The organism is Afipia sp. GW821-FHT14H12 (assembly GCF_058803465.1).
On record NZ_JBXAOZ010000001.1, the window covers coordinates 1,562,569 to 1,607,367 of the forward strand.

General features: G+C 57.6%; 37 protein-coding genes, 1 tRNA gene and 1 pseudogene (1 of these 39 only partly in view). 30 read left to right on the top strand and 9 right to left on the bottom strand.

Annotated features, from left to right (window positions below):
• The 3 genes from AC1RNA_RS07705 to AC1RNA_RS07715 form a co-directional block, all read left to right on the top strand.
• Positions 1 to 377, top strand: partial view of a GGDEF domain-containing protein gene (locus AC1RNA_RS07705; protein ID WP_492950687.1) — the 3' portion only. It extends 817 nt beyond the left edge of the window; only the last 377 of its 1,194 coding nucleotides appear in the window; the start codon falls outside the window, past its left edge; its stop codon occupies positions 375 to 377.
• Between the two features lie 105 nt (positions 378 to 482).
• Positions 483 to 737 (top strand): DUF2171 domain-containing protein, encoded by a 255-nt coding sequence (locus tag AC1RNA_RS07710; protein ID WP_492950688.1) that lies wholly within the window; start codon positions 483 to 485, stop codon positions 735 to 737.
• 140 nt (positions 738 to 877) lie between these two features.
• A complete protein-coding gene (locus AC1RNA_RS07715) occupies positions 878 to 1,426 on the top strand; it encodes a DUF4112 domain-containing protein (protein WP_492950689.1) in 549 nt (182 codons plus the stop codon).
• Between the two features lie 28 nt (positions 1,427 to 1,454).
• Here AC1RNA_RS07715 and AC1RNA_RS07720 read toward each other — a convergent pair whose 3' ends face one another.
• The 4 genes from AC1RNA_RS07720 to AC1RNA_RS07735 all read right to left on the bottom strand — a co-directional run bounded on the left by AC1RNA_RS07720 (position 1,455) and on the right by AC1RNA_RS07735 (position 4,351).
• Entirely contained in the window at positions 1,455 to 1,748 is a 294-nt protein-coding gene (locus AC1RNA_RS07720; protein ID WP_492950690.1) for a hypothetical protein, read from the bottom strand.
• A 240-nt stretch (positions 1,749 to 1,988) separates the two neighbouring features.
• A complete protein-coding gene (gene msrB / locus AC1RNA_RS07725; protein WP_492950691.1) occupies positions 1,989 to 2,399 on the bottom strand; it encodes a peptide-methionine (R)-S-oxide reductase MsrB in 411 nt (136 codons plus the stop codon).
• 11 nt (positions 2,400 to 2,410) lie between these two features.
• Positions 2,411 to 3,136, bottom strand: coding sequence for a peptide-methionine (S)-S-oxide reductase MsrA (gene msrA / locus AC1RNA_RS07730; protein ID WP_009337197.1), 726 nt, complete (start codon positions 3,134 to 3,136; stop codon positions 2,411 to 2,413).
• Between the two features lie 105 nt (positions 3,137 to 3,241).
• Positions 3,242 to 4,351 carry an ATP-dependent DNA helicase gene (locus AC1RNA_RS07735; protein WP_492950692.1) on the bottom strand — a complete coding sequence of 370 codons (1,110 nt, stop codon included), beginning with the start codon at positions 4,349 to 4,351 and terminating at the stop codon, positions 3,242 to 3,244.
• 154 nt (positions 4,352 to 4,505) lie between these two features.
• Here AC1RNA_RS07735 and AC1RNA_RS07740 point away from each other — a divergent pair, with 154 nt between their 5' ends.
• Complete coding sequence (locus tag AC1RNA_RS07740; protein ID WP_492950693.1) at positions 4,506 to 4,895, top strand: DUF4345 domain-containing protein; 390 nt, start codon at positions 4,506 to 4,508, stop codon at positions 4,893 to 4,895.
• Positions 4,896 to 4,926: 31 nt separating this feature from the next.
• Complete coding sequence (locus tag AC1RNA_RS07745; protein WP_156186812.1) at positions 4,927 to 5,091, top strand: hypothetical protein; 165 nt, start codon at positions 4,927 to 4,929, stop codon at positions 5,089 to 5,091.
• Positions 5,092 to 5,097: 6 nt separating this feature from the next.
• Here AC1RNA_RS07745 and AC1RNA_RS07750 read toward each other — a convergent pair whose 3' ends face one another.
• Positions 5,098 to 5,547, bottom strand: coding sequence for an Rrf2 family transcriptional regulator (locus AC1RNA_RS07750; protein ID WP_009337193.1), 450 nt, complete (start codon positions 5,545 to 5,547; stop codon positions 5,098 to 5,100).
• Positions 5,548 to 5,746: 199 nt separating this feature from the next.
• Between AC1RNA_RS07750 and AC1RNA_RS07755 the strand changes: the two genes are divergently transcribed.
• The 9 genes from AC1RNA_RS07755 (at position 5,747) to AC1RNA_RS07795 (ending at position 17,691) form a co-directional block, all read left to right on the top strand.
• Entirely contained in the window at positions 5,747 to 5,902 is a 156-nt protein-coding gene (locus AC1RNA_RS07755; RefSeq protein ID WP_009337192.1) for a hypothetical protein, read from the top strand.
• Positions 5,903 to 5,924: 22 nt separating this feature from the next.
• A complete protein-coding gene (locus AC1RNA_RS07760; RefSeq protein WP_009337191.1) occupies positions 5,925 to 6,230 on the top strand; it encodes a TehB family protein in 306 nt (101 codons plus the stop codon).
• A gap of 259 nt (positions 6,231 to 6,489) precedes the next feature.
• Positions 6,490 to 8,235: a chloride channel protein gene (locus tag AC1RNA_RS07765; RefSeq protein ID WP_492950694.1), complete on the top strand. Its 1,746-nt coding sequence runs from the start codon at positions 6,490 to 6,492 to the stop codon at positions 8,233 to 8,235.
• Between the two features lie 206 nt (positions 8,236 to 8,441).
• On the top strand, positions 8,442 to 11,477 hold the full coding sequence (locus AC1RNA_RS07770; protein ID WP_492950695.1) for a molybdopterin oxidoreductase family protein: 3,036 nt from the start codon (positions 8,442 to 8,444) through the stop codon (positions 11,475 to 11,477).
• The gene (locus AC1RNA_RS07775) at positions 11,474 to 12,232 is read left to right on the top strand and encodes a 4Fe-4S dicluster domain-containing protein (RefSeq protein ID WP_009337188.1); all 759 of its coding nucleotides are present in this window, start codon (positions 11,474 to 11,476) and stop codon (positions 12,230 to 12,232) included. The genes AC1RNA_RS07770 and AC1RNA_RS07775 overlap by 4 nt, the downstream gene beginning before the upstream one ends.
• A gap of 9 nt (positions 12,233 to 12,241) precedes the next feature.
• Positions 12,242 to 13,189 carry a dimethyl sulfoxide reductase anchor subunit family protein gene (locus AC1RNA_RS07780; RefSeq protein ID WP_492950696.1) on the top strand — a complete coding sequence of 316 codons (948 nt, stop codon included), beginning with the start codon at positions 12,242 to 12,244 and terminating at the stop codon, positions 13,187 to 13,189.
• A gap of 525 nt (positions 13,190 to 13,714) precedes the next feature.
• Positions 13,715 to 14,707, top strand: a complete 993-nt coding sequence (locus tag AC1RNA_RS07785) for an ABC transporter substrate-binding protein (RefSeq protein WP_492950697.1) — start codon at positions 13,715 to 13,717, stop codon at positions 14,705 to 14,707.
• Positions 14,708 to 14,781: 74 nt separating this feature from the next.
• Positions 14,782 to 15,990, top strand: coding sequence for an L-2-hydroxyglutarate oxidase (lhgO, locus tag AC1RNA_RS07790; RefSeq protein ID WP_492950698.1), 1,209 nt, complete (start codon positions 14,782 to 14,784; stop codon positions 15,988 to 15,990).
• A gap of 99 nt (positions 15,991 to 16,089) precedes the next feature.
• Positions 16,090 to 17,691 carry a thiamine pyrophosphate-binding protein gene (locus tag AC1RNA_RS07795; RefSeq protein ID WP_492950699.1) on the top strand — a complete coding sequence of 534 codons (1,602 nt, stop codon included), beginning with the start codon at positions 16,090 to 16,092 and terminating at the stop codon, positions 17,689 to 17,691.
• An 87-nt stretch (positions 17,692 to 17,778) separates the two neighbouring features.
• Here the strand turns inward: AC1RNA_RS07795 and AC1RNA_RS07800 are convergent, their stop codons facing one another.
• Entirely contained in the window at positions 17,779 to 18,885 is a 1,107-nt protein-coding gene (locus AC1RNA_RS07800) for a transglutaminase-like domain-containing protein (RefSeq protein ID WP_492950700.1), read from the bottom strand.
• Positions 18,886 to 18,911: 26 nt separating this feature from the next.
• Entirely contained in the window at positions 18,912 to 19,481 is a 570-nt protein-coding gene (locus tag AC1RNA_RS07805; protein WP_492950701.1) for a TlpA disulfide reductase family protein, read from the bottom strand.
• Positions 19,482 to 19,951: 470 nt separating this feature from the next.
• On the opposite strand from AC1RNA_RS07805, the gene fdnG reads away from it, so the two are divergent.
• From fdnG to AC1RNA_RS07855, 10 genes and pseudogenes are all read left to right on the top strand, one after another.
• Complete coding sequence (gene fdnG / locus AC1RNA_RS07810) at positions 19,952 to 23,026, top strand: formate dehydrogenase-N subunit alpha (protein WP_083801608.1); 3,075 nt, start codon at positions 19,952 to 19,954, stop codon at positions 23,024 to 23,026.
• A 15-nt stretch (positions 23,027 to 23,041) separates the two neighbouring features.
• Positions 23,042 to 23,980 carry a formate dehydrogenase subunit beta gene (gene fdxH / locus AC1RNA_RS07815; protein WP_009337178.1) on the top strand — a complete coding sequence of 313 codons (939 nt, stop codon included), beginning with the start codon at positions 23,042 to 23,044 and terminating at the stop codon, positions 23,978 to 23,980.
• Positions 23,977 to 24,648, top strand: a complete 672-nt coding sequence (locus tag AC1RNA_RS07820) for a formate dehydrogenase subunit gamma (RefSeq protein WP_009337177.1) — start codon at positions 23,977 to 23,979, stop codon at positions 24,646 to 24,648. The genes fdxH and AC1RNA_RS07820 overlap by 4 nt, the downstream gene beginning before the upstream one ends.
• Before the next feature lie 139 nt (positions 24,649 to 24,787).
• Entirely contained in the window at positions 24,788 to 25,702 is a 915-nt protein-coding gene (fdhE, locus tag AC1RNA_RS07825; protein ID WP_009337176.1) for a formate dehydrogenase accessory protein FdhE, read from the top strand.
• Positions 25,703 to 25,712: 10 nt separating this feature from the next.
• On the top strand, positions 25,713 to 27,128 hold the full coding sequence (gene selA, locus AC1RNA_RS07830) for an L-seryl-tRNA(Sec) selenium transferase (protein WP_492950702.1): 1,416 nt from the start codon (positions 25,713 to 25,715) through the stop codon (positions 27,126 to 27,128).
• Complete coding sequence (locus AC1RNA_RS07835; RefSeq protein WP_492950703.1) at positions 27,128 to 27,949, top strand: tetratricopeptide repeat protein; 822 nt, start codon at positions 27,128 to 27,130, stop codon at positions 27,947 to 27,949. The genes selA and AC1RNA_RS07835 overlap by 1 nt, the downstream gene beginning before the upstream one ends.
• A pseudogene (gene selB, locus AC1RNA_RS07840) lies at positions 27,949 to 29,823 on the top strand (selenocysteine-specific translation elongation factor); the annotation flags it as partial. The gene AC1RNA_RS07835 and the pseudogene selB, both read left to right, overlap by 1 nt.
• A gap of 96 nt (positions 29,824 to 29,919) precedes the next feature.
• Positions 29,920 to 30,015: transfer RNA gene (locus AC1RNA_RS07845), tRNA-Sec, on the top strand.
• A 29-nt stretch (positions 30,016 to 30,044) separates the two neighbouring features.
• Positions 30,045 to 30,539: a hypothetical protein gene (locus AC1RNA_RS07850; RefSeq protein ID WP_048755678.1), complete on the top strand. Its 495-nt coding sequence runs from the start codon at positions 30,045 to 30,047 to the stop codon at positions 30,537 to 30,539.
• Entirely contained in the window at positions 30,523 to 30,933 is a 411-nt protein-coding gene (locus AC1RNA_RS07855; protein ID WP_009337171.1) for a hypothetical protein, read from the top strand. Before AC1RNA_RS07850 ends, AC1RNA_RS07855 begins: the two co-directional genes overlap by 17 nt.
• 92 nt (positions 30,934 to 31,025) lie before the next feature.
• On the opposite strand, the gene selD is transcribed toward AC1RNA_RS07855, so the two are convergent.
• Positions 31,026 to 32,075: a selenide, water dikinase SelD gene (selD, locus tag AC1RNA_RS07860; protein ID WP_009337170.1), complete on the bottom strand. Its 1,050-nt coding sequence runs from the start codon at positions 32,073 to 32,075 to the stop codon at positions 31,026 to 31,028.
• A 361-nt stretch (positions 32,076 to 32,436) separates the two neighbouring features.
• Complete coding sequence (locus tag AC1RNA_RS07865; protein ID WP_492950704.1) at positions 32,437 to 32,841, bottom strand: outer membrane protein; 405 nt, start codon at positions 32,839 to 32,841, stop codon at positions 32,437 to 32,439.
• Between the two features lie 282 nt (positions 32,842 to 33,123).
• Between AC1RNA_RS07865 and AC1RNA_RS07870 the strand changes: the two genes are divergently transcribed.
• The 6 genes from AC1RNA_RS07870 to AC1RNA_RS07895 all read left to right on the top strand — a co-directional run.
• Entirely contained in the window at positions 33,124 to 35,292 is a 2,169-nt protein-coding gene (locus AC1RNA_RS07870; protein WP_492950705.1) for a type I secretion system permease/ATPase, read from the top strand.
• The gene (locus AC1RNA_RS07875; RefSeq protein WP_492950706.1) at positions 35,279 to 36,730 is read left to right on the top strand and encodes an HlyD family type I secretion periplasmic adaptor subunit; all 1,452 of its coding nucleotides are present in this window, start codon (positions 35,279 to 35,281) and stop codon (positions 36,728 to 36,730) included. The genes AC1RNA_RS07870 and AC1RNA_RS07875 overlap by 14 nt, the downstream gene beginning before the upstream one ends.
• 33 nt (positions 36,731 to 36,763) lie before the next feature.
• Positions 36,764 to 37,312 carry a toxin-activating lysine-acyltransferase gene (locus AC1RNA_RS07880; RefSeq protein WP_492950707.1) on the top strand — a complete coding sequence of 183 codons (549 nt, stop codon included), beginning with the start codon at positions 36,764 to 36,766 and terminating at the stop codon, positions 37,310 to 37,312.
• A gap of 142 nt (positions 37,313 to 37,454) precedes the next feature.
• Positions 37,455 to 38,132, top strand: a complete 678-nt coding sequence (locus AC1RNA_RS07885; RefSeq protein WP_492950708.1) for a hypothetical protein — start codon at positions 37,455 to 37,457, stop codon at positions 38,130 to 38,132.
• Position 38,133: 1 nt separating this feature from the next.
• On the top strand, positions 38,134 to 38,430 hold the full coding sequence (locus tag AC1RNA_RS07890; protein WP_492950709.1) for a hypothetical protein: 297 nt from the start codon (positions 38,134 to 38,136) through the stop codon (positions 38,428 to 38,430).
• An 18-nt stretch (positions 38,431 to 38,448) separates the two neighbouring features.
• Positions 38,449 to 44,799 (top strand): hypothetical protein (locus AC1RNA_RS07895; protein WP_492950710.1); only part of this gene is annotated, 6,351 nt, incomplete at its 3' end.

Sequence of the window (44,799 nt, forward strand, 5' to 3'; positions counted from 1 at the left end):
GAGACGAATGTCTGCGGCAGTTTACCCGCACCGTCCAGCAAAGGCTCCGCACCGGCGATCTGCTGGCGCGCATGGGCGGCGACGAATTCTGCGTCGTGCTGCCCGCGACCACTTTGCACGAAGCAGGGCTTATCGCGCGCGACATGCTCGGTCTGTGCGTGGCGGCGCAGGTTCATTGGAGTGCGGCAGCGATCAAGCTGTCGACGTCGATCGGTGTTGCCCAATGGCGCCCGGAAATCGGGCATGACTTCGATCGGTTGATCGTTACGGCGGACGAGGCGCTTTATGCCTCCAAGCGCGACGGAAAGAGCCGCTACTCCGTTTATGCGGCAACGCCGTTGTCTGAAGCTGAACCGCCGCTGCGCAAGAGCGCGTAAGCTTTCGCGTCATGAAAATCATTTCATGCATGCGGCTGAAGGGCCGCGTGAACATAACGGCCGCTTGTGCGTTAGTTCCGGGATAAAACCCGTGAGGATTTGACGATGAGCGACCCGCGTATCAAGGAACACATGGAAGTGATCGGCGCCGACGGCGTGCATGTCGGCACAGTCGACCGCGTCGAGGGTGGCCGCATCAAGCTGACCAAAGCCGACAGCGGAATGGGCGGCCACAAGGGCCACCACCACTTCATCGACCTCGGCCTGGTGGCGGATGTCGAAGGCAAGAAGGTCCGGTTATCGGCCAATGCCGCCGTTGCCGTGACGTTCGAGGAAGAAGGCGGCCGTAAGGCAGTCTGAAGCCATTCACTTTCGCGACATCGATCGCATCCCGCGTCGCTTCGGCGCGGGTCGATTATTGTTGTGGGCGGCTCCCCGCCATAATTTGCGCCTGCCGGTATGGAAGGTGTGCTGGCCAGAGAAAATACGGGATCAAGGTTGTGACAGCGAAGTCGGACACTTTTTTCACCCATCCCCAAAGCGCCCCGCGCCGCCGTCAGCCACCGCCGGTCATCGATCAGGATGGCAATGAGGTCGGTGGCGGGCGTTTCGGAGGCGCCGGGCAAGGCTCATACGGTACGGCCTTCAGCGGCACGGCTTTTAATGGCACGGTGTTTGGCAATATCGGGTTCGGTCCGCTGACCCGCCAGCAACGCTTCGCGCGTCTTGAGGCGTTGGCGCGGCTGATGGATGTCGCGTTCGTGGTGCCGGGCACCAACGTACGCTACGGCATCGACGGGTTGATCGGCCTCATTCCCATTGTCGGCGACCTGCTGACGACTGCGATGTCATTGTGGCTGGTGCGCGAGGCGCGTGCGCTTGGTGCGCCGGCTCACATTGTCGCGCGGATGCTCGGTAACGTGGCGCTCGATGGCGTCGTCGGCATCGTGCCATTCGTCGGCGATGCGTTCGACGTCATGTTCCGTGCCAACATGCGCAACATCCGTATCCTGCGGCGCTGGATGGACAAGCAGCCGCGGATGGATTGATTGTGAAGGGCTGAAGAGGCGGAAAGCCTTAGGCCGCGTCGGTGGCTTCCGCTTCGGCCTTCTCTTCTTCTTCCTGATCGCGGCGGCGCGGCAGCGGGAAGGCGCTGCTCTCATAGAGCGAGCGGATTCCGTTCTGGTCGAAGCGGGCTTCATCCACCTGCAGATAGGCTCCGTTCAGCGAATCCGCCGGGAGCTGTTCGATTGCGAATTGCACGGCCTCGGCCGCAGTGCCGAAACGGCGATAGGCGAAGCCTGCACGCTTCTTCTTCCGGATTGCTGCGGGAAAAAGTTCGGCCTCGGTATTGTAGTTGAATGCCGCCATCGTTTTCGGCCTCTCATTCTTCAAGTTGGGTTGCTAACCATTGCCGCGGCTGCCACGTTGAAACGATACGCGCCGCGCTTCTTCATTGATCTTCAATATAGGCGCTTTCTGCCCAGAATGCGACCTCCGATTCGCAGCATGATGAACGAAGGCCTCTGCGCGGTTTGAGTGCGCAGAGGCCTTTGAATCAATCACTTAGAGGGTACGGAACCCGCGATATGGCCGGATTTGCGGGGTCTCTTACTTCGGCTTGAGTTTCAGCGCCGCCGAATTGATACAGTAGCGCAGTCCCGTGGGCCCCGGACCGTCGTCAAAAACGTGCCCGAGATGGCCTTGGCAGCGGGAACAGAGCACTTCAGTGCGGACCATCCCGTGGCTCGCATCATGCTCCTCATCGAGCTTTTCGGCGTCCACGGGTGCGCTGAATGCGGGCCAGCCGCATCCGGAATCGAACTTGTCGTCAGACGAAAACAGCGGTTGGCCGCAACCTGCGCAGACATAGGTGCCGGGATCGAACGAATGGTCATATTCGCCCGTGAAGGGACGCTCGGTCGCCTTCTCGCGCAGCACGGCGTACTGCATCGGCGTGAGTTCTGCGCGCCACTCCTGTTCGGATTTTTCGACGTGTCCGTTCTGAGTTTTGGTCGTCATGCGCTCCTCGTTCAATTGGTCGCCTTCGCATCGCGTACCAGCACAGGCTTGTCGCGATAGTCGGCGGCGAACAGCTTTTTCAGATTGTCGACCTTCGGGATGTCGTTGAACGCAATATAGGGCTGGTAGGGGTGCAGCGTCAGATAGTCCTGATGATAATTTTCAGCCGGATAGAAGCCGTTCATCGGCTCGATTTTAGTGACGATAGGCCTCTTGTAGATCTTCGCAGCGTTGAGTTCAGCGATGTAGTCCTTCGCGATCTTCTGCTCCTCAGGCTGCGAGGTGAAGATCGCTGAGCGATACTGCGTGCCGCTGTCCGGGCCCTGACGGTTCAACTGGGTCGGATCATGGACCACGGAGAAATAAATCTGCAGGATCTTGCCGAGGTTGATCTGCTTGGGGTCGTAGGTGATCTTCACGGACTCGGCATGCCCGGTCGATCCAGTCGAGACGGTGTCGTAACGGGCACTGTCCGCCGAGCCACCGGCATAACCGGAGACAGCCTGAAGCACGCCCTTGGTGTGCTGGTAGACGCCCTGCACACCCCAGAAGCAGCCGCCGGCAAGAACAATGGATCTGGGCTCGCTGGAAGTTGCGGTGTTTGTTGCAACGTCGGTTTTCGGCGGCGGAATAATGAAGGGTTCGGCCGACGCGCGGGATGAAACGCCGGCGAGGGTGGCGAGCGCCAAGGCGCCAAATGCGGCAAAAGCGATGCGGTTTGGTTTGAGGATCGTCATGAGAAAGCGTCCTTCGATTGCGGCGACAGGGCCGCTCCGATAAGTCTACGCTATTCCGGGACGATTGTTACTGGCCGGTCGCCGGGAGATCGCCGCGCGGAACGCTCAGACCACCACGCTCAACCGCTTTGCGGCGCGGGTGATACCGGTATAGAGCCAGCGGGCGCGGCTGTCCTGAAAAGCGAAACTCTCGTCGAAAAGCACCACGTCGTTCCATTGCGAGCCTTGCGATTTATGAACGGTCAGCACGTAACCGTAATCGAACTCGTCGTAGGGTTTGCGCTGGTCCCATGGCAGATCCTCGATGCCGCCGTTGAAGCAATCAGCGCGGACAGAGACTTTCGTCACCTTGGCGCCGAAATCCTCCTCGGGTGACAGGCGCATGGTGATGATCTTCGATTTCGACTGCGCCCGTGCCTTCACCCGCCACAGGCCGCCGTTGAACAGCGCCTTCTTGCGGTTGTTGCGCAGGCAGACCAGCTTGTCGCCCGCCACCGGCAATGCATCTTCGATTCCGTTTTTCTGTCGCACCCGCATGTTGTAGGCGCGGCGCGTGTTGTTGCGTCCGACCAGAATCTGGTCCGCCGCCATCACGCGGTCTGGATCGAGGCCGTTGCGGCTCACCACTTCGCTGTCACCGAACTGGCCGTTCTCCAATGCACGGCCCTCGCGCACCGCCATTGACATGCGCACGATCGGATCGTTCTGCGCCTGGCGATGCACCTCGGTCAGCATAGCGTCGGGTTCCGCTTCGGTGAAGAAGCCGCCCCCCGCGATCGGTGGCAACTGTGCGGGATCGCCGAGCACCAGCAGAGGGCAGTCGAACGACATCAGGTCGCGCCCGAGATCGGCATCGACCATCGAACATTCGTCGATCACGATCAGCTTCGCTTTTGATGCGGGGGCATCGTCCCACAGCTCAAAACTCGGCTGTTCGTCGCCAGTTTCGCGGGTCCGGTAGATCAGCGAGTGGATGGTGGAAGCGCCATCGCACCCTTTGTTGCGCATTACCAGCGCGGCCTTGCCGGTGAAAGCAGCGAACTTCACCTCGCCATTGACGGCATCGGCGATATGACGGGCGAGGGTGGTCTTGCCGGTCCCGGCATAGCCGAACAGGCGGAACACCGGCGGTGTATTGCCACGGCCGGGCTTCGCCTTGAGCCAGGCACTGACGGCGGACAGCGCACGGTCCTGATGGGGGGTGAAGGTGGGCATGGGGCACCGATATAGAGAGAGTTGGCCGCGCGGTACAGCCGCGAGGGAAACATGATGCCGAATGGCGCATTTTGAGGCGGGATATCACGACAAACTGTGATCCGCCGGGGGTGCGAAGCACATATAATCTGCGTCGAAATATGGATGCGGGACAATGGAACGAATCGTTTTGCAGGCCGCGATTGCCTTCGCTGCCATCGTGCTGATCGGCGCGGGTACGGCCGGTGCGCTGCTTGGGGTCGATTTGATTCATGGCCGCAACGGCGGACTGGTCGACAGCTATTTCCGCTATCTCTCCGCGATGACGGCCGCGATGGGTGTGATGTTCGCGATGACGATTCCCCATATCGAAACCCATCATGAGCGGATCGGTACGCTGTCATTTCTGATTTTCATCGGCGGCCTTGCTCACCTTTATACGTTCAGCGTCCAGCCGACGCCGACGGTGGGCACCTTGTTCATGCTGTTCATGGAGTTGGTGTTCGTTCCGCTGTTATGGCTTGGCCAGCGGCATATCGCGCATAAGGCAGCGAGTCTGTCATGAGGTTCGCGCTGTCGCGATTCTTGTTCAGGAAATGACGCTGCCGATGGTGAAGCGAATCGTGCTCGGTCTTGCGGCGATTGTGATCGCCACCATCATTATTGTTTTTGCGCTGCAGTTTTACCGCCATCTGACTGGCGAAGGCGATAACCAGCCGGGGATCATCTTCGAGCGAACCGATCGGCCGTCACGGGCCTGATGCCGCTTAAGCTCTGCGGGCCCCGATGGCGAGAAGGGGCCTCGCTGAATCTTTGGGCGAGAGAATGAGATCGGCGAGGGTGTAGCCGTCGAGTGTTTCAAGGAAGGCAGCGAGCGCTTCGTTGAGCGCGCCTCGCAGGCGGCAGCGTGGCGAGATCATGCAGCGGTTATCGGCTGTCATGCACTCGACCAGCGCGAAATCCGGCTCGGTGGCGCGGAGGACATCGCTAAGACGGATACGGTCGGGGCGTTTGGCGAGCGTTAGCCCGCCGGACCGGCCGCGGACGGCTTTCATGTAACCGGCCCGGGTCAACTGGTTGGCAACCTTCATCAGATGGGCTCTGGAGATGCCATAGGCCTCTGCGGTTTCCTCGATGGTAATGAGGCGGCCGTCCGGGACGACTGCCGCATACATCAGAATACGCAACGCATAGTCTGAGAAATTTGTCAGGCGCATGAATGGGATCCCCGGCTGATAACCATCCTATCACATCTGGTCTAAAGATACATCCTAAGTATTTTTATATCCTGAAAAATCCGGCCAGGAGGTTGAATAAAACAGGTATTTTATATATATCTTAATGGGCCCGGCCGCCGACCCGCCACTCGGTACCGCGCTCTATGCAAGGTGTTTTTGCTCAGAAAGGGTGTCACCGATGCCTAAAGCTGCAATTGGAACCTACAAGAAACTCGCGACCCTCGCCGCCGACCGGGGGCTTGATTCTCAGGCCAGCAGTTCGCTCATTCCGATGCTGGTCAGTGGCCTGATCATGATAGTCATTGGGATGCTGGTTGTTGCGGCGATTTCCTGAAGCCTGATTGGAGCAAGACGCCATGCCCATTCCCGATGAGTTACCGGACGGGTTCGAGGCGTATGCACGATCGCCGGAATTCAACTCCAAAAGCCTGCCGGCGAAGCTGCAGGCGGGCCATGCCACGAAGGCAGGGACATGGGGCCTGCTTCACGTGCTGGAAGGCGCGCTGGTTTATCGGTTGGAGCCGCCGCGCCAGGACGAACGGCTGGTGAAGGCCGGGGAAACGGTTGTGATCGAGAGCGAGGTCGCCCATCACGTCCAGTTCATCGAACCAGGCCGGATGTTCGTCGAGTTCTACCGTCACGCAGGCGCACCCAAATCCTGATCTGGTCTGCAAGACCGAATCCGGGCCGCTGGCTAGCCCTGCGCGCTCGTTGAATTTGAGCGTCAACCTATCGCGTTTCCCCGAAGCGGGCCGCGATTCCATTGGACACGCCGAACTGAGTCGGAAATACCTATTCCATCGTGTCCTCCGGGTTGATGGCCGTCTCATCCTCTGAAACGCAATCGATCCTGACAAACGGCCCGCAGTCTGCGGCACGGCGATCGGCCTGCCGAGGCTGTCATTTGATGAGTGTGCTCGGATGTCGCTGAGAGCTTGGCTGCGAGCGAGGGTGCGGACGAACGAGTTTTTCCTCGTCTTTCTTGCGGTTGCTCTTGGTATCGGAACCGGATTTGTCGTGACGCTCATGAGCGAGCTTGCCCAGCTTGCCCATGTGCTGATCTATGGAATTCGCATCGATGTCCGGCTCAGCGCCAATGACGTGATCAATCCGTGGGTTGCGGGCGCCTCCCTTGTCGTTGGCGGATTCATACTGGGCCTTATGGAATGGTATCGGCGGCGGAAAAAAATATCGGCCGCCGTCGATCCGGTGGAAGCCAATGCATTGCGCGGTGGCCGATTGTCCCTGCGCGACAGTGTCATTGTCAGCCTTCAGACCCTGATCTCAAACGGGTCAGGTGCTTCCGTGGGACTGGAGGCGGGCTACACCCAGATCGGCGCGGGATTGTCGTCCCTCGGAGGCCGTTTCCTGAACCTTCGCCGCAGCGACCTGCGCATTATCGTCGGAGCGGGCGCCGCCGCCGCCATTGCAGCGGCGTTCGATGCTCCGTTGACCGGTGCTTTCTATGCCTGCGAGCTGATTGTGGGAACGTACACGGTCGCGAGCGCGGCGCCAATTCTGGCGGCGGCGATCTCGGGGACGCTGGTGGTGCGGTGGCTTGGGACGAACACTTATTCCTTGAATGTCCCCGATCTGGTGATGAGCGATCTGCGCCAATATGGCCTGATGCTCGTCCTGGCCGTTCTCGTCAGCGTGATCGGCATTTTGGTCATGCGGGCCGCGCCGCTGGTGGAGCGTGTCTTCGGGCACAAGGTCGTGCCGATCTGGCTGCGTCCGGTCATCGGCGGCATCTGCATTGCAGCCATGGCAGGGATAACCCCCCAGGTGCTTGGTGCAGGGCACGGCGCGATGGTTCTGGACCTGTCGCGCGACATGCTTCCCAGCCATATCGCCTTGTTGATCGTTCTCAAACTTGGGGCATGTCTGATTTCTCTCGCATCGGGATTCCGGGGCGGGCTGTTTTTTGCGTCGCTGTTCATCGGCTCCCTAATCGGAAAATTGTTTGCGACAGTCCTTCATCTGTACGTTCCAGCACTGGCGTTTCACGTCGACCCGAACGTCAGCGCGCTGACGGCGATGGCGTGTCTCGGCGTCGCGATCGTCGGCGGTCCGCTGACGATGTCTTTCCTTGTGCTCGAGATGACGCGCAGCCTCGAGATCACGGCGGGCGTGCTCGCCTCTTGCCTCGTCACGAGCATGATGGTGCGCCAGTTTTTTGGACATTCGTTCTCGACATGGCGATTGCATCTGCGCGGCGAAACTATCCGGGGTGCGCATGATGTCGGCTGGTTGCGAAGCCTCACGGTGTCCCGGCTGATGCGCACCGATGTAAAGACCGAGCCACGCCGGGCGACGATCGAGGTGTGCCGCCATCTCCATCCGCTCGGCTCGACCCACGCGATCTTTCTGCTCGACGAAGAAGGGCATTATGCGGGGACCGTGCTGCTGGCGGATCTGTTCTCCAGCGACTTCGATGTCGGCGCGGACACGCGCGAGGTTTCCGAACTGGCGAAATATCGCGACATGACGTTGACGCCATCGATGAACATCAAAGTTGCGATGGCTTGCTTCGACAAGGCGGAATCCGAGATCCTTGCCGTCAGTGACAAGACCACGCATGAAGTCCTCGGCTTTCTCACCGAGGCATTTGCCCGCAAGAGATACGTCGACGAAATCAATCGCGCGACCGAGGAAGTCTTTCAATAAATGCCCTCGCGCACGCATCGCGTGCGTCGTCATCATCGAAAAAAGATCGCCGGTGGCCGTTTGAAAGCCGCCGGCATTTTTCTTTCCGCGATGCACACCAATCGTCACAGGCGATTGGATCGTTCGTAAAAATCAATCGATAAGTATTTGATTTCGCGTTGAAATTATCTCTTTGACTCGTTCTAATCGGAAACGGGGATTGACCGATGGGCGATCCCAATGAGGAAGGTCGGGCCAGGATGAGTTTGATCGGAGACGTACTGGGTCATGCGGGCCGCATGCTCCATCGTGATGTTGGTGCCGAGCAGCATGATGCGGCTACGGGCGAGGGGCGCGATCTGCTGGAGATGCTGGCGGGTCCCGCCGAGGTCGTCGAGACCTCACCCGTCGTCGGCGACGAGGTGAAGTACACCACATGCTACATGTGCGCCTGCCGTTGCGGCATCAAAGTCCACATCAAGGACGGCCGCATCCGATATATCGAAGGCAACAAGGATCATCCGGTCAATCGCGGCGTGCTATGCGGCAAGGGCTCCGCCGGCATCATGCAGCAATATTCCCCGGCAAAGCTGCGCAAGCCGCTGTTGCGCACCGGCGAGCGCGGAAGCGGCGAGTTCAAGGAGATCGAGTGGGAGGAAGCGCTCGATCTCGCTACGAAGTGGCTCGGCGATATCCGCCACACCGATCCCAAGAAGCTCGCCTTCTTCACCGGGCGTGATCAGAGCCAGTCTCTCACCGGCTGGTGGGGGATGCAGTTCGGGACCCCGAACTTTGCCGCGCATGGCGGCTTCTGCTCGGTCAACATGGCAGCCGGCGGCCTCTATTCGGTCGGCGGCGCATTCTGGGAATTCGGCGAGCCAGACTGGGAGCACACCAAGTATTTCATGCTGTTTGGTGTTGCGGAAGACCACGACTCCAACCCGATCAAAATCGGTCTTGCCGAGCTCAAGAAGCGCGGCGCCAAGTTCATGTCGATCAACCCGGTCAAGACCGGCTATTCCGCGATCGCGGATGAGTGGGTTGGCATTCGCCCGGGTACCGATGGGCTTTTTGTTTTCGCACTGATCCATTGCCTGCTGCAGGCGGATATCGTCGATCTCGATTTTCTCGCGCGCTACACCAACGCGACATGGCTGGTCGTGCAAAATCCGGGCGGCGCGGATCATGGCCTGTTCGCGCGCGACGCCAATGGTGCGCCGCTCGCGTGGGACAGCAAAGCAGGGAAGGCGGTTGCCGCGAGCGGCACGGATTTCTCGCCCGCGATCGTGGGTCATTTCCAGCTTGAAGACGGTCGCCGTGTGACTCCGTCGTTCCAGCTTCTTGCCGACCGCTATATGAGCGATGAATTTTCGCCCGAGGCGGTTGCGGAGCGTTGCGGTGTGCCGGCAGAGCGCATCCGCCGCATTGCCGATGAAATCGCCGAAGTTTTCAACGAGCCCGTTGTACTCGATCAGCCGTGGACCGACTGGGCCGGCCGGCGTCATAACAAGATGGTCGGCCGTCCGATCTCGATGCACGCGATGCGCGGGATATCCGCACATTCCAACGGCTTCCACACCTGCCGCGCGCTGCATGTGTTGCAGATGCTGCTCGGCGCGGTCGATACGCCCGGTTCATGGCGCTACAAGGCGCCGTATCCGAAGCCGCTGCCCGGCGGCCCCAAGCCCGCCGGCAAGACGTGGGCGCCGAACAAGCCGCTCGACGGCATGCCGCTTGGCTTCACCATGGGTCCCGAGGACCTGCTTGTCGATGAGAACGGCGGGCCGCTCCGCCTTGACAAGGCTTATTCGTGGGAAGCGCCGCTGTCGTCGCACGGCCTGATGCACATGGCGATCCACAATGCGTGGGCGGCCGATCCTTATCCGGTCGACGTGCTGTTCATGTACATGGCCAACATGGCGTGGAATTCGTCCATGAACACGGCCGGCACCATGAAGATGCTGACCGACAAGAATGAAGACGGCAGCTACAAGATTCCGAAGATCATCTATTCGGATGCCTATGCGTCCGAGATGGTGTCCTATTCCGACCTCGTGCTGCCGGACACGACATATCTTGAGCGCTGGGATTGCATTTCGTTGCTCGATCGTCCGATCGGCAGCGCGCATGGTCCTGCGGACGCGATCCGCCGCCCGGTGCTGAAGCCCGACCGCGACGTGCGGCCGTTCCAGGATGTGCTGATTGAACTCGGCGCACGTCTCAAGCTGCCGGGTTTCGTCAACGACGACGGTACGCCGAAATATCCCGGCGGCTATCCTGATTACATCGTCAACCACCAGCGCAAGCCGGGTATCGGCCCACTCGCCGGTTTTCGTGGTGAGGATGGCGAGGCGTCCGGTAAGGGCGCGCCGAACAAGAACCAGCTCGATCGCTACATCGAGAACAAGAGCTTCTGGCGGCTCGAACTGCCGCATGACGAGGTCTACTTCAAGCACGGCAATAAAAACTATCTCGAGCATGCCGTGAAACTCGGCATGATCGACAAGGCCGATCAGATTGTGCTGCATCTCTACAGCGAGCCGTTGCAGAAGTTTAAGCTGGCGGCGGAAGGCCACGGCCCGATCCAGCCGCCGGAGCGCGATCGCGAGCGGGTGAAGACCTATTTCGATCCGTTGCCGATCTGGTATCAGCCGCTGGAAGAGCAGGCGGTGTCGGCAACCGAATTTCCGCTTTCCGCTATCACCCAGCGCCCGATGGCGATGTACCATTCGTGGCACTCGCAGAATGCCTGGCTGCGCCAGATATTCTCGAAAAACTTCCTCTACATGAATCGCGAGACGGCGGAGAAACTTGGCCTTGCTGACGACGATTACGTCTGGGTGACGAGCTATCACGGACGCATTCGTGTGCCGGTACGCACCATGGAGGGTGTGAATCCAGACACGGTGTGGACGTGGAATGCGATCGGCAAGCGCAAGGGCGCATGGAATCTGCCGTCCGACGCGCCGGAGGGCACCGAGGGTTTCCTGCTGAACCACGTCATTTCAGAGCAACTGCCCGAGAAGGACGGCTATCGTTATTCCAATTCCGATCCGGTGACCGGACAGGCGGCCTGGTACGACGTTCGCGTGCGTATCGAGAAGGCGGCGATGAACGAACGTACGCCGTTGCCGGAATTCCCGGTGCTCAAGCGTCCACCGCACATGCCGCAGCGTCCCGACGTGCTGCGCTTCGACGCCGAAGGCCGCAAGAATCCGTGGGATCCGCTTCCGGCCCGCAAATCAACAGGAGCCGCAAAGTGACGTCGCTTCCCACACCCGTGCCCGGCCAGAAGAAGCTCGGCCTTGTCATCGATCTCGACACCTGCGTCGGCTGTCATGCTTGCGCGGTGAACTGCAAGGAGTGGAACGCGAGCGGTCATTCCGGGCCGCTGAGCGATTTCCAGAAGAAGTCCGACGGCGTCTGGTTCAATCGCGTGCACACCTACGAAGCAGGGCAAGGTGAGGCGTCGCGAACTGTCAACTTCCCGCGTTCCTGCCTGCATTGCGAGGAGCCGGCTTGTGTCACCGTGTGCCCGACCGGCGCGTCCTACAAGCGCACCGAAGACGGCATTGTTCTGGTCAATGCCGACACCTGCATCGGCTGCAAGCTCTGCTCATGGGCGTGCCCTTACGGCGCGCGCGAATTCGATGAAGACGACGGCGTGATGAAGAAGTGCACGTTGTGCGTTGACAAAATCTACAACGAGAATCTGCCTGAGGCAGATCGTGTTCCGGCTTGCGTCGCGACCTGTCCTGCGAGCGCCCGCCATTTCGGCGATCTCGGCGATCCAGACTCCGATGTCTCGCGCCTTGTCGCGGAGCGTGGCGGTTATGAGTTGATGCCGGAACTCGGCTACAAGCCGGTCAACCGCTATCTGCCGCCGCGGCCGCGCAAGAACGGCTCGTGCAGTTCGCAGAACGACATTTCGCTGGTCGATATCGTGGCGAAGAAATCGGCCTCGGAGGGCAAGGGCGCTGCCTTGCTCCGCTGGGCCGATCGCGTCCTGTCGCGCTGAGGTGAAACGATGCATCCCGCACTCTCGGTCATCATTTTCACCACGGCATCGGGCGCAGGCTACGGCCTGCTCGTCTGGTATGGCCTGATGTCGGCATTCTCCGGTGCGCCGGGAGATCGAATGGTTGCGCTCGTCGTGTTGCCACTTGCGCTTGCGCTGGTGACAGTTGGACTGTTGTCCTCGACATTCCACCTCGGCCGACCTGAGCGCGCGTGGCGCGCGTTCTCGCAATGGCGCACCTCATGGTTGTCGCGGGAAGGCATCTGCTCGTTCGTGACGTATGTTCCGGCCGGACTCTTGCTGTTGGCCTGGATCGTCTCGCCTGCGCCGGGCGCCGCCGCGGTGGCGCTTGGGCTCATCACGGCGGTCGCCTCGCTTGTGACGATCTATTGCACCGCGATGATCTATGCGTCGCTGAAAACGATCCACCAGTGGCACAACGCCTATGTTGTGCCGAACTATCTGGCGCTCGGTCTTTACAGCGGCGCGCTGTTGCTGGCCACGATCCTGCACCTGTTCGGTCAGGGTTCGCAGGGCGTCGATATTGTCGTGCTGGTGGCGGGTGTTGCCGCGCTGATCGCCAAGCTGAGCTATTGGCGCTTCATCGCAACGACCCGGCATCCGAGCAGCCCTGAAAGTGCGACCGGCCTCGGCAACATCGGCAAGGTGCGCCTGTTCGAGGCGCCTCACACCGAAGAAAACTATCTGATGCGCGAGATGGGCTTCACCATTGCCCGTAAGCACGCCGATAAGCTGCGTAGGATGTCGCTGCTTGCGCTGTTCGCGGCGCCGTTTGTTCTGGTGTTGATCGCCATTCTGGCGAGTGGCGTTGCGGCCACGATCCCGTTGATGATTGCGGTTCTGCTTGCCGCGGTGGGTGTACTGGTTGAGCGCTGGCTGTTTTTCGCGGAAGCGCGCCATGTCGTGACGCTGTTCTACGGCGCACGCGCGGCATGATGGATTTCATGGATCGATCGTTCTGAGACGATCGGTCAAAAGCCAAAACGTCGCATACTGCGATTGCATATTCGCGGTGCGGCAGCGCTTTCTTTATTGATATTTGATGATGGCGATACGTGCCGAGCGGGTAATTCTATTTATATCGTAAGTATTAGAAATTTATTCTGTGCTACTCAGCGATTTCTTCGTTAGGATCATCAAATAAGAATTCTGGCGACTTCTGCACGGGAGTGGCGGAGCTAACAATCCGCGTGAATCGTGCAAAAGAAAAGCTCAGAACGTGGCGCAGATTCCGCAAAGAACTGTGTCGAAACCTGGGGAGGGTGCAGTGACAAGATGCTGCTCGTCATGCAGGACGTGGTCCTGCGACATCTTCTCTTTTCCAAACCCTCCCAAAATGGTTGCAGCTTCGCGAAGCGGAGGCTGCGATTTTGGCCGCTGGATAAGGATTTTCAGTCACGCGCAATCCGTAAGTGAACAGTTTGGTCGAGAACCAATCATCAAAAGTGAGGTCGCGATATCATGAAATGGATCCGTCAGATATTTGCTGCAGGTCTTGTCTCTCTCATGGCGGCGCCTGCCTTTGCTGCGCCCGTTAACGTGCGCATCGCCAAGCAGCCGGGCGTTGGCTATCTGCCGCTGATGGTGATGGAGCACGAGAAGCTGTTTGAGAAATATGCGAAAAGAGCTGGCGTCGACATCACGACGGAATGGCTGAAATTCACCGGCGGTGCGGCGATGAACGAGGCGCTTCTCTCCGGCAATCTCGATATCGCGACGGGCGGCATTCCGCCGCTGCTAACCATCTGGTCGAAGACCCAGAACAATTACAAAGTGAAGGGGATTGCCTCGATCTCTTCGCATCCGCAGTTTCTTGTGACGACAAATCCCAAGGTGAAAACGCTGGCCGATTTCTCCTCGGTTGACAAGATCGCGCTGCCTGCCGTCAAGATTTCAAACCAGGCGGTCATGATCCAGATGGCAGCCATCAAGCAGATGGGCGAAGCCAAGGCGTTTTCCGTCGATCCTTATACGATCTCCATGGGGCACGGCGATGCAATGGCGGCTATGCTCGGCGGCAGCATCGACGCGCACTTTGGCCAGTCGCCATTCCAGGATATCGAGCTGAGAGACCCACGGGTTCATGTGGTGCTGAACAGCTACGATGCCGTCGGCGGGCCTTATCCGATCGCGGTGGCCTATGCGACCGATCGCTTCATTCAGCAAAATCCCAAACTGCTGAAGGCTTTCGTCGATGCGCTGAAGGAAGCGCAGGGCATGATCCGTTCGGACATCAACTATGCTGCGAAAGTCTGGATCGAGATGGATGTCAAGAAGTTCAGCATGGACGATGCCCTCGCGATTCTGAAGAATCCGAAAATGATTTGGGATGCAGCACCCCAAAACACGCTCACCTTCCTGAAGCACATGAACAAGGTGGGATTGGTCGAGCGAACGACCACCAACTGGAAGGACGTTTATTTCCCCGCAATCTACGATCTTAACGGATCTTGATTTCCGGAGCGCCGCATCGTCATGGCGATGCGGCGCCTAGTCCTTGAAGTTGCAGAAACGTCGGATTTGGCTGGATGTCCTATACCAATTGCGTCATCGGCGGCGGCATTGTCGGGCTTGCCACCGCAACCGAAATCATGCGCAGGGATTCCAAGGCGCGGGTCGTGCTGGTCGAAAAGGAAAACGGCTTCGCGTTTCACCAGACGGGCCACAATAGCGGCGTCATCCACGCAGGCATTTATTACGCGCCGGGGTCGCTGAAGGCTCAGCTTTGCCGCGAAGGGGAGATGGCGACCAAGGAATTTTGCGCCGCGCGTAACATTCCTTTCGAGACGTGCGGCAAGCTGATCGTCGCGACCGATGCCATCGAAATGGAGAGGATGCAGGCCTTGATCGGCCGTGCTGAGCAGAACAACATTTCGATCGAAGAAATCTCAGCCACGCGCCTCCGGCAGCTTGAGCCGAACATTACCGGCGACGGCGCCATTCTCGTGCATACGACCGGTATTGTCGATTACCGCCAGATCTGCGCGGCGATGGCGGAAGAACTCCGTCAAAATGGTGCGCGAGTTGTGACCGGAACTGCTGTCACGCAAATCGAGGAGAGCGAGCGAGTTGTCTCCGTCATGCTCGACAGCGGAGAGCGATTGACGGCGAATCGGCTGGTCGCCTGTGCTGGCTTGCAATCGGATCGCATCGCACGGATGGGTGGCCTCAAGCCAACGCATCGGATCGTGCCGTTTCGAGGGGAGTATTTCACGCTTCCGCCGTCGCGCTCGTCGATCGTCAAGCATCTGATCTATCCCGTTCCGGATCCCGATCTGCAATTTCTCGGAATTCATCTGACCCGGATGATCGATGGCCGCATTACCATCGGACCGAATGCAGTGCTGGGATTTCATCGCGAGGGTTATGACAAGGGAAGCATGAACCTGCCCGACATCTTCAGCATGGCAAGCTTCGGCGGGTTTTGGAAGTTGATCTTGCAGCACTCTCGTGCGGCGCTGAGCGAGTTCGGAAATTCCATTTCGCGACGACGCTATTTGGACCTGTGCAGAAAGTACTGTCCAGGGCTGACGCTCGCGGACATGGGGCAGCCTGGGGCAGGAATTCGGGCGCAGGCCGTCATGGCTGATGGCTCGTTGCTGCAGGATTTCCTGTTTCTGAACACCAGCCGTCAAGTGCATGTCTGCAACGCTCCGTCGCCAGCGGCGACATCGGCTATTCCTATTGCGAGAAAGATCGTTGATCAGCTTGATCAGGCGATCGGTGCCTCCGCATAGCAATCACAGGGCAGGGGTTGCAGTCCATAATCTGAACACTGTCAAGAACACGATCGAGTTCTCGACTCGTACAAGAAAAATCATGAAAGGGACTTTGTGATGCGCGGCGCGGATCTTCTTGCACAAACGCTCAAAGCGGCCGGGACGAGCCGGATTTTTTCCCTGTCGGGAAATCAGATCATGCCGGTCTACGATGCCTGCTTCGAACTTGGCATCGAGATCGTCCACACGCGGCACGAAGCCGCTGCTGTCTTCATGGCGGAAGCTCACGCGCAACTGACCGGAGAGGTCGGTGTGGCGCTGGTGACCGCGGGTGGTGGATTGGGGAATGCGGTTGGGCCGCTGTTCTCGGCCGGTGAATCCGAAACGCCTGTCCTGTTGTTGAGTGGTGACTCGCCTGTCGCGCAGGATGGACGCGGAGCATTTCAGGAGATGAGTCAATGTGCAGTGACGGCACCATTGACCAAGTTGTCGGTGCGCCCGACGAAGGCTTCCGATCTTGGGCATGAGACGGCGCGTGCGATACGCACCGCGCGCTCGGGCCGCCCCGGCCCGGTTCATGTCGCTTTGGCTTTCGATGTGCTCGAAGCGGATGCGGGGGCGACAGCGGCGCCGTCTGCTTTCGAGCGCGTGCCGCAATGGCTCGGCAATGGAGATGCGAAGCGTATCGCGCAAGCTATCGCCACCGCGCAACGGCCGGTTCTGGTTTGTGGCCCGGCGCTGAACCGTACGCGCAATGGGAATTTGACCGAACGTCTGGCGGCAGCGCTCGATGTGCCAGTGATCGTGATGGAAAGTCCACGGGGGTTGAGGGATCCTTCCCTGGGCGAAATCGGCAAAGTACTGGCACAGGCCGACCTGATCGTCAGTCTCGGAAAGAGGGTCGACTTTACGCTGGCGTTCGGCGGCGCCAACTCATTCGACGCGAATGCGGGCTGGATCGTTGTCGATGCCGAGAATGGTGAATTCGATCGCGCTCATCTGAATCTCGGCTCTCGGCTGAAGATGACTGCCGCTGCCACCCCTGTTGATGCAGCCATGCAGTTGATCGAGCTTGGCAAGGCGTCACATGCGCAGGATCATGCCAAGTGGCGCTCGCAGGCCGCGGAGCGTTTGGCAACACGCAATTCCGTAGCCGGCGCGGGAGGGGAGACGATTACGTCCGCACAATTGTGCGAGGCCGTGCAACGTCAGATCAAGTTAGCTTCGAATTCCGTAGCTGTTTGCGATGGCGGAGAAATCGGGCAATGGGCGCAGGCTCTCACCGCAGCCGACCATCGGATTATCAACGGCGTTTCCGGCGTGATCGGTGGCGGGTTATGCTACGGACTGGCGGCGGCGCTGGCGAAGCCCGGTCATAAGGTATTTGCCATGATGGGAGACGGAACGGTTGGTTTCCATTTCGCGGAGGTGGAAACCGCTGCACGCCATAGTGCCTCGTACGTGATCGTCGTCGGCAATGACATGCGCTGGAATGCCGAGCATCAGATTCAATTGCGAGAATATGGCCCCAATCGATTGATCGGTTGCCAACTAAGCGGCGCGCGTTACGACCTGGCAACAGAGGCGATGGGTGGCCATGGTGAGTATGTCACTCGTCTGGACGAGCTCGATGCGGCTTTGTCGCGCGCGGTGGCGAGTGGCAAGGTGGCCTGCGTCAATGTGATGATCGATGGCGCGCCGGCGCCCGCCGGGCATTGATCTCATCGAGTTGGGCTAAGCCGGCAATGGCGGTGGCCGTCGCCATTGCCGGGATTATTTTGGCGTAATGCGCACGGTCAAGCGCGTCTAGCTCGCCTTCACTTCCTTCACCATCAGGGTGTATCTGAAGCTGTCCGGATCGAGGCAGTCGAGCAGAAGCGACGCACGTTCTGCCTGCGGATACATCAGGAAGCCCAGTTTGGGATGCTTACTCCCCGGTAGCGCGAGGTCATGCGCGGTGTTGTAAGCAACCCAGTTGCCTTCCCATGCTCCGAACAGCGTCTTGCGTGCCGCGACGACCTTCGGATCGGTAAGTGCGAGATTTGTCGGCGGTTCTTCAAGCATCACCTTGCGGACATCGGCGGGATCGACCGGAACCCAGCCAAAGCCTTCGAGGAAAACCTCGGCACGGCAATGCTGTGCCTTGGTCACGTTGGCCGATCCGGCGCCGAGGCTCTTGTAGCCGAATTGTGAAGGGATGACGCGAACGCCGTAGACATCGCGCGCCGGCACCCCGGCTGCGCGTGCCAGCCCGACATAAAGTGCGTTGAGATCGGCGCATTTGCCGCCGAGATTGCCGCTCTTGAGCATTGCTGCGACATCGCCGACGCCGCAGCCACGCGTGGATGCGACGCGGACGGTGTTCTCGACGACCCACTCGTAGATCGCGCGGGCTTTCTCGAGATCGGTCTTGGCGTTGGCGGTCGTCACGATCTTGTCCGAAGTCTGCTTGACGATGCCGTCGATCGGAATGAGTTCGGTGCCTTCCAGGTTCAGCTTGCGTTCGGCATCGCTGAGCGACGCGGCGTTGCCGGGCTTGCTGAGATCGATTGCGCGGTCGCGCATCGCGACGCGGCTGGTGACCTCGATTGACGGCATGAATTCGTCGTCTTTCCAAATCGCATGCAGCATCTCGGCGCCGTATTTCGCATCACGCACGCGCGTGACGCTGGCAGCGTTGCTGCTCCATGTGGATTCGCCGGGCCGCATCCACGCGCTCTCGTTAACGGAGGGGAGGGGTATCCATGCCTGCATTTTGCCTGTCGGTCTGTCGATCTCGATCTTGGTGACAAGATCGACGCTCCGCCATGCGCCTGGCTGCGGTGCGAATACGACCTCTGAGCGGGCTGTGCCAGGCAGTATGGTTGCAAATGACAGTGCTGCCGTAGCCTTCAGGAATTCTCGCCGTTGCATATTCTCCTCCTCTTGGAATGCTCGGGTTATTTGCGGTTGGCTGTTGCGCGTTGCGGTCGATCCGCAGCGGGATAGAGAGATTCAAGCGCGGTCAGAACATCGGAGCGCGACCAGTCAAGATCGCCTTCGATGAAGAACCGTGGTGTGAGATTGGAGTCGAGCACGAACGTGGTCGGCAGCGCAGTGACATCCCAGGATTTGCTGACGGCGCGATCGCGGTCGAGCAGGACGGCGAAGTCGACAGGACGTTTTTCGAAGAACGCCCGAACACGAAGATCAACTTCGGCGACGTCGACGGCGGTGATGACGAGCGGCTTTCCGCGAGTCGCCGTGGCCAGCCGCTGCAGCGACGTCATTTCGCTCACACATGGCTCACACCATGTTGCGAAGAAATGCACCAGGACGACTTTTCCAGCGAAGGCGCGCAGATCGCGCGGATTGCCATGCAGATCGTCCAGTAAAAACAGTGGTTTCTCTGGCCCGGACCAATTTCTTAGCGTGGCTGGAGGAGAGCTTTGCGGTGTCTCTAAGGGGCCGGCCACGGCGGACGTGGCAAGGCAGACCAGCACATAGGCGGCGCCAAGGAATACGGCCAAGAATCTGCTGAGGGATTGGAAGATGAGGGGACGACGTATCGGATATATCGTAGAGTGGCTTGAATATATCGCATACTTGCGGAATGCGGCTCCGCGATTCGCGAATATATCGCGTCTGTACCATCCGATTCGAAAGTCCCGACCCGCGGGAGCAGCCTGTGTCGCCACGCATTTCTTTTGCGACTCGTTGAGTCTGTCGTCAAGCGTTGTGCTGCGACGAAATGACTTCACGCGAGTTTGTTGTCACTGAGCGCGCTTTAAATGTGCATTTCATCTGCATGGATAAATGAACAGGCGCAAAGAGATGCCGCTTTGCAGCAAGGCAGGAAAGCCAGTGATGCGCGCAAATGTCAGATGAACTGCGACAAAAACGTAGCTTTGACAGTAACTTGAACTGAGCATAGCTTTTATTTTGACTAACTCTAAAGTCGGCAGTCCCCCGGCGGGGGCCAACTCGGAGGAAACGTTCCATGAACATGGAACTCTCGCGGCGCTCGTTTATGCTCGGGGCCGGCGCGGGTTTGGTCGGAACAAGTCTTGGCGCTCTTGGATTTGGTGAAATCGAAGCGGCCCATGCACTCTCAATCCGGCCTTTCAAGCTTGCGCAGACCAAGGAAGTTCGCAGCCAGTGTCCGTACTGTGCGGTTTGCTGCGGAATGCTGATCTTCTCTGCTGAGAGCAAGGAAGAAAAAGGCAAAATGGAAGTCACCCACATCGAGGGTGACGTGGATCATCCGGTCAATCGCGGTACGCTCTGCCCCAAGGGTGCAGGCGCACTTGATTACATCAAATCAAAGACGCGGGTGAAGTACCCGATGTACCGCAAGCCCGGCAGCAATGGCTTCGAGCGGGTGAGCTGGGATTTCGCGATGGAGCGCATCGCGAAATTGATGAAGGAAGATCGCGACGCCAACTGGGTCGAGAAGAATCGCGACGGCATCACCGTCAATCGGTGGATGACGACCGCGTTCCTTGCCGGCAGCTCGGTGGCCAACGAAGGCGGATGGGCGACGTTCAAGGTCTCGCGTGGCCTTGGTCTGTTGCAGATCGAAAACCAGGCGAGAATTTGACACGGACCGACGGTGGCCAGTTTGGGCCCCACATTTGGTCGCGGTGCAATGACGAATTCCTGGACGGACATCAAGAACGCTGATCTCGTCTGGATTATGGGTGGTAACGCAGCGGAAGCACATCCCTGCGGATTCAAGTGGGTCACCGAGGCGAAAGCCGAGCGTGGCGCCAAGCTGATGGTGGTTGACCCCCGGTTCAACCGGTCGGCAGCCATGGCGGATCACTATGCTCCGATCCGTTCCGGATCGGACATCACGTTCCTGTCGGGTGTGATCAACTACCTGCTCACCAACGACAAGATCCATAAAGAGTACGTGCGCAACTACACGAACGCGGCGTTCATCGTTCGCGACGATTTCGAGTTCAACGAAGGCCTGTTCTCCGGTTACGACGAGGGGAAGCGTTCGTATGATCGCAGCACGTGGGAATACAAGTTCGGTCCTGACGGCTTCGCGATACGCGATATGACGTTGCAGGATCCGCGCTGCGTGTTCCAACTCATGAAGAAGCACTTCGCGCAGTATACGCCGGAGCTGGTGGAACGTGTCTCGGGCACGCCAAAGGACAAGTTCCTGAAGGTGGCCGAGTGGGTTTCGTCAACCGCCAATGGCGAACGCGCGATGACGATCATGTATGCGCTCGGATGGACGCAGCACAGCCATGGTGCTCAGAACATCCGCTGTGCGGCGATGATCCAGCTTCTGTGCGGCAACATCGGTATTCCCGGCGGCGGCGTGAACGCATTGCGCGGTCACTCCAACGTGCAGGGCATCACCGATGTCGGCACCCTGACGGCGGCAATTCCGGGCTATCTGGCATTGCCAACCGAGCAGGAGCCGACACTGGAGTCGCATCTTGCGAAGCGCACCTTCAAGCCGCTGACGCCGAACCAGACCAGCTACTGGCAGAACTATCGCAAGTTCTATGTCAGCTTCCTGAAATCGCAGTTCGGCGCCAATGCCACCAAGGAGAACGAATTCGGCTACAACTACCTGCCGAAGCTCGACGGCATCTATGACTGCATCAAGATGTTTGATGTGATGCACCAGGGTAAGACCAACGGTCTTCTCTGTCAGGGCTTCAATCCGCTGATGGCAATTCCCAACTCGAACAAGAGCCGGGAAGCGCTGTCGAAGCTGAAGTTCCTGGTCAGCATGGATCCAATCGAGACGGATACCGTCCGGTTCTGGGAAAATCATGGCGAGTTCAATAATATCGACCCCGCCAAGGTCCAGACCGAGGTGTTCATGTTGCCCGTCACTTCCTTCGCGGAAGAGGAGGGCAGCGTCACCAACTCGAGTCGCGTGATCCAGTGGAAGTGGAAGGCCGCCGATCCGTACTTCGAGTCGCGGACTGATATCGAAATCCTGTCGGATCTCTTTGTGCGCATGCGCAAGATGTACGAGAAGGATGGCGGCAAGGGTAAGGATGCGATCCTCGCGGTTGATTGGAGCTACAAGGATCCGCTCCATCCGACGGTCGAGGAGCTTCTAACCGAGCTCAACGGTAAGGCTCTTGTCGATCTCAAGGATGCAGACGGCAAGGTGGTTCGTGCCGCCGGCCAGCGCCTCGCTTCGTTCGGCGAGATGCGGGACGATGGTTCGACTGACGGCTGCATGTGGATCTACACCGGCGTCTACGGTCCGACCGGCAACAATGCCCAGCGCCGCGACAACAGCGACCCCTCGGGGCTCGGTGTGTACGGTAGCTGGGGCTTCGCGTGGCCGGCCAACCGCCGCATTCAGTACAACCGTGCTTCTGCTGACGTTGACGGCAAGCCGTGGAGCGAAGCCAAGAAGTACATGTACTGGAACGGCGAACGCTGGACCGGACCGGATGTGCCGGACTATGTGCCGACCATTCCGCCGAGCCGGGCAGTCGGACCCTTCATCATGAATGCGGAAGGCGTGTCACGCCTCTGGGTTCGTGGCTTGATGGCCGATGGTCCGTTCCCGGTGCATATGGAGCCGTTCGAATCGCCGGTGGGCAACCTTGTGTTCCCGAAACTCAAGGGCAATCCGGTGGCGCGGGCGTTCAAGAACGATCTGGAGGCGCTTGGCACGTCCAAGGACTTCCCGATCGTCGGTACGACCTATCGCCTCACTGAGCATTTCCACTATTGGACAAAGAGCGTGCATGCCAACGCGGTGATGCAGCCCGAGTTCTTCGTGGAAATCTCCGAGCAACTCGCGAAGGAGAAGGGGATCAAGCACGGACAGATGGTCCGGGTTCGATCCAAGCGCGGCGAGGTCAAGGGCAAGGCGGTCGTCACCAAACGCCTCAAGCCGTTCATGATCGACGGCAAGCCGGTGCACGAAGTGGGGCTTCCGCTCAACTTCGGCTTCATCGGCGAGACCAAGAAGGCTTCTCCGATCAACGGGCTCACGTCCGCGATCGGCGACGCGAATTCGCAGACGCCGGAATACAAGGCGTTCCTTGTCAATATCGAACCCATCACGGGTCCGGTGGCTTAAAGGGAGGGCAAAGACATGTTTACACCTGTTCCTAACCCGACCACCAATCCGGCTCCCGCGAAGTTCGGTGACCAGGATCTGATCCGCCGTTCGGCTTCCACCGTCACTCCGCCTGCCAAGCGGCAGACGGAGGTGGCGAAGCTGATCGACGTATCGAAGTGCATCGGCTGCAAGGCCTGCCAGGTGGCGTGCCTCGAGTGGAATAACCTCACCGAGGAAGTCGGTATCAACACGGGTGTCTATGACAACCCGCACGATCTGACGGAAAACACCTGGACGTTGATGCGCTACACCGAGTACGAGAATGCCGAAACCGGCAATCTCGAGTGGCTGATCCGCAAGGACGGCTGCATGCATTGCGAGGATCCGGGCTGCCTCAAGGCTTGCCCGGCGCCTGGCGCCATCGTGCAGTACTCCAACGGCATCGTGGATTTCGTCCACGACAAGTGCATCGGTTGCGGCTACTGCATCAAGGGATGTCCGTTCAACATCCCACGTCTGTCGAAGGCGGACTCCAAGGTCTACAAGTGCACACTCTGTGTCGACCGCGTCGCGGTTGGGCAGGGACCCGCGTGCCAGAAGGCCTGCCCGACACAGGCGATCGTGTTCGGCACCAAGGACGAGATGAAGCAGTGGGCCGACCACCGCATCAAGGATCTCAAGTCGCGCGGCTTTACCAATGCCGGCCTCTACGATCCTCCGGGCGTGGGTGGCACGCACGTCATGTACGTGTTGCAGCATCTCGATAAGCCGCAGATCTATGCCAACCTGCCGAACAACCCATCGATCAGTCCGATCGTTGAAGTCTGGAAGGGCGTGACCAAATACGCCGGTCTCGCCGCCATCGGTGCCTTTGCCGCCATCGGCTTCCTGCATCATGCCATCGCCGGCCCCAACAGGGTGTCGGAGGAGGATGAGAAGAACGCCGAGCGATTGACGGAGGGACGGTCATGAGCGAGTTGGAAGTCGATACGGGCGACAGCGTTCATCCCGGTAAACCGGTCATCGTCGACCGCTACACCGTCGGTGCGCGCATCAACCACTGGATCACGGCGGTCAGCCTCGTGCTGCTCGCCTTGTCCGGCCTCGCGTTGTACAGCCCGAGTCTGTATTTCCTGACAGGCCTGTTCGGTGGTGGGCAGTTGACGCGGGCGATCCACCCGTGGATCGGCGTGGTGCTGTTCTTCAGCTTCATGGGGTTGTTCTTCCGTTTCTTCCGGCTCAATCTCTGGAAGAAAAACGACAGCGTCTGGCTGGGCCGGTTGCGTGATGTGCTGGCTGGCGACGAGAACAAGTTGCCCGAAGTCGGCAAGTACAATGCCGGACAGAAGGTGGTGTTCTGGTCGATGTCGCTCCTGATCCTCGTTCTGATCGTCTCCGGACTTATCAGTTGGGACGAGTATTTCGCGAGCTATTTCACGATCGAACAGCGGCGGATTGCTGTGCTGGTGCATTCGGGGGCTGCGATTGTGGCGATCTGTGTCTGGATCGTTCACGTTTATGCGGGCATTTGGGTGCGCGGCACGATCGGAGCGATGACGCGTGGTCAGGTGACGGGTGGCTGGGCCTGGCGGCACCATCGCAAGTGGCTGAAAGATCTGGTCACGACAACAAAGCACTGAGAGTGCAAACGACGCCGGCATGATGAGCATGCCGGCGTCGTTAAGGAGGTTGTGTTGAAGTGCTCAGCCAGGCGGGGTATATATCTCGCGCCACGTTTTGGTGAAACCACGTGACCCGTGAGGTTCGTGAGGATAAATGATGTCCAGCGTCGATTCGACTGCGCCTGATCCATCTGTTGTCAGCAATATTCCGACGCCGCCGTTTGTGCGGCTCCCCGACCCAAACCAGTTGTTTTCGGTCCGCGCGGCGCGTTTTAGCTCACTCGCCGAAGGCCATGAACTTGCGCCCTATTTGAGGTTCCTGTCCGGTTTGTGCCGGGTGCAGGCGGCCATTCAGGAGGGACTGCCGGAGCCGGACGCCATTGCATTGGAAACACTGGAGCGCGCGCGCCAGCACACCATGCCGCCGCTCGATCGGGGACATTTCACGGCCGACGCCGCCTTTACTGCGACGCTGGACCGGCTGCTTGTTGCGGCGGCCGACCTCGATATGCCGGCACAGGCACGTATCGCGCTTGAGAAGGTTACGAAAGCGGATGCCGACGGGCGCACGCGCATGGTCGAGAATGTGCTGGCAGAAGCCATTCCGGTCGAAGCACTCGCCGAACACATCTTTCTCGCTGCGGCCCTCCAGGTGCATTTTGCTCGTCTCGCCGCGCGGCTCGATCCCAAGAGCCTGCAATCGGTCGGCGACGGTGCATGCCCGTCCTGCGGCGGTGCTCCGACAGCGACGGTGCTGATCAATTCGCCGCATACGCCGGGTGCGCGTTATTGTTCTTGCTCGCTCTGCGGAACGCTTTGGAACTACGTTCGCTCCAAATGCACGCTCTGCGGTTCGACCCGCAAAATTTTGTTTCAGGAAATCGAAGGGGCCGGCAACATCAAGGCTGAAACCTGCGATGACTGTCACGGTTATATGAAAGTGCTTAATCACCAGAAGGATGATCGCCTCGATCCGGTCGCCGACGATGTCGCGACGCTTGGGCTTGATCTTCTGGTGCGCGAGCTCGGCTTCCGCCGCGGTGGCGTCAATCCGTTTCTGATCGGCTACTAAGGAGGCCGATATGGATACAGGAATTTCCACCCCCAGCCGAATTCCGTCCGTCGATGAAATTCTGAAAACGCCGTCGGCGCAGCAGGCTGTTGCCCGCTTTGGGCGAACGCGCGCCGTGGAAGCGATACGTCAGGCGACCGCTGCCGTGCGGCGCGGAATTGGCGCGGGCGAGGCGCCTGCGGCCAGTGCCGAAGCCATCGCCGCCGATGCTGTTTTATGGCTTGAGACGGATGCGCGCCCGAATGCACGGCCGGTGTTCAACCTCACCGGTACCGTGCTGCATACCAATCTCGGCCGCGCCATTCTTGCGGAAGCGGCGATTGACGCGGCGACGGTCGCGATGCGCGAAGCTCTGGCGTTGGAATTCGATCTTGCACAGGGCAAGCGCGGCGAGCGCGACAGCCTGGTTCGTGGCCTGTTGTGCGAATTGACCGGCGCCGAAGATGCAACGGTTGTGAACAACAATGCCGCCGCCGTTCTGCTTGCGCTCAATACACTGGCCAAGGGTAAAGAGGCGATCGTTTCGCGCGGTGAGTTGATCGAGATCGGCGGCGCCTTCCGCATGCCGGAGATCATGGCGCGCGCTGGCGCCAAGCTGCTTGAAGTCGGCACCACCAATCGCACGCATGAAAAGGATTATGCGGCGGCGATCAGTCCGAAGACCGGGCTGATCCTCAAGGTGCACACGTCAAACTACCGCATCGAGGGCTTCACCAAATCGGTATCCGGCAAGGCCATCTCGGCATTGGCGCACGCGAGTCACGTACCGCTCCTGAACGATCTTGGGTCCGGCACACTGGTCGATCTGGCGCGCTATGGACTGACGCACGAGCAGACCGTAGCGGAGGCTGTGGCTGAGGGCGCGGACCTCGTGACATTTTCTGGCGATAAGCTGCTTGGCGGCCCGCAGGCCGGGTTCATCGTCGGTAAGCGGGAATTGATTGCGCGGCTGAACCGCAATCCAATGAAGCGTGCGCTGCGTATCGACAAGATTCGTCTTGCGGCGATCGAGGCGACGTTGCGGCTCTATCGCGACCCGGATCGTCTGGCCGAACGGTTGCCGACATTGCGCATGATGGCGCGCCCGCTTGCCGACATCGAAGCCGCGGCAGCGCGCCTCAGGCCTGCCGTCGCAGCCGCCGCCGGTTCGCACTTCACCGCTGTCGTGATTGCCTGCGCAAGCCAAATCGGCTCGGGATCATTGCCGTCCGAGGTAATTCCAAGCGCGGGAATTGCGCTAAGCGCGACAGCAACACGTGGAAAAGGTCGCGCGCTGACGGCGCTGGCGGCTGCGCTCCGCACGCTGGACCAGCCGGTCATCGGCCGCGTCGAGAATGATGCTCTCGTGCTGGATCTCCGCTGCCTCGAAGATGAGGCAGCGTTCGTGCGTAATCTTGCGACGTTACATGTAGAGGAGCGGCGCTGATGGGCCTGCGCAAATTCTTTGAGGATTTGCGTCAACAGCGCGGGGCGGATGCGCCGGGCGAAGCTGCGGGCGAAGCGCTGGTCGCCGAACGGATGGCGCTGGCCTATGAAGCCGCTGAGGCAAATGATTACGAATCCGCACTGGCGATTTGGGGGCCGTTGGCGCATCAAGGTGTTGCGCGCGCCCAGAACAATATCGGCAAGTGTTTCAGCGACGGGCTTGGGGTCGATCGCGACAGCGCGCTCGCCTTGCGATGGCTGACGCTTGCGGCCGAAGGCGGCGATCCGGTCGGCCAACGCAACCTTGCGGAAATCTACTTTAAGGGTGAAGGCGTCCAGGCCAATGCGGTCCGGGCCGCCGAACTCTACCGGATGGCAGCGGAAGCAGGTGACGGGCCCGCGCAAGACATGCTGTCGTGGATGCTGGTCGAGGGCGAGATGATCCCCGGCGACATTTCGGATGCGAAGCGCTGGGCGGAAGCTGCAGCCGCGCAGGGCATCGTGCCCGCAATGACGCGGCTCGGCATGATGTATCACAACGCGCTTGGCGTCGAACGTGATGCTGCCGCAGCCGCGCGCTGGTGGGACAAGGCGGCGGCGCTCGGCGATGCCGATGCGCAGGCGATGCTCGGCGCGGCCTATCAACTCGGCGCGGGGGTGCCGCGTGACGGCGTCGCGGCGTTGATGTGGCTGCTGCGGGCGCAGGCCGGCGCGAGCCCGCTTGCGGAACCGTTCATTCATCCGACATTCGCGGCATTGTCGGTTGCGGAGATCGAACGCGCCAAAAAGCTTGCGAATCTCCCATTGCCGGAGCCTGCATAATGATTGTCGGCACCGCAGGACATATCGACCATGGCAAGACCTCGCTGGTGCGAGCGCTGACCGGCGTCGATACCGATCGCCTGAAGGAGGAGAAGGCGCGCGGCATCTCTGTCGACCTCGGCTTTGCCTATCTGGCGATGCCGGAGGGCGGCATTCTCGGTTTCGTCGACGTGCCGGGGCATGAGCGTTTTGTTCACAACATGCTCGCAGGCGCGACCGGAATCGATTTCGTTCTCCTGGTGATCGCTGCCGACGACGGCGTCATGCCGCAGACCATCGAGCATCTTGCGATCGTCAATCTACTCGGCATCCACGCTGGTGCCGTCGCGATTACGAAGTCGGATATGCTGGACGCCGAGCGCCTCGCGGAGGCTCGGGTTGAGATTTCGAATTTGCTGGCGCCAACGGCGCTGCACGATGCGCCGATGTTTGCGGTATCCAGCGCGACGGGGGCAGGTGTCGCGGAATTGCGCGCGCACCTTTTCGCGGCGGCGACAGCGTGGTCCGGCCGCTCGGCGCAGGGACGTTTCCGTCTCGCAGTTGACCGTTCATTCACATTGTCTGGCACGGGCACCGTGGTGACGGGGACCGTGCTCTCTGGCAGCGTTACGGTAGGAGATCAGGTCGTCATCAGCCCGTCGGGGCGAATGGCGCGTGTGCGTGCCATTCATGTGCAAAATCGTACTGCGGAGCATGGGCAGGCGGGGGATCGCTGTGCGCTCAATCTTGCGGGCGATCAGATCAGTAAGGATGCGATCAGTCGCGGCGACGTCGTGCTCGATCCCGTATTGCATGCGCCGGCCAATCGGATCGATGCGAAATTGCAGGTGCTTTCCTCGGAAACGCGGTCTGTCACCCAATGGATGCCGGTACGGCTGCATCACGCAGCGTCCGAGATTGGTGCGCGGGTGGTGCTGCTGGGCGACGATCCGGTGCCGCCGGGCGGTGAAGCTTTTGTCCAACTCGTGATGGATCAGCCGATTGCTGCTGTGGCGGGAGACCGGTTCGTGCTTCGCGACACCACGGCACAACGCACCATCGGCGGTGGCGTTCTCGTGGATTTACGCGCCCCCGCGCGCAAGCGGCGGACACCGGAGCGGATCGCCCAGCTCGAAGCGGGAGCGATTGCCGACGCCGATAAAAGTCTGTGGGCGATGCTCGCGGTCACCGGCTATATCGATTTCACCGCTTTCGTGCGCGACCATGCGCTGTCGGCAAGCGAGCGCGAGGCGATGATCCAGCGCCTCAGCCTGCTGCGGCTGCCAACTCCGAAAGCAGAGTATGTGATCGCGCCGGCGGCATGGCTTCGCCTGAAGAATGCGATCAACGCGACGCTCACGGCTTTTCACGCGGACCATCCCAACCTCCCCGGCATGGGGCTTGAACGGTTGCGGCTGCAACTCGAGCCACGGCTCGCGACGCCAGTCTTCGTCGCATTATTGCAGGGACTCGCGCGCAACAAGGAGGTGGCACTCGATGGCGCATGGGTTCGCCTGCCGGGTCATGAGGTGCGATTGTCGTCGGCCGATGAGGCGGTGTGGGCCAAGGTCGCCCCTTATATTGGCGGCGAAGCGCGCTTCCGGCCGCCGCGTGTGCGGGATATCGCGGGTTTTACGGGCATCTCCGAGCCCGAGGTGAGGCGGGTTTTCAAGTTGATTGGCCGCATGGGCAAGGTCGACGAGGTCGCTCACGATCATTTCTTCCTGCGCGGGACTGTCGCCGAGATTGTCCAGATCATGACGTCCGTGGCCGCCGTAGCGCCAGATGGCTATTTCACCGCGGCACAGCTACGCGATCGCCTCGACAATGGCCGCAAGGTTGCAATACAGATTCTCGAATTCTTCGACCGGCACGGAGTCACCATTCGTCATGGCGATTTACGCCGCGTCAATAAGTACCGGCTTGACCTTTTCGGCAGATCGTCTGATGAATTGCCAGCGTCAGCAAAGGTTGCGAAGATAGACCTTAACGGAAGAGCATCGTTCCCGGTGGGGCGTCCGGACTTCAAATCCGGGAAGGGCCGCGAGACGGTTCTTGGTGGGTTCGACTCCCATTCTCTTCCGCCAAATCCTCTCTCACCGAAATTGGGTGTGCGATGACGACGCAGCAGCTTTCCGCATTTCTCGATGATTTCGAGCGCTCCGCGCACGAGGCGAGCGTGAACGAGGAAAATTATCGCCGCGAAATTGCTGTTCGCCTCAAGGAGCTTGCAAACGAACGCGCTTTCGGTTTTCGCAGGCTAAATCTCATGCGGACGGTCGTCGCGGCGATTCAGGATTGCGAGACCGAGGATGATGCTGTCGTCAGAGGCTCGGCGGCCTTCCTGCGGGAGGTCGGCTGGTCGGCGGAAAACGAATCCCAACAGGAATCGCTGGAGAAATTCCAGCCGGTCATTCGTGCCTGCTGGCAAATGAAACAGGCCGGGACCGGAGATGAAGCGAGCGACGATGCGAAGCCGGAAGAGAAGCCGGCCGACATCGGAAAGCAGTTGAGCGAGTTCGAGAATTGGTTCGGCAAGGCACGCAATGGCCCCTTCCTCAGCGTGCTTGAGCGAGAAATCGTGGAGCTGCCGCTTGTCGAAATCTGCTAGGGGGCACCGGGAGAAGCTCGACGATGCCTTGTTCGACGACTGGATCGTCAAGGAATATCGGCGCAGGAATGGCTTCACCGCACTGATCCTGCTGGTTTCGACGGCAAATCTCAGCGTGTTGCCGTTGCGCTCGACATTTACGCATATGATCGGGGATGAACTTGACTGGCATCAGTTCAGCATGCTGATGCGAGGCGCTGGTGTCGCGTGGGACGGCGTTCTGATCATGCCGGTCAGTGACGAAGATGGAGGCCCAATCGAGGATCGCCGCGCGGCAGAGGAGCTGCGCGCGCTGGAGGATCGCGTCAATGAGGACCGCATGGTGGTCAATGAAGGGCACTTCTTCGATAATTGGGGCCGCCGCATGAAGGTCGAGCCTGCGACGGCGAATTGACGGATGGATCGATCCGTCATTGCCGGGCTTGACCCGGCAATCCATTTGTTTTTGCAAGACGACTGCGTGGATCGGCCCGGAGATGCCGCGATTTACGCTATGACGCGCACCTCGGCGGGGCCCGCTTCGGTGTGGCCGACGATCCGCGCGGCATCATATCCCGCACGCTGAATCGTTGTGAGGATTTCTTGCGCCCGATCGGCGGCGCAAGAGATCAGCAGTCCACCCGACGTCTGCGGATCGACCAGCAGGTTGCGCTGCCAGTCGGGCAGACCTTCGGGCAAGCGGATTGCATCGCCATAGCTTGCCCAATTTCGCGTGGATGCGCCGGTGACGTAACCCTGCTGCGCAAGATGTGCGGCTTGCGTGAACAGCGGCACGTCGCCGGCCTTCAGCGTGACGGTGAGTTTCGAGCCGCGTGCAAGCTCCAGCGCGTGGCCGAGCAGGCCGAAACCTGTGACGTCGGTGATGGCATGAACGGTCTTGTCGTCGGCAAGCTCGCCGCCAATGCGATTAAGCTGTGTGGTTGAAGCAACCATTTCGGCATAACCCTGACCGGAGAGTTCGGCCTTCTTAATAGCGGCGGAATAAATGCCGACACCAATGGCCTTGGTCAGGATCAGCGCATCACCAGGTTTGGCGTCGGCGTTGCGGCGTACCTGATCGGGGCGGCAGAGACCGATGACGGCAAGACCGTAAATCGGCTCCGGCGCGTCGATCGAGTGGCCGCCCGCGACGGGAATTCCAGCTGTCGCACAGACGGCGTTGCCGCCCGCGATGATCTTGCGTACGTCATCGACCGTGATCTTGTTGAGTGGCATGCCGAGGATCGCGAGCGCCATGATCGGCTTCGCGCCCATGGCGTAAATGTCGGAGATCGCGTTGGTCGCGGCAATCCGGCCAAAGTCAAAGGGATCATCCACGACCGGCATGAAGAAATCCGTGGTGGCAACCACACAGGTGGAGTCGTCGACTTTCCATACCGCGGCGTCGTCGCCGGTTTCGACACCGACCAGCAGTTGACGGAACGGTGCAGCGGCGGGCTGGTTAGCGAGCAATTCCTGCAGCATGGCGGGTGCGAGCTTGCAGCCGCATCCGCCACCATGAGCAAGACTCGTCAGACGCACGATGGGGGCATTCATTGTCATAGGTCTCCTGGGATTGCGCCGCACAGCGGCAGCCTCACCTGCATTCCGCGCACTACGCGGAGCGGAGAGTGACAAAACGTCTGAAGATCATATGCCCGGTCGACCGCCGGATGCAAATGCGCTCGGAGCGGCACTTTCGGCACGGTAATGCCAATTTCCAGACCACATGTTCGCAGCGGCGCGGACGACGACGTGTGCAGTGCGTGTGTGAAGTTGCACAATATGGAAAAGCGCGTGAGGTTCGCCGCGAACGTGAGGTTCGTCGCGAAGGAGCTGAATGCTGGAAAATTGTCACGAGAGGGTGGTAGCGAGAGAGGGAGTCGCTACTAATTCGGCTGTAACTCCTTGAAAAACATTAACTTGGCTCGCCCAGGTTTGTTTTTTGCAATGTCTCACACCTACATAAAATCCAGTGATGGCACAAGGCGCGTCGATTAAAGTGCATGCCTGCGACCGTCGCGGAAACACGATTGTCCGCCAAACCCCAACCGCCTTTGCCGTAGATCAAGACGTTGTTGACGGCATAGCCAATACGACCGGTAAGCGATCCGAATGCCCGAATTTTAGTTTCTACGCTTGTCCCGGCGCCATCATCAGCGCCGAACTTAATGCTTGCGCCTGCGGCATCGGCCTCGAGACCCCACACCCAGCTTGGTGCGAGTTGCCAATTATAACCAATCTGGCCGCCGCCAAAGCCGCCCTTAAGATCGTTGGCATACCGCAGGGGTGATATAGGAAAAGCCGAGGGTCGCGCACTCAATTTCAAAACGCCAAGTATGTTGCGCCAATAAATTTGGATTCTCCTTAGTGCGGATGATGCTGGAGAAATCCTCTACCGAGTGGCCGTATATCGTGGTCGGATTTAATCAAGTCCATGCGCGTCCAAGAAATTTGTTTCGAAAAAATGCATGCGACATTCTGTCCATTTTTTCTTGCGCAGGGCGAAAATTGGCGTAGCGTGTCTCAATAGTTGATCCACTGACGAAGGTCTCTGATCTCTCAAATTGGTGATTCAAAAATACGCCCGCGTCTGGGGCGAACGATGACGCGTGTCCAAATTTATGCTGGGGCTGGCATAACGATGGAAGACCCTCAATCGAGCGATAGTGGGCTTTATTGCCTAGCATTGCTGTTGCGTCTGAATCAGATCGCGGTTGATGCCGATCAGTTGAAGCATCAAAACGCGGGCAATGCGGTTGACGTGACCGTTATGCTTCAGGTTGTAAAACGCCTGAAATTGCGGGCTAAAGCGCTTTCCGTCTCGATTGGAAATCTTACAAAACTTCCTCTGCCAGGAATTGCAGAACTCAAAAATGGGACGTTTGCGTTAGTCGGGCGCGTTGGCGAGAAAGACATTCTCGTTCAAAGGCATGACGTTGGCCGACCTCAATCTGTCGCTCTTTCTGATTTCGCGAAGGAATGGACAGGGCGTGTCGTTCTTGTCACTCGTCGAGCGTCGCTTTCAGATCTTACAACACGTTTTGATCTGACGTGGTTTCTGCAGGCCATTCATAAGTATCGCCGAATACTGGCGGAAGTCCTTGCCGCGTCATTCTTTCTGCAGTTGTTCGCGCTCGTAACCCCGCTGTTCTTTCAGGTCATAACCGACAAGGTGCTAACGCATCGCGGATTTACGACGCTGGATGTGTTGGTCTTCGGTCTTATGACCGTGTCGATCTTCGAAACTGTTCTGGGAGCACTGAGAACCTACGTATTTTCACACACGACGAACCGCATTGACGTCGAATTGGGCGCTCGGTTGTTCCGGCACCTCGTGTCTCTTCCGATCTCCTACTTTGAATCTCGGCGGGCAGGTGACTCGGTCGCACGGGTCCGCGAGCTTGAGAACATCCGTAACTTCCTGACGAGTTCGGCGCTTACGCTGGTCGTCGATCTGGTGTTCACGGTCATCTTTCTGGCCGTCATGTTCTACTACTCGCCAAAGCTCTCCTGGATCGTGGTGGGCTCGTTTCCGTTTTATATTGTGATCTCGGCGGGGGTAACGCCAATCTTCAGGCGTCGGCTTGAGAAGAAATTCAGCCACGGTGCCGAAAACCAGGCTTTCCTTGTCGAGAGCGTGAGTGCGATCCAGACGCTCAAAGCCATGGCTATTGAGCCGCAAATGCAGCGGCGCTGGGAAGAGCAACTGGCGGCCTATGTCGGGTCAAGTTTTGATGTCATTGCGCTAGGGACCTGGTCAAGCCAGGCAGTTCAGTTCATCAGCAAGATTGTGACGGCACTGACGCTGTATCTAGGCGCTTACCTCGTGATTGATGGCAAGCTGACAGTCGGCGAGTTAATCGCATTTAATATGCTTGCGGGGAGGGTTGCTCAGCCGGTCCTACGCCTTGCTCAAATGTGGCAGGACTTTCACCAGGCGCGAATCTCGGTTGAGAGGCTTGGCGACATTCTCAATACGACTCCTGAACCGGCCTTTTCGGCGTCACGGGCGGCGCTTCCGAATATCAAGGGCGACATTACTTTCGAGCGCATCATGTTTCGGTACCGGATCGATGGGCCAGCTGCACTCAGCGATGTGTCCCTCAAGATTTCTGCAGGGCAGGTGATCGGAATTGTCGGGCCCTCAGGATCAGGGAAATCTACCCTGACGAAGCTTGTTCAACGGCTTTACGTCCCCGAAGCCGGTCGCGTCCTGATCGACGGTATTGATTTAGCGATGGCCGATGTCGCTTGGCTCAGGCGTCAAGTCGGTGCTGTCTTGCAAGAAAATGTTCTGTTCAATCGGACAATCCGTGACAACATTGCGCTCGCTGATCCTGGTATGCCGATGGAGCGAGTGATTGCCGCCGCCGAGTTGGCTGGGGCGCATGAATTTATCCTCGAATTGCCCGAGGGCTACGACACGATCGTTGGAGAGCGCGGCGCCAGCTTGTCAGGCGGCCAGCGGCAACGCATCGCTATTGCCTGGGCATTGGTCACCAATCCTCGCATTCTGATCTTTGACGAGGCCACCAGCGCCCTCGATTACGAAAGCGAGTACATCATTCAGCGCAACATGCGGAAAATCGCTGCAGGTCGCACGGTTCTGATCATCGCTCATCGTCTATCGGCGGTCAGGCATGCCAATCGAATCATTACCATCGAAAAAGGGCGCATTATCGAGGATGGCAGTCACGATGAACTGATCACACGTGCGGGGCGGTACGCAACTCTTCACCAGATGCAGGCAGGCTTTCATGTCGTCGCCTGAGGTCATTTCCTTGCGCGAATATGCGGGCCGGATTCGTTCGCGCGAGCCAAAGGAAACGGCTCGCCAATTTCTACCTGCAGCCCTGGAGATTCTTGAGACACCGCCATCACCGGTCGGACGAGCTATTGGAGCCACCATTATCTTGGCTTTCGCGGTTGCGGTGGTGTGGGCAACGGTTGGTCATGTCGACATCATCGCAACTGCGACGGGAAAGATCGTTCCGACCGGCCGGACTAAGACTATCCAACCGCTTGAAGCCGGTACAGTTTCCAGAATTCTGGTGCGCGATGGTGATCATGTCGAAGCGGGCCAAGTCCTGATTGAGCTGGATCGGACTGTTGCTGAGGCGGAACGGCAGCATGTGGCAGGCGACCTGGTTGCATCTCAGCTTGATGTCTCGCGGCTGATTGCCCTCAAGGCTGCCGTTGGCAGAAACATCAGTGCAAATGAATTCAGGGTGCCGGCAGGTGCAAGTTCGTTCGAGGTCGCAAGATCACGTGATTGGATGTTGACCCAGAGTGCCGAAGAGCAGGCCAAAGTTGCCTCACTCGATCGGCAGATCGAACAAAAGAAAGCTGAATATAGCCAGGTGCAGGAGGCCATTGCCAAGATCGAGCAATCGCTGCCTTATCTTGACGAGGGCGCTACCATCCGTCGCAAGGCAATGGAAATCCAGTTCGGCAATAGGGTCGCCTATCTCGATGCGCAGACCAAGCTCATCGACATGCAGCACGAAAAAGTCGTGCAGCAGCGCAAGCTGGTCGAGTTGACGGCTGCTCAACAGGCGTTGGAACAGCAGCGCGAGCAGACTGAAGCGGGCTATGCGCAGAAAATATCAAGCGATCTGGCCGATGCCGAAAAGAAGGTCGATGGGTTTACGCAGGACCTTATTAAGGCGCAGCGCAGAGAATCCCAGCAGACATTGCTAGCGCCCATTGCTGGAACAGTGCAGCAACTTGCAATTCACACCGTCGGTGGCGTCGTTACGCCAGCACAGCAGTTGATGAATGTCGTTCCTGACGGAAGTTTGCTTGAGATCGAAGCAATGGTCCCAAACTCTGACATTGGGTTTGTCCAAGAGGGCCAAGATGTCGAGATCAAGATCGATACGTTCAATTTTACACGCTACTGCCTTCTGCATGGCAAAGTGATAAGTGTGTCGCACGATGCCATTGTCAAAGAGCGCCCGGCTGCTAGCCGCGACGACCAAAAATCTCAGGGCTCTCTGTCTGAATCGAGCGAGCCGAAAGGACAAGACCTCGTTTACTCAGCGCGCATTGCGCTCGATCAAACTCAAATGCAGATCGACAATCGCCTTGTAAATCTTGCGCCGGGGATGGCTGTCACAGTTGAGGTTAAGACGGGATCGCGACGTCTTATCGAATACGTAATGTCACCCATCCTGCGCTACAGGCAAGAAAGTATGAGAGAGAGATGAGTGCCTTCGAAAACAATTCAAGGATTCCTTGCAATGAATAACGCGGCGGAAAGCGATATCGGAGTCGATCAAAAGAAGATCCTAGGATCGCTAGATTCTAAAAAGGTCGGCGCCGCATTATCTAAGCTAGTCGCATCAAGCATCTGTGACGTGGTTGTTATCTTATCGCGATCACCAGCGCATAAGCACTATTCGCTCGCCGACATCGAATGGATGGTATTGCCACCCATATTCAATGGACAGTTTTACCTCGTAGAGGCCGCACACAAAGAGAGTGGCTTTCGTGCGCCGATCGCCGCAGTAACATGGGCGTTCGTGTCTGAGGAGGTAGATAAGCGCTTGGCCAGCCAAGGCACTGGTTCGCGCTCACGTTTGCGACCGGATGAATGGAAGTGTGGCGAAATAGCTTGGCTTATCGATGCAGTTGGGAGTGCCGATGGTGTTAAGGCGGCGTTGCAATGGCTTAAAGATATGCCGTTCAAAGATCGAAGCCTGAAATTGATCACAAAGGGCCCTGACGGTGTGCGGATCGAGACGCTGGATCAAGTCCTCTCGCCAGCCCGGCGTGGAGATGGTGCATGAACTCAACCGCGGAAGAGATGGTTGCGGTGGCGGCAAGAGTTGATCGACGAGTAGCCACTACGCCCTGTGTGAGGTGGAGAAAGAGTCTAATGGTTTTGACGCCGGTCGGGTTAGTTGCAGATCACATCCGGAGTGCCGATTCATGAAAACATTATTCGGCGTATTTGGAATAATTGCAGGTTTGATAGTCACCGTAGTGGGAGTCCTTTGGCTTAATTTTTATGACATCCATGTCCGCTACCGGCTGACTTTAGAAGTTCAGGATGGTGATCAAATCAAAACCGGATCGAGTGTGATCGAAGCGTTGTACAATGTGGAACCCTCTTGGTCTCCGAGCGGACCTGGCAATTACACTCCAGTCATCGGATATGAGCCAACCGTCGATCTTGGTGAGAAGGGCCTACTGTTTCTGACGTTCTCGAATGCGGCCCGGACGCCGACACAAATTCGCGAAGGCAATAGCTATGTTTTCTGTGCAGAGAACGATGTGTATTGCCTTCCCTTCGAAGCATACAACAAGCGCGGTACTTATGTTGACACTGCCTATAGCAAGCGTAGCTCCCCGCTTCACGAATTGCTGCGGCAAAGCGGGGCACGAGATGTCCCCTTCATAGTTTTACCGGAGCTCGTCCGGTTCCAAGATGCAAATGACCCGCATACACGGCGACCCGTCTTGCCAAACAATCTTGCCGCAAGTTTCGGGCCGGGCGTCGAACTTAAACGTGTGATTCTTGAACTAACCCATGATCCGATAACGCCGATACCAGAGATATGGCCGCAGTGGCTTAAGCAGCAAGCAAAAAAAGGTGGGAGAGTTTGAAATGGCGACCGATGCAACCTATGCCACCGTCCTCGATGCCGTGTTTGCGATGGACGCCTACGAACACAATGCCGACGATGGATCTTGGTCAGATAGCCTGGGAAAATTCTTTCCCGATCTCCTTAATAATCAACTCGGAAATTATGTTCTTACAGCCGTAAGCACCAGTGCAGAAGCAAATACCAATAATTTCTTTGCAATCGCTTACACTGCTTCGGATGAGGCGATTATTTCTTATCGGGGAACGACGCATTTTTGGTCAGACTTGATAAACGGCTACGGTATCGGGGGTGGCTGACCATTTGGTCCCGATGCGATGGACGCCGTAAGTTTTTACCAAGAGGTCGCAGGTCTGTTAGGCGACTCGTTGCAGAGCCCCCAAGACATTACAGTCGTAGGCCATTCGCTCGGAGGTGGAATCGCTGGTTTTGTCGGCGCAATTTACGGTCTGCACGGCGATTTATTCGACAACATGCCCTTCAACGCTGCTGCTGCTAATGCGTACGCGTACAGTCTGCCGAGTGGCATGACCGATGATTTGGGCAACCAGCTTCCAGGGAATGCCTTTTTGGCTGCCGCGATTTACGGTTCGCAGACTCCGTTCTCGAATGACCTTTTAGGGCTGGAAGCTTACGAGGTATCGGGACAATTTCTTGAACCCTCAATCCTTCTACAAAACCCGGCTGTTCAGTCAGTAAATATAAATCCGGATATTCCTGATCCATTTAATCTTCACGATGCTGCGCTCCTGACAATGCTTCTCTACGCCGATGCGGAGGAAAGAACCGCATGGCAAAGCATAGGCGGATCTTTATATAATGCGCTCTTCAGCAATCGCCTTGCTGGCGAGATCAAGAATGTCGGCGGGAAATCACTCGATGCGTCCACAATGCGGACGATCATCGCATATTCTGCGCTCGATGACGGATACGAGCCCTTTGGCGACACTAGTATTCAGTCGCTCTTTGCAGACGCGGACACGTTAGGTTCGATTGTCAGCAATTCCGGTTTTTCGGGTGTGATGACGGGAAGCAGAGTCATCGATGGTTTAGCCGACATTTTGGTTCAGCATGCTGGAGACCTAGCGGCCTCAAGCAACACGTCCGCTTCTGCCGCTAACGGCATCTTTGTTGGAGCAGCCGGCTCTGTATCGATCGACCTTAACCCAGCCGGTTGGACAACTACGTTCGACCAGACAGATCATCAAGGTTCGGGATTAGCTGAAACGAAGATTCTCGGACTCGGTGAGTTGGTTGCCGCAGTCCTCGGTAACGTAAGCAATAGGATGAGTGCGTCTGACGCAACAGCGCTTTGGTCCGCCAGCGGCTATCCCGATCCAGCATATGCTACCCAAACGAATGGATCAACTACATCCGATTCTAGCTTAGCGGCTCTTCTTAATGAGGCCACCAAGCTCGTAATGGCAACGACACAGGGAAGCGCAATATCAGGTACGGGCTCCGTTAAGGCGAACGACGGCGGGGTAGGTGGTGCGGTCTTGATCGGCAACGACGGGCAGGGCACGATTACTGGCAGTGCAAATGGTAACGATCTGATTGTGGGCGGTGCGACCGTCACGACCGGTGATGGCAACGATATTATAATCACTAGCGCTGCAGCGGAGACAATTACCTTTGGAGCAGGTCACAATGAAGTTTTTGCTGGGGGGAATCGCATAGATGCCACCTTCAATTACACATCAAACACTGGGACCGATCTGATCATCGGCAATACCCAAGGTGGTGATAAATTTACCTTTAACGGTGCGGATCAGACGGCATTTACTGTCGTTTGGGGTGGAGCTGGAAACAACACATTCAACATCAACGCCCCGGGCGGTGCAAATGTAGTTGCGCTAACCATCGATGGCCTGACGGCAAGTAATATTTCTTCTCTCGATATGGCTGCGCTAAAGTCCGATGTGGAGGCTGACTATGCATACAGCCAAGAACCTACAATTGTCATTTTGAATCCAACTTCCTCCGATACGCTGACGTACAATGGGGCGGTCATCTCGTCTCCTGCAGTACGATCTTACAATGAGAACATTCTCCTTGATGCGCATTATCCTTCAAATGACGGGTTTGGTGTTTTTGTCCAAACTGACACGGCCTACCAACTTAGCGCGAACGGCTTAGACTACACCTATCTGGGGCGCCCTAGTGATTCTTACCGTGTTTTGGGCCTTGGACCTGAAGGCAGCAATACAACCGACTTCAATCTCATAAATTTCAGTAATGGCGAATTTGGTATCAAGCTGGATGCCGGCATTGGTGTTCCGGCTTTTCGCGACGCTGTCCTTACTGAGACCACATATGAAATGCATAGTGACTCGGTCATTTACACAACGGACGGTTTGATGCCAGGAGGGCTAGGTCCTGTCTACTTTACTAGGACGACGTACAATGGCGACGCATCCTACGACTTGATTGACCCGGATGAGTTGAGCGGGGCGGCTGCGTCTACGTTCTCCATTGACGATTACCTATTGCAGAATCTTGTCAATAACGACGGAGGAGGCGCGGGCGACGAAGGCGATGGTGGCGATGGAACTGAGGGGCCTGCTTTTACGATCTCGGCTACACAGTTTACATCCAATCAAGCAAATCTAGATTTCCGATATGGCGCCCTTGAGCTCGTTGATACCGCAGAAAACATCTCAACGATCATAGATGCGCTGGGAAATGATTCAAATGTTACCGCGATTGCGTTGACCGACGAGGGAACGCCGACCTTGCAACTCACCGCTTCGCAGGTGGCGGGTGATAGCGCTGCTTTAAATTTAATTACTAGCCCGACCTATGTCATCGATATCCAAGACACCGCGGAATCTGTCTCGGCGAATTTCGACGCGTTGAATGCGAACCACAACGTTGGCTCAATTACCTTGAGTAACGGCAGTGCGGCGAGCCTAACCCTGTCGGTTGGGCAGGCCGTTGCCGATACGGCTACTTTGGAGAAGATCACAAATATCGATTACACCATAGCAATTTCCGATACAGCGGCGGACGTATCGGCAGCCATTGATGCGCTTAAAGCTAACTCGAATGTGTCATTAATCACATTGGTCGACAGTGGAGCGCCCACGCTGAATCTTTCGGTAAGCCAAGCTCTCAACGATACTTCGATTTTGGAAAAAATTACGAATTCCGCATATGCAATTCAAATTACAGATACAGCAGAAAACGTTATTAGCGAGGCCGCGGCTCTTAGCGCCGTCACGCAGATAACGGGGATAACGATCGTCGATACCTCTTCAAATGTGGTCTCGAACGCCGCGGCGTTGTCGTCTAACAGTGAAGTCACTTCGATAACGGTAGAAGATACCGTAGCTAATATTACGGCGGATGCTGCGGCGCTCGCCAGTAATCCGGAAATCAAGTCCATTATTGTGGTTGATTCCGCGGCAAATATCTTGGCGAGTGCTGGCTCCTTACCGGCCGGCCGGATTGTAGTATCGGACACGGCTGCAAATGTTTCCGCGACACTGGACGCGCTTAACGCCGACACCGAGATTGATGCGATCAGTTTAACCGACAGCGGGGCGCCTAGGTTAGCGCTGACTGCCAACCAGGCATTGGGTGATAATACCGCGCTCGGTAAGATCATAAATTCTGGTTATGCGGTCGATATTTCCGATACTGCCGCTAATGTAGCATCTCACATTGACGCTCTGGCAGGCGATGCCTTTCTTGGCTCGATCGTACTAAGCGATACGGGAACGCCCACATTGAGCGTTTCGGCGGTACAGGCTGTTCATGGTGCGGCCGTCTTAGCTCGTATCAGCAATCCGAACGTGGCGATTCACGTCTCGGATACGGCTGCAGTGATATCTGTGAACATCGATGCGTTGAATGAGAATACTCAAATTTCTTCGATTGATTTGACGGATGGTGGGACGCCGACATTGACTCTAAACGTGGCGCAGGCCCTCGGTGACACGGTATCTCTCTCTAAAATCTCTAGCCCGGCCTATTCGATTTCTCTCTCTGATACAGCCGCCAATATCTCCCTTGCGATTGATGCGCTGGATACTGACAGCAAAATTAATTCTATCACATTGACAGATAATGGCTCGCCAACTCTCATGCTCTCGGTAGCGCAGATTGTTAATGATACGGCTGCGCTCGGCAAGATTGTTAATCTTGGCTATCAGATAAAGATATTTGACACCGCAAGTAATATTTTGTCCAACGATGAAATCCTTGCGGCTAATTCGCATGTCGCTTCTGCAGTAGTAGTCGATTCAGCTGTCGCCGTTCTGGCTCAAAAGACGGCCATCGCGGCCGATACAAAAATCAATTCGGTTTTTGTCTCGGATACCGCTGCAAATGTCGCTGCTAATATTGATGCTCTGAATGGTAATGACCAAATCGATGCCATCAGCTTGACCGATGGTGGTGTTCCGGAACTTACGTTATCTGTAGCACAAGCACTTGATGACGGGCACGTCATAGGCAACATCATCAATAGGAATTTCAGAATTGCGATTTCTGATACTGCCGCGAATGTCGCAGCCAATATCAGTGCCTTGAACGCTGATGGGCTGATCGGGTCGATCACCTTAACGGATGCCGGAACGCCGACTCTTGATTTAACGGTTCAGCAGGCTATTTCCGACACTCGGGCGCTGTCTGAGATCACAACACAGAATTATATCATTACGCTTTCAGGTAATGCGAAAGATGTCATCCATGACGTGGCTGCGTTGGCCGCCAACTACAATATAGAGAGCGTCGCCGTCAGGGATACAGCTGCCAATGTGTCGGCGAATTTCGATGCGCTGGGTGTTTCCGCGTTGCTAAGTTCAATTACGCTGACTGATGCTTACTCTACGAGTCTCGTCCTAACGGCCAGCCAGGCACTTGATGATACGGTTGTATTGAACAAAATCACAGGGGCATATTCGATCAGCGTCGTAGATAATGTTAGTAATGTTATCGCAAATGAAATTGAGTTGGATGCCGATTCGAATGTGGCCAGAATAGCCGTAACTGGGACGGTGGCTGATGTTTTAAATAATGCCGGAACGCTGGCTGCCGATAATAAGGTATTCTCCATTGCAGTCTCGGATACGATAGATAACATATTGGCCAATGAGGGCGATCTTGCCACCAACGGTAAGATTTATTCGATTGAAGTCGTGGATACTGCTGCGAGTATCGGGGAGAATGGCGCGTCGTTACTTTCAAATTCGAAGCTCAACTCGATACATGTTGTAGATACGCCGGTAAACATTGTCACCAATATCGATGCTTTGAGCCAGATAAGTGGCAGGGGGGTCGAAGTCATAATTGATGGCGCGCCGACGTTGACGCTATCGGTCGCTGAAGCGCTAGACACCGCAAATATTGTTGGAAGCTACACGATCGATGTTGTCGACACGGCGGCAAATGTCGCTGCTAATATTGATCAATTGAATGAGATATGGTCGAACGGCTCTATCAGACTGACAGACGTTGGTGTTCCCGAGCTCGTGCTGACGGCCAGCCAAGCAGTTTCGGATAATGCAGTATTCCAGGGAATTGGCACTGGCAGCTGCCTTATCGCGGTGGATGATACGGCAACGAACATCTCAGATAATTTCGATGCGCTTAATGCTGATGTTGCTGTCACGTCGATCACTCTAAATGATACCGGAACGCCTGCACTGGTCTTGACGGTAGCGCAAGAATTCAATGGCGCTGGTGTTTTCAGCAAGCTAACCAACGCTGGGTATGACGTCGTGATTTCGGATACGACGTCGAACGTTCTGGCCAATGCCACTGCACTGCAGGCCGATTCTAAGATCTTATCGATTGGAATCGTTGATAGTGCGGCGAATTACTTGAATAATCAGGGGGCTCTGACCACCAATCCTCAGATTGCGACGGCGACCATCGCGGACACGGCCGCGAATATTGTCGCCAATAGCATAGCGCTGAATGCGGATAGCCTTGTATCGGCGATTGATGTGTCTGATACAGCGGCCAATATTTCGGCCAACGTCGACGTCTTGAACGGCTTAACAGCACTCTCCTCAATCGAGGTAACAGACTACGCCAACCTTATATTGACCGCGGCTCAGGCGCTTAATGATACGAATGTGCTCAATCTGACGCAAAATTGGGGTGTGTCGGTTGATGTCTCTGACACTGCAGCCAATATTGAGTCCAATCTTTCGGCATTAGCAGCGGATGGGCAGATTAACTCCATTACAATTATCGACAGCGCGGCAAACGTCGTAAATTACCTATCGGCATTGGATGCAGCCTCTTTTGACGGTGTGATTATCGTTCGAGACACCTGGACAAATATTAAGGCAGTCCTGCCGGTGCTAAGCGCGAGTTCATTGACGATACAAGAGCTCGTCACTTCTCCAGAGGTGAGGATTACGAGCGCCGAAGAAAGCAGCAATGTCGCAACACAAGTGATTACAGGGACTGTTGCCTATTGGGGTTCTACAATCAGATCCGGTCAGACAGTTGTCTTGACAGACAATGGCGCTTCGCTCGGAACCGCGACGCTCCAGCTGGATGGTTCGTTCTCAACCTCGGTGACGCTGAACGAGGGATCGAACTCAATCGTTGCGACCGTAACCGACAGCTACGGTAATGTTGGGACCAGTGACGCAGTCGTTGACACGTTGGTAGGTGCAACGGATGGAATTGCCCCGACGGTTGCACTG

Coding starts and splice junctions, on each gene's coding strand:
- AC1RNA_RS07760 (WP_009337191.1), top strand. CDS start 5,925: ATGCCCATTCCCGATGAGTTACCGGACGGGTTCGAGGCGTATGCACGA.
- AC1RNA_RS07875 (WP_492950706.1), top strand. CDS start 35,279: ATGTCGTCGCCTGAGGTCATTTCCTTGCGCGAATATGCGGGCCGGATT.
- lhgO (WP_492950698.1), top strand. CDS start 14,782: ATGTCCTATACCAATTGCGTCATCGGCGGCGGCATTGTCGGGCTTGCC.
- AC1RNA_RS07735 (WP_492950692.1), bottom strand. CDS start 4,351: ATGCCCACCTTCACCCCCCATCAGGACCGTGCGCTGTCCGCCGTCAGT.
- AC1RNA_RS07710 (WP_492950688.1), top strand. CDS start 483: ATGAGCGACCCGCGTATCAAGGAACACATGGAAGTGATCGGCGCCGAC.
- AC1RNA_RS07745 (WP_156186812.1), top strand. CDS start 4,927: ATGACGCTGCCGATGGTGAAGCGAATCGTGCTCGGTCTTGCGGCGATT.
- AC1RNA_RS07795 (WP_492950699.1), top strand. CDS start 16,090: ATGCGCGGCGCGGATCTTCTTGCACAAACGCTCAAAGCGGCCGGGACG.
- AC1RNA_RS07835 (WP_492950703.1), top strand. CDS start 27,128: ATGGGCCTGCGCAAATTCTTTGAGGATTTGCGTCAACAGCGCGGGGCG.
- msrB (WP_492950691.1), bottom strand. CDS start 2,399: ATGACGACCAAAACTCAGAACGGACACGTCGAAAAATCCGAACAGGAG.
- AC1RNA_RS07765 (WP_492950694.1), top strand. CDS start 6,490: ATGTCGCTGAGAGCTTGGCTGCGAGCGAGGGTGCGGACGAACGAGTTT.
- AC1RNA_RS07850 (WP_048755678.1), top strand. CDS start 30,045: ATGACGACGCAGCAGCTTTCCGCATTTCTCGATGATTTCGAGCGCTCC.
- AC1RNA_RS07750 (WP_009337193.1), bottom strand. CDS start 5,547: ATGCGCCTGACAAATTTCTCAGACTATGCGTTGCGTATTCTGATGTAT.
- AC1RNA_RS07880 (WP_492950707.1), top strand. CDS start 36,764: ATGAATAACGCGGCGGAAAGCGATATCGGAGTCGATCAAAAGAAGATC.
- AC1RNA_RS07740 (WP_492950693.1), top strand. CDS start 4,506: ATGGAACGAATCGTTTTGCAGGCCGCGATTGCCTTCGCTGCCATCGTG.
- AC1RNA_RS07770 (WP_492950695.1), top strand. CDS start 8,442: ATGGGCGATCCCAATGAGGAAGGTCGGGCCAGGATGAGTTTGATCGGA.
- selD (WP_009337170.1), bottom strand. CDS start 32,075: ATGAATGCCCCCATCGTGCGTCTGACGAGTCTTGCTCATGGTGGCGGA.
- AC1RNA_RS07785 (WP_492950697.1), top strand. CDS start 13,715: ATGAAATGGATCCGTCAGATATTTGCTGCAGGTCTTGTCTCTCTCATG.
- msrA (WP_009337197.1), bottom strand. CDS start 3,136: ATGACGATCCTCAAACCAAACCGCATCGCTTTTGCCGCATTTGGCGCC.
- AC1RNA_RS07885 (WP_492950708.1), top strand. CDS start 37,455: ATGAAAACATTATTCGGCGTATTTGGAATAATTGCAGGTTTGATAGTC.
- AC1RNA_RS07755 (WP_009337192.1), top strand. CDS start 5,747: ATGCCTAAAGCTGCAATTGGAACCTACAAGAAACTCGCGACCCTCGCC.
- AC1RNA_RS07720 (WP_492950690.1), bottom strand. CDS start 1,748: ATGGCGGCATTCAACTACAATACCGAGGCCGAACTTTTTCCCGCAGCA.
- AC1RNA_RS07800 (WP_492950700.1), bottom strand. CDS start 18,885: ATGCAACGGCGAGAATTCCTGAAGGCTACGGCAGCACTGTCATTTGCA.
- AC1RNA_RS07870 (WP_492950705.1), top strand. CDS start 33,124: ATGACGCGTGTCCAAATTTATGCTGGGGCTGGCATAACGATGGAAGAC.
- fdxH (WP_009337178.1), top strand. CDS start 23,042: ATGTTTACACCTGTTCCTAACCCGACCACCAATCCGGCTCCCGCGAAG.
- fdhE (WP_009337176.1), top strand. CDS start 24,788: ATGTCCAGCGTCGATTCGACTGCGCCTGATCCATCTGTTGTCAGCAAT.
- AC1RNA_RS07890 (WP_492950709.1), top strand. CDS start 38,134: ATGGCGACCGATGCAACCTATGCCACCGTCCTCGATGCCGTGTTTGCG.
- AC1RNA_RS07820 (WP_009337177.1), top strand. CDS start 23,977: ATGAGCGAGTTGGAAGTCGATACGGGCGACAGCGTTCATCCCGGTAAA.
- AC1RNA_RS07780 (WP_492950696.1), top strand. CDS start 12,242: ATGCATCCCGCACTCTCGGTCATCATTTTCACCACGGCATCGGGCGCA.
- selA (WP_492950702.1), top strand. CDS start 25,713: ATGGATACAGGAATTTCCACCCCCAGCCGAATTCCGTCCGTCGATGAA.